Here is a 56,194-nt window from a genome sequence, read left to right on the forward strand (position 1 = left end):
CGAGGCGCGTTCAGCGCCGATGGGGGGCTGGGGGCGCAGCCCCCGGGTGGGTGCGCCAGGGGCGACGGAGTCGCCGTATCGGGAAGGGGCGGGGTTGGGGAAAGAGCCCCCGGCAGGGGGAGGTGACTTGGGGTGGGGGCGGGGGTTCTGGGTGGGGTGGAGGGGGTGGGTGACCTAAGGCCCGTGTCCGGTGCCGCGTTCACCTGGGGCTTTAGGCGTGCAAAGACAGAGCTTTGCCGGAGCTTTAGGTCCTTGGTCCTCTTTTAGTTTGCCTGCGGCAACCAACTGCTTTTATGGTTGCCCTAAGCAACAAAGACAGAGGAGGTGCCGTGGCCGCGCAGCGTCAGTACGAGGAGCTGGCCCGCCAGCTCAGCGCCGTAGGTGCCGTCAAGCGCGACCTCGCCCGGATCCTGCCCCACGACTGCCCGGCCGGTTCCGCCGCCGTGCTCACGCTGCTCAGCCGGTACGGCGAGATGCGGATGAGCCGGCTCGCCGAACTGCTCGCCGTTGATATGTCGGTGACCAGTCGGCACGTGTCCCATGTCGCCGAACGCGGCTGGATCGAACGGTCCCCGGACCCCGCCGACAAGCGCTCCCGCATCCTGCGCCTCACCCAAGCCGGCGAGCGGCAGATGGAGGTGCTCTCCGAGCGCTCCACGCAGTTGCTCGCCGACCGGCTGAGCGACTGGTCCGACGACGAGGTCGGCATGCTCATCTCTCTGATGGCCCGGCTCCGGGACAGCTTCGGGGACTGCCGGTCGGCACAGACCACCCGTACCACCACCCGTACACCCGCGTAAGCAGTAGAAAAGGAAGCCCATGGCCACGACCACACCATCCGGTGTGCGGGGCAGCCACGCCAAGCACGGAGCGCATGACGACAGCGCACCCATGACGCATCGTCAGATCATGGAGGCGCTCTCCGGGCTGCTGCTCGGCATGTTCGTCGCGATCCTGTCGTCCACGATCGTCTCCAATGCCCTGCCTGAGATCATCGGCGATCTGGGAGGTGGGCAGTCCGCCTACACCTGGGTCGTCACCGCCGCCCTGCTCTCCATGACGGCGGCCACTCCGCTGTGGGGCAAGCTCTCCGACCTCTTCAGCAAGAAGGCCCTCGTACAGATAGCCCTGGTCATTTATGTGCTGGGCTCTGTTGTTGCCGGGCTTTCGCAGAACGCCGGGATGCTCATCGCCTGCCGTGTCGTCCAGGGCATCGGCGTGGGCGGGCTTTCTGCGCTTGCGCAGATCGTCATGGCCGCGATGATCTCGCCGCGTGAGCGCGGGCGTTACTCCGGTTACCTGGGCGCCACGTTCGCCGTCGCGACTGTTGGCGGGCCGCTGCTCGGTGGTGTCATCACCGACGCCTCCTGGCTGGGGTGGCGCTGGTGCTTCTACGTCGGTGTGCCGTTCGCGGTCATCGCGCTCATCGTGCTGCAGAAGACCCTGAAGCTGCCCGTCGTGAAGCGGGAAGTGAAGGTCGACTGGGGCGGTGCCTTCTTCATCTCCGCCGCCGTCTCGCTGCTGCTGATCTGGGTCACCTTCGCCGGGGACAAGTACGACTGGCTGTCCTGGCAGACGTACACGATGGTGGGCGGCTCGATCGCACTCGGGCTGCTGTTCATCCTCGTCGAGTCCAAGGCCAGTGAGCCGATCATCCCGCTGCGGCTCTTCCGCAACCGGACCATCGCCCTCTCGTCGCTCGCCTCCCTCTTCGTGGGCGTCGCGATGTTCACCGGCACCGTCTTCTTCAGCCAGTACTTCCAGCTGGCGCGCGGCAAGTCGCCGACGATGTCCGGGGTCATGACGATTCCGATGATCGGTGGTCTGTTCATCTCCTCCACCGTCTCCGGCCAGATCATCACCAAGACCGGCAAGTGGAAGGGCTGGCTCGTCAGCGGTGGCCTGCTGCTGACCGCCGGGCTCGGGCTCCTCGGGACCATCCGGTACGACACCGCCTACTGGCACATCGCGATCTACATGGCCCTGATGGGTCTCGGCATCGGCATGATGATGCAGAACCTCGTGCTCTGCACGCAGAACCAGGTCGCGCCCGAGGACCTCGGGTCCGCCAGTTCCGTGGTCACCTTCTTCCGGTCCCTCGGTGGTGCCATCGGCGTCTCGGCGCTCGGTGCCGTCATGGCCACCCGGATCACCGACTACGTGAAGGACGGGCTCGCCGATCTCGGGCCGAAGGGCGCGGCCCTCGGGCACGGTGGCACCGGTGGGGGTGCGATACCCGACCTGGACAAGCTGCCGGAGCCGTTCCGGATCGTGATGGAGAGCGCGTACGGGCACGGCATCGCCGATGTCTTCCTGATCGCGGCGCCGCTGGCCTTCATCGCCTTCCTCATCACCCTCTTCATCAAGGAAGTTCCGCTGCGGACCTCCGGGGCGCTCGCCCAGGCCGCCGAGGGTTCGACGCCGGCGGACGGCGGTGCGCAGGCTCCTGAGAGTGCTTCGGGTGCTGCCGTCGCCGCTGCTGCTCCTGTCGGTGATCAGCCGGTGCTCGCCACTGTCGCGGCCGCCGGAGACGGCGGAGCCGAGGCCACTCAGCGGCTTGCCGCCGTCGCCTCCGCCGGGGGTGGGGACCTCCCCGTCCAGGCGGCCGGTGGCGGGATTCCGGTACGGGGCTTCGTGCGCGGCGCCGAGAGCGCGCCCGTGCCGCGGGCCGCGGTCACCCTGATCTCCCTCGGGGGACGGCAGTTGGGGCGTGCGGTCGCGCAGGGCGACGGGGCCTATGCCGTGGACGCGCCCGGTGCGGGGTCCTACGTGCTGATCGCCTCCGCCGACGGGTTCCAGCCGCAGGCGTCCACCGTCGTGGTCGGCGAGGACGCCCTCGCGTACGACATCCTGCTGAGCGGCACCAGCGGGCTCACCGGTGTCGTGCGGTCCGCCGACAGCAAGCTGCCCGTGCGCGGCGCCATGGTCATCGTGACCGATGTGCGCGGGGACGTGCTCGCCACCGGACTCAGCGGTGAGCAGGGCGAGTTCACCTTCGCCGAGCTGGTGCCGGGGACCGTGACCATTGCCGTGAACGCGCCTGGCCACCGGCCGACCGCGCTGCCCGTCGAGGTCGGCGGCGCCGGTGTCACCCGGGTCGAGATCGACCTCAGCGCCGGCGCGCAGGTGCAGGGCACCGTGCGGGCGGCGGGCGGTCCGCTGAACGACGCGCGGGTCACGCTGGTGGACGCGGCGGGCAATGTCGTCGCCAGCGCCACGACCGGGGCGGACGGGGCGTATGCCTTCACCGACCTGGACAGCGGGGAGTACACCGTCATCGCGACGGGATACCCGCCGGTGGCGACCGGCCTGAGCGTCGCCGGGAGCGGCGTCGACGGCCACGACATCGAGCTCGCCCACCCCGGCGAGTGACCGGCCCCGGGCGGGGGCGCCCTGAGCGGAGCGCCCCCGCCCGGTGATGGAGAAAGAGACCCCCGGGTCGGTGGTGGCACAGACGGCAGGGGACGGCCGGTCACCACCGCCGGGGGTCGTTGTTTTCAGGCCGTTTTATGCGGCTATTTCGAGCTTGTTGGAGTAGGGGATATGGGACTCACTGCGCGGATCCGGACTCGCGACGGGTGGGCTGTGCCGCACGCCGTCGTCACCGTCACGGACATGACGGGCGCGCAGGTGCTGCGCGCCGCGACGGACGAGGAAGGTGTCGTACGGGATGCGGCGGAGCTGACTCCCGGGCCGTACACGGTGATCGTCACCGCCGTCGGGTACGCGCCCGTGGCCTCGACCGCGCTCGTCACGGCGAGCGGCCGCGCGGAAGTCGGCACGGTCGTCCTCGCCCGGCAGGGCGGCACCGAGCTGCCGCCGCCCGGGACGTGGACCATCGACCCGGCGCACTCCACGGTGGGCGCCGTCGCGCAGCACCTGGGGATCACCAGCGTGCACGGGCGGTTCACGGAGTTCGGGGGGCGCATCGAGATCGCCGGGGCCGACGCGGACATCGAGAAGTCGCGGGTCGAGGCGGTCATCCGGGCGGGGTCCATCGACACCGGCAACGGCATGCGGGACGGGCACCTGAAGTCGGCCGACTTCCTGGACGTCGAGCGGTACCCGGAGATCACGTACCGGTCGAGCGGGCTGACCCCGGCCGGGCCCGACCGGTGGACGGTCCACGGGGAGCTGGGCATGCACGGTGTGGTGCGGCCCGTCGACCTGGACCTCAGCTACCTGGGGACGGGCGCGGACCCGTGGGGCGGTACGCGGGCGGCCTTCCGGGCCACCGCCGAGCTGCGCCGCGAGGACTTCGCCATGAACTACAACCAGGTGGTGCAGGCGGGGATCTCGGCGATCGGCACCACTCTGAGGGTCGAGCTGGACATCCAGGCCGTGCAGGGGGATGCGCTGCCGCAGGTGTAGCGAGTGCCTCGGGGAGGGCGAGCGCCTCGGGGAAGGCGAGCGCCTCGGGGAAGGCGAGCGCCTCGGGGAAGGCGAGCGCCTCGGGGAGGGACCAGTGGAGGGGCCCTGTGAAGGGGGTACTGGCAGGCGTATGTACGAAGGGGTCCGCCTGCCTCGGTCGCGGGCGGGCCCGGCGGCCGTAGGGTGCCGGACATGGCACCCAGCATCGCGACCAACACCCCTGTGTCCCTCGATGAGTTGCTCGACTTCGTCCGCCCCCGGCACCGCGCGATCCTGCTGACCGCGCGGGCGGACGGCACCCCGCAGGGCTCCCCGCTGACCTGCGGGGTCGACGACGCGGGCCGGATCGTCGTCTCCACCTACCCGGAGCGGGCCAAGACCCGCAACGCCAAGCGGAATCCGCGCGTCAGCGTGCTTGTCCTGTCGGACGAGTGGAACGGTCCGTGGGTCCAGGTCGACGGCACCGCCGAAGTCATCGACGCACCCGACTCGGTGGAGCCGCTCGTCGAGTACTTCCGCAACATCTCCGGGGAGCACCCCGACTGGGACGAATATCGGGCCGCCATGCTCAAGCAGGGCAAGTCCATCATCCGGGTCACCCCGGAGCGGTGGGGACCCGTCGCCACCGGAGGGTTTCCGGCCCGGCCGGCCTCGGAGGACTGAGCGCGGGCCGGTCCCGGAGCGCCGACGGAGACGGGAGTTCGACGGCTCTACGAACGCGTGCGTGCCAGCATCGCCTCGATGCCCGCCACCATCAGGTCGAGCGCGATGCGGAAGTCGCGCTCGCGCATCTCCTCGACCGTGTCGCCGCCCCGCGCGTCCATCAGCTCCGTCGAGCTCTCCACCATCTCGGCGAACCGGGGCTCCGCCTTGACCGTGCCCATGGCCTGCTGGAAGTACTCGTCCTGGGTCATCCCCGCCGAGGCGCAGCGCTGCACGAAGTGGCCCTCGATCGTGCCGAAGCCGTAGACGAACTGGAAGACGGCCGAGAGCGCGCCCATCTGTTCGTGCGGGGGTAGACCCGTGTTCTTCACGGCGCGCTGCACCGTCAGGGAGAACCTCATCGAGTTCGGGCCGATGTTGAGGAAGGTTCCGACGAGCGGTGACACCCAGGCGTGCCGGACCAGCAACTTCCGGTACTCGGCGGCCAGTTCGCGGAGCTGGTCGCGCCAGTCCGCCTTCGTGTCCGCCTTCGTGTCCGCCTTCGTCTCCGAGTCCGGGTACGGGTCCGGGTCCTGGCCCGCGTCCGCGTTCGCGTCCGCCTCGGGCAGGTTGAGCTCGCCGAAGACCGCGTCGAGGGCCAGCTCCAGGAGGTCGTCCTTGGTGTCCACGTACCAATAGACGGACATCGCCGTCACGTTCAGCTCCGCGGCGAGGCGGCGCATGGAGAACTTGGCGAGGCCCTCCGCGTCCAGGAGCCGGACCGTGGTCTCGGTGATGCGGTCACGGTCCAGGCCCGAGGGCTGGTCGGACCTGCGGCCGCCGCCCCCGCCGCGCGCGGCGGCCTTCCCCTCCAGCCAGACGCTCGTCCGCGCCGGGCGCTTCGCGCGGTCGGCTGCCTTCACCATGGCGCACCTTCCAGAGAGATTCGACAGAGATAGGGACACAGGGACAGGGACAGGGACAGGGGCAGAGACGGAGGCAGGGGCAGAGCCGGGGACGGGGCAGAGACGGGGTCACTTCCTACGGAGGGTGAGTGGGCCGGTGGGCGGAGCGGAATCCAGCCGTCCGCCCACCTCGATGCTATGCGGGCCCTACGGCTGTGCCGATGTCACCGGTGAGTCTGCCCTCTCCGCCCTCTTCAGCAACGCGGCCGCCACCACGCCTCCGAGGAACACCGCGACGGCCCCCACCAGCTGGCTGGTCTCGAGCCCCGAGGCGAACGCGTCTGCGATCTTCGCCCGCTCGGTCTCCGACTCGGCGGCCGCCAGCGCCGCGGGCAGGGAGGCCGCGGAGACCGAGACGAGGGCCGCGAAACGGGAGTTGAGAACCGCACCCAGGACTGCTACCCCGAGTCCGTGGCCGAACTCGGCCAGCGTGCCGTTGACCCCCGCGCCCACGCCCGCCTTCTCCGGCGGGATCGCGCTCATGATGGCGTTGGCCATCGCGGGCATGGCGAGGGAGATGCCCGAGCCCATCACGATCAGGCCCGCCAGCATCCCGCCGTAGCCGCCGTCCGTCCCGCCGCCGAGCAGGGCGACCAGCGCCAGGCCGCCCGCGAGCAGGCTCATGCCGCACAGGATCGTGACCGGTGTGCCCAGCTTCTTGTGCAGGCGCGCGCCGATCCCGAGCAGGTTGAGGGCGACCACCGACACCGCGAGCGGCGCCGTGCGCAGGCCCGCCTCCAAGGGCTCGTACCCCATCACGAACTGCAGGTGCTGGGTGAGCAGGAAGAGCGAGCCGCCCATGCCGAAGGCGACCAGGATCGCGCCCGCGACGGCTCCGATGAAGGGGCGGTTGCGGAAGAAGTGCATGTCCAGCATCGGGTACGGGATGCGCAGCTCCCACAGGACGAAGGCCGCGAGGACCGCGGCGCCGACCGCCGCCGAGCCGAGCACCTGGCCCGATGTCCAGCCCTCCCGGGGACCGGAGATGATCGCGAACACGACCGCGGCCATGCCGATCGTGGAGAGCAGTGCGCCGAGCAGGTCGGGGCGGTCGCCTGTGGGGTTCTTGGATTCCGGGACCATCTTGATCACGGCGGCGAGCGCGAGGAGCGCCACCGGGATGTTGACCAGGAAGATCGCGCCCCACCAGAAGTGGTTCAGCATGACCCCGCCGAGCAGCGGGCCCGCGGCGAAGCCGAGGGAGCTGACGGTCGACCACATCGCGATGGCCTTGACCCGCTCCGCGTCGCTGAAGATCTGCATCACGACGGCGAGCGTCGTGGTGAGGAGCAGCGCGCCGCCGATGCCCATGCCGGCCCGCGCCGCGATGAGCTGGCCCGAGCTCTGCGCGAGGCCCGCGACGAGCGAGCCGATCCCGAACAGGGCGAGGCCCGCGATCAGCATCTTCTTGCGCCCGTAGCGGTCGGCCGAGCTGCCCGCGGTGAGCAGGAGTCCGGACTGGACCAGCGAGTAGGCGTTGATCATCCACTGGATGTCCGCCGTGGACGCGTCCAACTCCTCGGTGAGGGACGGGATCGCCACGTTCAGGACGGTGTTGTCGAGCAGCACGGTGAGCTGGGCGAGGCAGATGACGCCGAGGATCAGCCAGCGCTGCGGGTGGCCGCCGCCGTCGGGGGCGGCGGGCTCGTGGGTCTCGGCAGTCGTTGCCGTCATTCAGGCTCCTTCTACGGTGTACGTCAGGTGGGCGACGTACACCGTAGAGGAGACTCTTGTACGGTGTAAAGGGATTTCCTCCCGGTGCTCTCGGTGGCCGACCTCTGAAGCCCCGCAGGGGGGCTAACTCCTCGGCTGCGTCAGGTCGTAGAAGGTGGCGCTGCCGACGGTGACCTTCTTGTAGTGGGACGTCACCCAGGAGGTGATCTTCGAGGCCGTGCCGCTGTTGCCGCCGGGGCCGCCCGACTGGCCGCCGATGAAGTAGTGGATCTTTCCCTCCCTCACGTACTCCTTGAACTGGGCGAGCGTCGGCGAGGGGTCACTGCCGTTGAAGCCGCCGATCGCCATCACCGGCTTCCCGGTGGCGAGTTGGTAGCTGGCGCTGTTCTGGGAGCCGATGGTCGCGGCGGCCCAGGTGTAGTCGTCGGCGTTCGCCACCAGGAGCTTCTTGGCCTTGGCGCCGACCTGGGCGCCATTGAGGAGGCCGCCCATGCCGCCGCCTCGGACGCCGCGTTCACCCATGGGGCCGCCCCCCGTGGGGCCTCCCCCGGGCGGGGCACCGCCCTGCCGGCCGGGCGGCTGCATCTGCGTCCCACCCTTCATCCCGCCACCGGGCCCGCCGTTCCCGCCCCCGGGGAACCCCTTGCCCCCGCCCGGGAACCCCTTGCCGTCCCCGAAGATCCTCTTGCCGCCCCCGGGAAAGCCCATCCCCACCCCCGAAGGCCCCGCCGTCACGATCGACCCCGTGTGCGCGGAGTCCAGCGTCGACAGCGTGTACGCCGTCGGGCCCGCCAGCGACGCCGCCGCGCCCACCACCACGGCTCCCACGGCCAGTCGGCGGCTCATCCGGCCCACGAAGGCGAGGGCGAGCGCGCCCGCCAGACCGCCCACCAGGACCGCCCAGCGCAGCCACGGCAGGTAGTCCGGGGTCCGGTCGAGCAGCGTGTGGCCCCACCACGCGGTGACCGCGACGGTCACGCCGAGCGTGGCGCCCGCCCACCACTTGGCGCGCTCCTCCCACAGGACCGTGGCGCCCATGCCGATGAGGGCGGCCAGGTAGGGGGCGAGGGCCACCGTGTAGTACTGGTGGAAGATGCCCGCCATGAAGCTGAAGACCCCGGCGGTCATCAGCAGCGCGGAGCCCCAGGCGAGGAACGCGGCGCGGGCCGTGTCCGTCCTCTTGGCCTTCCAGGTGAGGACGAGTCCGGCCACGAGCAGGATCAGGGCGGCGGGCAGCAGCCAGGAAATCTGGCTGCCGACCTCGGAGTTGAACATCCGGCCGAGGCCGGTCTCGCCCCACTGACCGCCACCGCCACCACCACCGCCACCACCACCGCCGCCACCACCGGGACCACGGCCGCCGCCCCCGCCGACGCTTCCCGCCTCGTCGCCGTTGATGCGGCCGAGGCCGTTGTAGCCGAAGGTCAGCTCAAGGAAGGAGTTGTTCTGCGAGCCGCCGATGTACGGACGCGAGGACGCGGGCCACAGCTCCACGATCGCGACCCACCAGCCGCCGGACGCGATCATCGCCCCGGTGGAGAGGGCGAGTTGACCGAAACGCTTGCGCGGCCGGACGGGTGCGCACGCCGCGTACAGGACGGCGAGCGGCGGCAGGATCAGGAACGCCTGGAGCGTCTTGGTCAGGAAGGCGAGGCCGACCGCGACGCCCGCCCACACCAGCCACTTGGTGCGGCCGTGTTCCAGGGCGCGCAGCACGCAGTAGACCGTGACGGTCATGAGCAGGGCGAGCAGCGCGTCCGGGTTGTTGAAGCGGAACATCAGCGCGGCCACCGGCGTCAGCGCGAGCACCGCGCCCGCGAGGAGTCCCGCGGTGGCGCTGAAGCGGCGCCGCACGGCCGCGTACAGGACGCCGACCGTGGCCACGCCCATCAGCACCTGCGGGACGAGGACCGCCCATGAGTTGAGGCCGAAGAGCCGTACGGACAGGGCCATCGGCCACAGGGAGGCCGGGGGCTTGTCGACGGTGATGGCGTTGCCCGCGTCGAGCGAGCCGAAGAAGAGCGCCTTCCAGCTCTGGCTGCCCGCCTGGACGGCCGCGGAGTAGAAGGAGTTGGCGTAGCCGGACGCGCTGAGGTTCCAGAGGTAGAGCACGGCGGTGACGAGGAGCAGGCCGAGGAAGGCCGGGCGCACCCAGCGCGCGTCCTCCGTGCGGCCGCGCCACAGCCGGTGGGCGACGTCGCCCGCGCGCCGGTGACCGCGGTCGGCGAAGGGGGGCGCGGGTGGCGCCGTGGGCGGTGGGGCGGGATGGGCCGTGGTCATCGGGGGGTCCTCGGGTCGTGGGGGTGGTTCGTGTGGTTCATGTGGTTCGTGCGGTCCGTGCGGTCCGTGTCGCGTGGGGGCTGCTGGTCGTGCGGGGACTGCCAGTCGTGCGGGGACTGCCAGTCGTGCGAGGGCTGCCGGTCGCACGCCGTCTGCTGGCCGTCCCCGGCCCGCTGGCTGTCCCCGGCCCGCTGGTCGCACGCGGCCCGCTGGTCGTCCGCCGTCCGCTGGTCCGGGAAGACCCAGGCCCGCAGCAGCAGGAATCTGAGCACCGTCGCGGCGAGGTTCGCCGCGATCAGGACCGCGAGCTCCGTGGAGTGCGCCGGGTCGGCGGCGGCCGTGTCGAGTGCGGCCAGGGAGCCGCTGGTCAGGGCCAGGCCGATGGCGAAGACCACGAGGCCCTGCGCCTGGTGGCGGACGGCCCGGTCGCGGCCGCGCACCCCGAAGGTGAGGCGCCGGTTGGCCGCCGTGTTGGCGACGGCGGAGACCAGGAGGGCCAGCGCGTTCGCGAGCTGCGAGCCCGTGAACGTACGGAAGGCGGAATAGAGGAGGAGGTAGGCGAGGGTCGACAGCGCGCCCACGGCGCAGAAGCCGACCAGCTGCCGCGCCAAACCCCTTGGTACACCGGCGAGTTGGCGGTCGCGCGGGTCGTCGCCGAAGGGGCGGGCGAGCCGGTCGAGGGGCAGCGCGCCGACGGCGAGGGCGCGGCCCACCCGCCAGACGCCCCTGAGGTCGTCCGTGGCGGTCCTGACGAGGTGGACGGTGGAGTCGGGGTCGTCGACCCAGTCGACCGGCACCTCGTGGATGCGCAGGCCCGCGCGCTCGGCGACCACCAGCATCTCGGTGTCGAAGAACCACCCGGTGTCCTCGACGAGCGGAAGCAGCGCCTGCGCGACGTCCCGCCGGATCGCCTTGAACCCGCACTGGGCGTCGGAGAAGCGGGCCTGGAGCGAGCCGCGCAGGATGAGGTTGTACGCCCGCGAGATGAACTCCCGCTTGGGGCCGCGCACCACGCGCGAGCTGCGCGCGAGCCGGGAGCCGATCGCCAGGTCGGAGTGGCCGGAGATCAGCGGGGCGACCAGGGGGAGCAGGGCGTTGAGGCCGGTGGAGAGATCGACGTCCATGTACGCGAGGACGGGCGCGTCGGACGCCGCCCAGACGGTGCGCAGGGCCCGCCCGCGTCCCTTCTGCTCCAGGCGGACGTAGCGGACCTGCGGGCTGTCGGCCTCAAGTTCCTTCGCGACCCGGGGAGTCGAGTCGGTGGACGCGTTGTCGGCGACCGTGATGCGGAACGAGTAGGGGAAGGTGCTCTCGAGGTGCCGGCGCAGCCGGGTCACGCACGGCCCGAGGTCGCGCTCCTCGTTGTGGACGGGGACGACCACGTCGAGGAGCGGCGGCCGTGCCGGTCCCGGTGCGGCGGGCGAGGCCGCGGGCAGGTGCTCCCGGGCGGGCAGGGCCGCCGGAAGGGAGCCGGCCGGGAGGGAGTCGGTTCGCATGCCACGAACCTCGCCAACTGCTCTGTCAGAGCTGTGTGGTGAGGCTGTGGTGCGGCTGTGAGTACGGCGCCGGGGGCGGGTTCAGGGACGGGTTCAGGGGCGGCTGCGAGGACGGCGCCGGGGACGGGTTCAGGGGCAGTCGTACGGTCAACAGGGGCAGCCGCACCGTGAACACGGTCCGGCCCGGCGCGCTCTCCACCGTCACCGTGCCGCCGTGCGCGTCGGTCACCGCGCGCACGATGGCGAGGCCGAGCCCCGTGGAGCCATGGGCGCGGGAGCGCGAGGTGTCGCCGCGCGCGAACCGCTCGAAGACGTGCGGCCGCAGCTCCGCCGGGATCCCGGGCCCGTCGTCCTCGACGTCGAGCCGCGCCCACGGCCCTTCGATGTGCACGCGGGCGGTCACGGTGGTGCCGGGCGGGGTGTGGGTGCGGGCGTTGGCGAGGAGGTTCACCAGGACCTGGTGGAGCCGGGCGGCGTCGGCGCGCACCGGCACCGGGTCGGCGGGCACGTCGAGCCGCCAGGTGTGGCCGGGCCCGGCCGCGCGGGCGTCGCTGACGGCGTCCACGACGAGCGGGGAGAGGTCGGTGTCCGCGTACGACAGGGGGCGCCCGGCGTCGATCCGGGCGAGCAGCAGCAGGTCCTCGACCAGGCCGGTCATGCGGTGCGCCTCGGACTCGATGCGGCCGAGGGCGTGCCGGGTGTCGGGCCCGGCCTCCTCGTGGCCGCGCTCGTGGCCGCGCCGGGTGAGCTCGGCGTAGCCCCGTATGGAGGCGAGCGGCGTGCGCAGCTCATGGCTGGCGTCGGCGACGAACTGCCGCACCCGGGTCTCGCTCGACTGCCGTGCGTGCAGCGCCCCGTGGACGTGGTCGAGCATCCGGTTGAGGGCGGCGCCGACCTGGCCGACCTCGGTGTGCGGGTCGGCCTCGGACTCGGGGACGCGCTCGTGGAGGGTCACCTCGCCGCTGTGCAGGGGGAGTTCGGAGACGCGGGTCGCGGTGGCGGCGACGCGGCGCAGCGGGCGCAGGGCGACGCCGACCATGGCGGCGCCCGCGAGCGAGGCGGCGACGAGTCCGGCCGCGGTGACGCTGACCTCCACCCAGATCAGGGTGGAGAGGGTGCCTCGGACCTCGGTCTCGGGGAGGCCGACCACGATGGTCCCGCCGGGCTTGGCGCCGACGCGGTAGTCGCCGAGTCCGGGCAGGTGCACGGAGTGCTCGGTGCCGTCGCGGGGGACGGAGGCGAGGGCGGTGGCCTGGGCCTCGGTCAGATCGGAGGTGCGGGTGGTGCTGTCGCGGTCGCTCCTGGCGGCTTCGCGGACGGTGCCGTCCGCGGTGTCGAGCACGGCGCCCACGGTGTTCTTGTTGCCGGGCCCGGCGAGGAACCGGAGCGGCTCGTTGCTGCCGGGGCCGGGCAGCAGGTGGCCGCCGTCGGCCATCCCGACGACCTCGTGCACCTGCTTGTCCAACTGCGCGTACAGATAGGTGTGCAGGGCGATCGTGGTGACGGTGCCGATGACCGCGCAGATCACCGCGATCAGGCCGACCGCGGCGATGACGAGCCGGGTGCGCAGGGTGCGCGGCCCCCGCCGCCGCTTCACACCGCCGCGACGGCCGCGGGCGCGGGCTTCAGCAGATACCCGGCGCCGCGCCGCGTGTGGATCATCGGCTCCCGGCCCGCGTCGATCTTCCTGCGCAGATACGAGATGTAGAGCTCGACGACGTTGGCCTGGCCGCCGAAGTCGTAGCTCCACACCCGGTCGAGGATCTGCGCCTTGCTGAGCACCCGGCGCGGGTTGCGCATCAGATAGCGGAGCAGCTCGAACTCGGTGGCCGTCAGGTGGATGGAGTCGCCGCCGCGGGTCACCTCGTGGCTGTCCTCGTCGAGAGTCAGGTCGCCCACGGCGAGCACGGACTCGGACGTGCGGTCGGCGGCGCCGGCGCGCCGGATGAGGCCGCGCAGCCGGGCCACGACCTCCTCCAGGCTGAAGGGCTTGGTGACGTAGTCGTCGCCGCCCGCGGTGAGCCCCGCGATCCGGTCCTCCACGGCGTCCTTCGCGGTGAGGAAGAGCACGGGCACGTCGGGCAGCTCGCGCCGCACCCGGCCGAGGACGGAGAGGCCGTCCATGTCGGGCAGCATCATGTCGAGCACCACGGCGTCGGGCCGGAAGGACCGGGCGGCCCGCACGGCGCCCGCGCCGTCCCCGGCGCTGCGGATCTGCCAGCCCTCGTAGCGCAGGGCCATGGACAGCAGCTCGGTCAGCGACTCCTCGTCGTCCACGACGAGCACGCGGACGGGGCTCCCGTCCGGCCTGAGCAGTTCGGTGCGCCCCTGGCGCGAGGTGGTGGTCATGGCGGACAGCCTGTGCGGCGCCCGTGAGAGGGAGCTTTCCCCAGTCTGTGAATTTCCTGAGAACCGGGCCCGGCTCCCTTGGGGAAGGCGAAGCGGAAGCGGCGGCGCACCCCTCCGGGAATAGGCAGTGCATCCCCCCGGTTCATCCCGATCATGACGACCCCGAATCACGCGCGTACGGCAGTGGGCCGCATCGGCCTGTGGAGCAGCGCCTTCAAGGCGGGCGACCCGGCACGAAAGGACCACGTCACCGAAGCGGCGGCCGAGTTGGACGAGCTCGGCTACGGCGCGCTCTGGGTGGGCGGCAGCCCGGCACTCGACGACGTGGCGCCGCTCCTCGACGCCACCGGCCGGATCACGGTCGCGACCGGCATCCTCTCCATCTGGCAGCACTCCGCGGAGTCGGTGGCGGCCCGCCTCGCGGACTTCGAGGCGGCGCACCCGGGCCGCTTCGTGCTCGGCCTCGGGGTCAGCCACGACGCGCTCGCGCCGCAGTACGCCAAGCCGTACTCGGCGATGAAGGAGTATCTGTCGGCCCTGGACGCCGCCCCCGCCCCGGTCCCCGCGGAGCGCCGCGTGCTCGCCGCCCTCGGCCCGAAGATGCTGGAGCTCTCCCGGACCCGCGCCGCCGGTGCCCACCCCTACCTGGTGACGCCCGAGCACACCGCGAAGGCCCGCGCGGCGCTCGGCGAAGAGGCCCTGCTGGCGCCGGAGTTGAAGGTCGTCGTGGACGAGGACGTGACGGCGGCCCGCGCGCTGGCCCGCACCTACCTCTCGTACTACCTGCCGCTGCCCAACTACACCAACAACTTCCTGCGCCTCGGCTTCGTCGAGGACGACTTCAAGGACGGCGGCAGCGACCGGCTCATCGACGCGGTCTTCGCCCTCGGCTCCCCGGCGGCGATCCGTGCCCGCGCGGACGAGTTCCTGGCCGCGGGCGCGGACCACCTCGCGGTCCAGGTGGTGACAGCGGACCCGCGCACGGACCTGCCGCTGCCCCAGTGGCGGGCCCTGGCAGAGGCACTGCCCCTCTAGCGGGTGCCCTCACCGAGCCCGAAGAGCCGGGCCGCGTTCCCGTAGCAGACCCTCCGCAGCCAGTCGTCACCCAGCTCCAGGCGCTCCAGGGCCTGGAGCTGGTGGACGTACGGATAGGGGATGTTGGGGAAGTCGGTGCCGAGGAGCACCCGCTCGCCCAGGGCGGCGAGCCGCGGCAGCTCGGCGCGCGGGAACGGCGTGAAGCGCTCGACGAAGTCGGTGAACGCCATCGTCGTGTCGAGCCGCACCTCCTCATACCGCTCGGCGAGGTCGAGGAAGTCGGCGTACTCCGACATCCCCATGTGCGCGACGACGATCCGCAGCCGGGGATGGCGCGCGAGCACCCGCCCGACCGGCTCGGGCCCGGTGTGCTTGCCGGGCACGGGCCCCGACCCGCAGTGCATGACGACGGGGATCCCGGCCTCCGCGAGCAGCCCCCACACGGGGTCGAGCAGCGGGTCCCCCGGGTCGTACGCCCCCACCTGCACATGCGCCTTGAACACCCGCGCCCCGGCGTCGACGGCCGCGCGCACATAGCCCTCGACTCCCTCCTCGGGGAAGAGGGTCGCGGTGTGCAGACAGTCGGGCGTGCGGCGGGCGAAGTCGACGGCCCAGCCGTTCAGCCACGCGGCCATGCCGGGCTTGTGCGGATAGAGCATCGCGGTGAAGGCGGTGACCCCGAACTCCCGCAGCAGTCGCAGCCTTTGCGTCTCCTCGTGCCGGTACGTGATCGGCCACTCCAGCCGGGTCAGGGGCCCGGCGGAGTCGAAGTACTCCCACACCTTCGCGAGGACGCGCTCGGGCATGAAGTGCGTGTGCACGTCGATGATCCCCGGCAGCCCGAGCCGCTCCCAGAAGGCCCGTACGCGCTCGGCCTCCCCTTCCGGGGCCGCCCCCTCCACGGCCTCACTCGCGCTCAAAGCGATAGCTCCGCTCGACCTTGGAGACGTGCGTGACATAGGTCTCGTACCACTCCTCCCGCCCCCGCTTCTGCACCACGCGGTGCTCGGCGTTGGCGCGCCACACCTTGATCGACTCTTCGTCGCGGAAGTAGCTGACGGTGATGCTGAGCCCGCCGGGCGTCTGCGCGTGGTCGCTGCCGAGGAAGCCGGGCACGTCCCTGACCAGCTCGTCCATGCGGGCGGCTGCCTCGGCGTAGCCCTCCGTCCGCTCGGTGCGCAGGGAGGTGAACACGACGGCGTAGTAAGGCGGTTCGAAGGGTCCGACAGGAGCTATGGGGTGATCACTCATGAGCTCAGCCTCGGGTCCCGCGCGGGGCGCTGTCCACCCTGGGGCGCCCTTCATTGCCGTACGGGCGCGGAGACTTGACCATCCGGTCGGTGATCGGCCACGAGGGGCCCTCTCAGAAGAGCCCCCCTTGCACCCCGGGCACCTCCCGCACCCCGGCCGTCGTCCGCACGGCCCCCGCCGCCCCGCCGAGCCGCCACCCGACGAGCAACCGCGTGTCGAGCACGAGCGCTCTCCCGCCCACGCCCTCCTCCACCAGGTGCAGATCGGGCCCGGCAGCCGCGACCAGCCTCCCGGCCACGGCCACGCCGTCCACCAGCCCGCTCACGACGCCCCCGGCCACCGGCAGCCCGTCGATCCCGAACTCCCTTACATGATCGACGACTTCGCAGGGCAGCCGCTCCAGCGAGTCGGGCCACCCGCCGAGCGCGACGGCCCGCGCGTGCATCCGCACCAGCTCCCCCGCGAACCCACCCGCCCCCGACAGCACGGCCGCCCTGACGGCCCGCTTCTGCGCGTACGGGATCCGGTCCGGGACGCCGAGCGCGGCCCGCAGCAGCTCCTCGGTCCGCCGGGCGGCCATCAGCGGCCCGCGCCCGAGCCAGCTGAAGGCGACGGCGCCCTGCTCCAGGAGGCGCGCCGCACCCCGCTCCTCCCGGGTGATCCCGACCTTGACGAGCCCCGCCCCGAACCACGCCAGGTACACCCGGTAGGTCCGCGGGTCGTCGGCGAGGGTGTCGGCGGCGACGGAGTGCGCCCGGTCGAGCCGGGCGCACTCCGGACAGCGGGCCTGCGTGGCCGCACCGGGGACGACGGCGCCGTGGGGACACGGATTCCCCCGGGCCCCCACACACCCCCGCTCCCCGACGGCCCGGAACGCGATCCCCGTCCCGTACACGAGCGAGCTCGCCCGCCCCTCAGCACGGGCGGCCCCCCGCTCCCACCGCAGCACGGGCCGCCCGTCCGGCCACCCGAGCCCCGCACACCACCACTCCACCGCGCACGCTCCTCCGGCCCTGCCACCCGGCCCTCAACAGGCGAGATGCCGCCCGGGCCGTACGTGCAGCACCCTAGTGAAGTCCCGGTAGAGCCCCACCCGATGAGCCACCTGCTCGGGCTTCCCGCCGTCGCACTCGGGCCCGTTCAGCGCCCGGACGGTCTCCCCGAACCCGGCCCCGCTCACCATCGCCTCGTGCCCGGTCATGGACCCGAGCCCGGCCTGGGTGTTCCAGTACCAAAGAGCCGTCATCCAGGCCACCGCGGGATCGGTCTCCACCAGCCACGGGTTGTTCAGCAGATCGATCCCGAGCGCGTCCCCCGCCGCCTTGTAGTTGAAGTTCCAGCTGAGCATGATCGCCCCGCGCCCGTAGTACGCGGACTTCCCCGCCGGACACCCATAGGGCTTGGTCTCGTCACAGAAGATCGGATACGTGGACTCGTCCTGGGCCACCACGTAGTAGAGCCCCCCGGTCTCATGGCTGACGTTCGCCAGGAACGCGGCGGCCTCCTGCCTGCGCACGGTCCCGCTCCCGGTCCGCGCGAACTCCGGGTAGACACGCGTGGCCTCGACCAGACCCTCGTACGTGAAGAAGGAGTTCCGCTTCGGGAACATCCGCTCGAACTGCCGCTCACTGACCACGAAGCGGTGCCCCGAACCGGAATCCGGACCCGAACCCGAACCCGAACCCGCAGCCCCCCTCGCGACGGCGGGCCCGGAAGCGGTGAACACCATCCCGCACACCACGGCCAGCACCGCCAGAACTCCCCTGCGCGCCTTGCCCCTGGCCCCCCTGAGCCTCATGGGCCTCATGGGCCTCATGGGCCTCCTGATCCCGAACATGCCCGGACCACCTCTCGCTCGACGATAGGTCCAGACCATTGTGCGGACCATGCCAAGAAGAGAGAAGGTCCCGGACGGTCCGGGACAACGCGAAGGGCCCCCGGATGATCCGGGGGCCCTTCGACGCTGTGCACTCGGCAGGATTCGAACCTGCAACCTTCTGATCCGTAGTCAGATGCTCTATCCGTTAAGCTACGAGTGCTTGATTTTCTTTTGTTTCCGCCTCCGCTCCCCGGCCTTTCGGCCCGCTCGCGGCGACAGGAAGAACATTACATGACTGCCGCCGCCATGTGAAATCCGTTTGCCGCACCCCTTGCGACCTGCGAAAACGACCTTCGGCGACGCTCATGCACCCGATACGCACCGAAGCCCCGGTCCAGAAGGACCGGGGCTTCGGATCTTGCTGCGGAGGCGGAGGGATTTGAACCCTCGATCAGGGGGTTACCCCGAAACCGCATTAGCAGTGCGGCGCCATAGACCGGACTAGGCGACGCCTCCAGCTTGCACTCCGGCGCGAGCGCGGGGGTGCGTGCAGATGATGACACAGCCGGGCGGCGTGTCACCAATCGCGGCCTCCACGGTACTAGTCGGGCGGGCCGCAGAGCAAAGCGCATTTCGTACCCGCAACGTCACGCGCCGGGGCGCGTTAGAGGCGGTAGAGCCGTACCCGCCCAGGGACACCCAGGGAGCCCCACCATGCTGCGCCGCCTCGTCCTCACCGCCACCGCCTCCGTCGCCGCCCTGTCCGCGGCGCCCGTCGCCGCGCACGCCGACACCGCCGCCGACACGGGGGCGCGGGCGGGCGACCGGCTCACGGTCACCGTCATGGACGCGGGTGAAGGACAGGACGGGACCTTCGACCTGGAGTGCCGGCCCACGGGCGGCAGCCACCCCGACGCGGACGGGGCCTGCGCGACGCTGGACCAGGTGCCGTGGGGCAAGGACCCGTTCGCGCCCGTGGCTCCCGACGCCATGTGCACCATGCAGTACGGCGGTCCCGCCACCGCACACATCACCGGAACCTGGCACGGGCGGCACGTGGACGCCTCGTTCAAGCGCACCGACGGCTGCGAGATCTCGCGGTGGGACTCGCTCGTGCCCGTACTTCCCACGACGGCCGGGGCCTGAGGCCGGAGAAGTTTTCGCCGTCGCGACCGCTTCGTGACCAGCATGTACCGAAGGCTCACACGTTCTGCGTGCGACCTCCCTCTCATCCGGCGTCGCGCGCGCAACCACTCCCCGTAGACTCCCTCCCGTGACATGCCGCGGGCCACGGTCCAAAATGGCTCGCGCGGTCGGCAAGGTGCGGTAATCAGGGAGGAAGCGTCGTCGTGAGCAGCAGGCCATCCCGAGGCGCTGCTCGCCTCGCAGCCATACTCGACGCGCTCCCGGACGCGTTGGTGCTCGTCAACGCCAACGGGACGGTCGTCAACGCCAACGCCATCGCGTTGGAGACGTTCGAGGCGCCCGGCACCGCGCTCGTGGGGCGCGGACTGCTCGATCTGCTGCCGGAGTTCGACTCCCGGCTCATCCCCGGATCGATGCGCCGCCCGGACCTGACGACCACCGACGAGCGCGGACGCACCAAGCCGAAGCGGATGACCGCACGGCGCACGGACGGCAGCGAGTTCCCCGTCGAGGTCACCAGCTCGAACCTGGAAGACGGCCGCGACGCCTACGACAGCCACGGCTACACCGGCGACGAGCTGCTCATGATCGTCGTACGGGACCTCTCCGGGGCCCTGGACACCGAGGCCGAACTGGCGCGCTCGCAGCGGCAGACCGAGATGATCCTGCGCGCCGCCGCGGAGGGCGTGGTCGGCACCGACACCGACGGGCGCGTGGTCCTGGTCAACCCGGCCGCCGCGCAGATTCTCGGGTTCCGCGCCAGTGACCTCGGCGGCCAGGAGCTGCACCCCCTCGTCCTGCACTCGCGCGCCGACGGCGAGCCCTTCCCGTACGCGGAGTCGCCGCTCGCGGACACCCTGCGCTCCGGGCGCAAGCACCGGGTGCGCGGGCAGGTCCTGTGGTCCAAGAGCGGTGAGCAGGTGTCGGTGGACCTCACCACCGCGCCCGTGCGCGACGGTGACCAGCTCGTCGGCGCCGTCATGACCTTCACCGACCGGCGCCCCTACGACGCGCTCGCCAAGAAGCACGAGGAGACGGTCGAGCGCCACGAGGAGGAGCTGCGGGCCGCCGCCGAGCAGCGGGCGGAGGAGCTCGCCGCCGAGCAGGAGCGGTACGCGGCGCTCGCCGAGCGCGAGAAGGACCGCTACGAGGCGCTGGCCGACGCCGAGGCCGAGCGGTACGGGGTGCTGGCCGCGCGGCACGAGCAGCTGCTCGCCGTGCTCGGCTCCTCGCTGCGCGGGCCGCTCGACGAGCTGCGCCGCGAGCTCGCCGCGCTCGCCGCCGACGACGCCGGACAGCTCTGGCCCGAGGCCAACCAGGTCCTCCACCACCTGTCGGCCGGGTACGCGCGCATGACCACCCTCGTCGACAACGTGCTGGCCTACCAGCGCCTCGACTCGGGCGACGAGGAGCTCGCGCGGACGAAGGTCCTGCTGGACGCCGTCGTGGCCACGGGTGTTGAGGGCGCCGTCGAGCTGATCGGGCCCGGCCGCGCGCAGTTCGCCGTGCACGCGCCGCCGATCGAGGTCGAGGTCGACCCGGGGCGGCTCGCCACGGCGCTCGCCCACCTCGTCGCGGACGTCGCCGGGATCGACGCGACGGGCAGCACGCGCGCGGGCGCGACTTCGGCCTCTGCTTCTGCCTCTGGCTCTGGCTCTGCTTCCGCCTCTGTCGACTCGACGGTGGTCGTGGCCGCCGCCCAGCGCGGCGAGGTCGTCCGCATCGAGGTGCGGGGCCCGTACGCCGGGGGAGACCCGGTGCACGAGCCGATCGTCCGGGGCATCGTGCGGGCGCACGGCGGGGTCCTGCAGACCCATGAGGTGCCCGGGATGAGCGGCAGCGCGTATGTGCTGGAAGTGCCGTTGGGCGCGGGAACGGGAACGGGAACGGGAGCGGGAGCGGGGGCCGGTGCGGTTGCCGGGGACTCGGGCGCTCTCGGGGCTTCCGTCGTGGTGCCCGAGCAGGCGACCGGGGGCGGGCGTCGGCGGGCGCGGCGGTCTTCGGTGGACGCGTTCTTGGAGAGCGGGGTCGCTGGGGCCGCGGGGGCGGAAGACACGTCCGGGGGTGCTGGTGGTGCCACTGGTGGGACCGGGCGGCGTCGGCGGCGGGCCGCTGCTGCTGAGGGGGCGGAGGTGGCTGGGGCCGGGGGGACCGGTTCGAGCGGTTCGGGCGGTTCGGGCGGTTCAGCCGGTTCGGCTGCTGAGGTTCCTGTTCCGGCTCAGGGGGCTGGGGCCGGGGCCGGGGCTGTATCTGGTGGCGCCGGTGGTACGGGGCGTCGGCGCGGGCGGCCGAGTCCCGCCGAGGGTGCCGTGGTGACCGCCGCCGAGCACGCGGCCGGGTCGGCGGCGCTGGGTGAGACGGTGCCGCCGCAGGGCGTGCCGGTTCCGGCGGAGGGCACGGGGCGGAGGGCACGGCGGGCCGTGGAACAGCGCCCCGCCGACCAGCCCGCCCAGCAGGCACTGCCCGCGCTGCCATCGGCCCCGACTCCCGTACCGGGGGCCGAAGTTGGTGCGGCGGAGGGTGGCGCGCGTCCGACCGGGCGGCGTCGGCGTGCGCTCGCGGCCGCGCAGGAGCGGGCCGCGGCGGAGGAGGCGGCCCGCGAGCGGACGGTCTTCGCGCTGCCGCCCGCGGCGGAGCAGGAGCAGGAGCAGGCGGAGGCGGAGGGGACGGATCAGGCGGGCCAGTCAAGCCAGTTGGGGCCGTCGGGCCAGCTGGCGGAGGTCTCGGCCGGGGCGGCGCAGGGCCAGGAGTTCGCCCACGCTCAGCAGCAGGCGCCCGGCCGGAGGCAGGCGCAGGCGCAGGTGCCCGGCCAGGGGCAGGCCCGCGGTCAGGGGCAGGGCCAGCAGCAGGTGCCTGGCCAGGAGTTCGCTCGCGGCCAGGACCAGGCCCCCGGTCACGGGCAGCAGCAGGCGCCCCGCGGTCCGCAGGCCGCAGGTCACGGTGACCCGCGTGGTGCGCAGGACACCGGGCAGCACAGCGCCGCCCTGCACGATCCCTCCGAGGACCACACCCCGCCACAGCCGCACCCCACCCAGGCGCCGACCGGCCGTCGCAGGGCGCGTCCGGCGCCGGAGGCAGGGGTCGTTGAGGCCGGGGCCGACCCGAGGGCCGGAGCCGACCCGAGCCTCGCCCCGAACCCGAACCCGAACCCGAACCAGAACCAGAACCAGAACCAGGCTCCGGGCGTGGACGTGAACGCTGACGCGGAGCCGGACCCGGCCCCCGTCGGGCACGCCCCCGGCGTCCCCCCGCAGCCCGGCGCGCACTCCGACGGCACCCCCGCACAGGGCGTCCCCGCGCCCGCCCCCGCGCCCGCCCCCGCTCCCGGTCCGGCTCCCGGTCCGCAGCCCCGGGTGGCCCAGCCGCTGCCCGCCGAGGCCGCGCCCGGTGACCCCAACTCGACGCAGGGGCGCGCGTTCAGCGTGCGCACACTCGGGCAGGGCGTGCCGTTCGGACAGCAGACGAGCGAGCAGCCGGGGCGCCCGCAGGGTGCCCCGCAGCCGCCCCGGTCACCACAGCCCCCGGCGGCCACGCCCACCCCCGGGCCCGCCTCCGTCTCCGTCCCGCTGCCCGCCGCGCAGGAGCCCCCGGCCGCCGCCACGGACACCCCGCCCCAGGGCCACACCCTCGGCGGCTCCGGTCGCCGGCGCAGGCTGGGCACGCCCCCGGACCCGGACGGCGCCGCCCGCCCGCACCCCCAGGGGGCCGCGGCCAAGGGGCAGAGCCAGAGCCAGGGTCAGGGGCAGAGCCAGGGGCAGGGGCAGAGCCAGACTCAGGCGCCGGAACACGTACCGGCGCAGGGGCAGCCGCTGCCCGCCGCCGCCCCGCAGTCGCGGCTCGGCGCCGCGACCGAGGGCACCGGGCGTTCGTACGCGATCGGGGCTCCGGACGAGGACGCGGCCGAGGGGCCCGAGCCGCTCGACGGTCCCGGTGGCGCCGTCGAGGTGGACAACCGGCCGGGGCCGCAGCCGATGGACGACGAGCTGCCGCCCGAGCCGCTGGACAACCCGCGCCGGCTGCTCGTCTGGCCCGCGCCCGACGCCACCACGCAGCAGGCGCTCAGCGACCGCGGCTACCGGCCGGTGATCGTGCACTCGCGCGAGGAGGTGGACGCGCAGATCGCCGCGTTCCCCGCCGCGCTGTTCGTGGACCCGCTCACCGGGCCGATCACGCGCACGGCGCTGCAGTCGCTGCGCACCGCCGCGGTCGCCGCCGAGGTGCCGGTCCTTGTCACGGCCGGGCTCGGGCAGGCGACGCGCGAGGCCGCGTACGGCGCCGACCCCGCCGTACTCCTGAAGGCCCTCGCGCCGCGCGACAGTGAGCAGCACCCGCCGCGCGTGCTGCTCATCGAGGAGCACGAGGAGATCGCGCTGGCCCTGACGGCGACGCTGGAGCGGCGCGGCATGCAGGTCGCGCGGGCCGAGAGCGACGCGGACGCGGTGACGCTCGCGGCACAGATGCGGCCGAACCTGGTGGTGATGGACCTGCTTCAGGTGCGGCGCAGGCGGGCCGGGATCATCGACTGGCTGCGCGCGAACGGGCAGTTGAACCGCACGCCGCTCGTCGTCTACACGGCCGCCGTCGACCAGACGGAGCTGCCGAAGCTGGCCGCGGGCGAGACCGTGCTGTTCCTCGCCGAGCGCTCCACCAGCGGTGAGGTGCAGAGCCGGATCGTGGATCTGCTGGCGAAGATCGGGACCAACTGACGTACGAAGTACGTGAGTTGGCGCGGTACGACGTGCGTCAGTTGGCGGTGATGCGGCGGGCCGCCGTCTTGATGGACTCGCGCAGGCGGTTCCGGTCGGCGTCCGTGTCCCCGACGAGGATGCGGCGCATCTGCGGCACCGCCGTGGACCAGCCCGCGAGGGCGACCACCATGAACAGCAGGTGGGGGGCCGGGATCTCGTCGCTGATGACGCCGCGCTTCTGGGCGTCGGCGAGGACGGCGACCTTCCGGTCGTAGTGGGCGACGCGCTCGGCCTCGTCGGGCAGCTCCTCGTCGTTGTACTCGATGCCCTCCCAGAAGAGGAGGCGCAGCAGCTCGGGGTGGGCGGCGTGGTAGTCCATCAGCCGGTCCATCCAGCCGTCCATGTCGTCCGCGTCGACCGGGTTGGCGACGGCCATCTCCAGCATCCGGTGCTCCAGGACCTGTGTGAACAGCTCCGCCTTGTTGCCGAAGTAGGCGTAGATCAGCTGCTTGTTGGCCTTCGCCTCGCTCGCGATGCGGTCGATGCGGGCGCCCGCGATCCCGAACCGGGCGAACTCGGCGACCGCCGCCTCGAAGATCCGGGCCTTGGTCGCCTCGGGGTCTCTGACTGCCATGGCTCCAGGGTAGCGGACCTTACAACCAACTAGTTGGTTGACAGAGGGGTCCCGGGGGCCTCATGCTTCTTGCAACCAACCAGTTGGTTATGAAGGAGTCCTGCCACACATGCCTTCCGTCACCGCCTCCCGGACCGCTCGGGCCACTCGGGCCACTCGGGCCACTCGGACCGCTCGGGCCAGCACGGCCTCGTCGGTCGTGCGAGCCCGGCGACCCGTTCCGCCCGGCCTCTTCCTCACCCTCATCGCCGTCTGTACGGCCGTGACGGCGGCCAACATCTACATAGCCGCTCCGCTGCTGCCGCTCATGGCCCGCGACTTCGGCTCGACCGCGTCAGGGGTCGCGTGGATCGCGTCGGTGGCGCAGTTCGGATACGCGGCGGGGCTGCTGTTCTTCGCCCCGCTCGGCGACAGCGTCAACCGCCGCCGCCTGGTGGCGGTCCTCTCGCTCGTCACGACGCTCGCGCTCGGCCTGGGCGCGGCCGCGACCGGGGCGACGGCGCTCGCCGCCGCTGTCCTCGTGGCCTCGGCCGCCACGGTGGTGCCGCAGCTGCTCGTGCCGCTGGTCGCCGCGCGCGCCCCCGCGGACCGGCGGGCGCGCCATGTGGCGGCGATCATCGCCGGGTTGTTCACGGGCATCGTGGCCGCCCGGGTCCTGGGCGGGCTCGCGGGCCAGGCGTTCGGCTGGCGCGCGGTCTTCCTCGGGGCCGCCGCTCTCACGGCGGTGCTCGGCCTCACCACCGCGGCCGTGCTGCCCGCGGAGCGCCCGGTCCGCACGGGCCCGCTGTTCAGCGGACTCGTCCGGATACCGACGGTGCTGCGGGGCTCCCCCGAGCTGTGGCGCAGCTGTGTCCGGCAGGCCGGGATGTACGGGGCGTGGAGCGCGCTGTGGACCTCGCTCGCGCTGCTCCTGACCGGTGACCACTACGGCCTGTCGACCGCGACGGCCGGGCTCTTCGGCCTCTTCGGGCTCTCGGCCAGCGTGGTCGCGCCGCTCGCGGGCGGGCTCGTCGACCGGTTCGGGGCGGCCCGGGTGGTGCGGGCGGCGTTCGGGCTCGCGGCCGTGTCGGTGCCGCTGTTCTGGCTGGGCGGCAGCGCCCTGTGGGCGGTGTGCGCGGCGGCCGTGCTCATCCACGCGGCCCTGGTCGCCTCGCACGTCGCGAACCAGACGGTCGCGCTGACCACGACCTCCACCCCCGCGGTCGCCAACACCGCTTATGTGGTGGCCGGGTTCGCGGGCGGCGCGAGCGCCTCGGCCCTGGCCGCGACGGCGTTCACGCACCAGGGCTGGGGCGGCGTGTGCGCCGTCGCGGGGGTGTGGCTGCTCCTCGGCTGGGTGGTGACGATACGCAGGGCGCGCTGACCCCCTGGGGGTGCGAGGGGGTTCAGCGCGTCGTGACGTCCGGTTCAGTACGTCGTGATGTTGTCCCGGTTCAGAGCGTCGTGATGTTGTCCCGGTTCAGAGCGTCGTGACGTCCAGCTCGCCCTCCGCGTACTGCTGGCGCAGCACCTTCTTGTCGAACTTGCCGACGCTGGTCTTGGGGACGGTGGGGACGATCGCCCAGCGCTCCGGGAGCTGCCACTTGGCGATGTGCCCGGCGTCGGCGAGGAAGTCGCGCAGGGCCGGGTAGTCGACGGTCGCGTTCTCCTTCAACACGACGGTGGCGAGCGGCCGTTCGCCCCACTTGTCGTCGGGGACCGCGACCACGGCGGCCTCCACGACGTCCGGGTGGGCCATGAGGGCGTTCTCCAGCTCGACCGACGAGATCCACTCGCCGCCGGACTTGATGACGTCCTTGGCCCGGTCGGTGAGGGTGAGGAAGCCGTCGGCACTGATCACGCCGACGTCGCCGGTCTTCAGCCAGCCGTCCTCGCTGAACTTGTCGGCGGGCCTGAGGGGTTCGCCGTCCACGCCGCCGAAGTAGCTGGCCGTGATCCACGGGCCGCGCACCTCCAGCTCGCCCGCCGACTCCCCGTCCCACGGCAGGTGTTCGCCACCGGGGCCCACCAGGCGGGCCTCCACCCCGGCGGGGAAGCGGCCCTGGGTCAGGCGGTAGCCGAGCTCCTCGTCGGTGCCGCGTGCGTGGGCCGGCGGGTGGGCGACCGTGCCGAGCGGGGAGGTCTCCGTCATGCCCCAGGCGTGGCAGACGCGCACACCGAGCTCGTCGAACGACGTCATGAGGGACGGCGGACAGGCCGCACCGCCCATGGTGACCTGGGTGAGGGAGGCGATGTCCCGGGGCTTCGCGGTGAGTTCGGCCAGCAGGCCCTGCCAGATGGTGGGGACGGCGGCCGCGTGCGTGGGCCGCACCGTCTCGATCATCTCGGCGAGCGGGGCGGGCTGCAGGAAGCGGTCCGGCATCAGCATGTTGATCCCGGCCATCAGCGTGGCGTGCGGCAGCCCCCAGGCGTTGACGTGGAACTGGGGGACGACGACGAGGGTGGTGTCCACGTCCGTCAGCCCCATCGACTGGGTCATGTTGACCTGCATCGAGTGCAGATAGATGGAGCGGTGCGAGTAGACGACGCCCTTGGGGTCGCCGGTGGTGCCGGAGGTGTAGCACATGGCGGCCGCGGTGCGTTCGTCGAGCTCGGGCCAGTCGTAGGTGTCCGGCTTGCCGGCGAGCAGCTCCTCGTACTCGTGCACCTGGGGCCGGACGCCGTCGAGGGCGGCGCGGTCGCCGGGGCCGCTCACCACCACGTGCTCCACGGTGGGGAGCTGGTCGAGCAGGGGCGCGAGCAGCGGGAGGAGGGAGCCGTTGACGAGGATGACCCGGTCGGCCGCGTGGTTCACGATCCAGGACACCTGGTCTGCGGGGAGCCGCAGGTTCAGGGTGTGCAGGACGGCGCCCATGCAGGGGACCGCGTAGTACGCCTCGACGTGCTCGGCGTTGTTCCACATGAAGGTCGCGACCCGGTCGCCGTCGCGCACGCCGAGGTCGTCGCGCAGGGCGTGGGCCAGGCGGGCGGAGCGTTCGCCGATCTCCCGGTAGCTGCGCCGGTGCGGGGCTCCGTCTCCGGTCCAGGTGATGACCTGTGAGGTGCCGTGCACCGTCATCCCGTGCTTCAGGATGCGGGTCACGGTCAGTGGTACGTCCTGCATCGTGCTCTGCACGGCGTCCTCCCGGTGGGCGCTACGGAGCAGTAGGGGCTGGGGGGATTCTCGCCGCATACCACTTGGTATGTCACTACCGCCGGGAATAATCGATCAGTCTGAGCCACCGGAACGCACAGCTCAGGCGCGACTCGGGCAGAGGTCGGGCACGGGTCGGGCAGAGGTCGGGCGCGGGTCGGACAGGGGCCGGCAGGGGCAGGCAGGGGCCGACAGGGTCAGGCGCGGACCGGCGTGAGTTCCGGGTCCTCGCGGAGCTTGCCGAGCGCCCGCGACACCGCGCTCTTGACCGTGCCGATCGACACGTCGAGCACCTCGGCCGTCTGCGCCTCGCTCAGGTCCTCGTAGTACCGCAGGACGACCATCGCGCGCTGCCGGGCCGGGAGCTTCATGATCGCCCGCCACATCGCGTCCCGGAGCACCTGCTCCTCGGCGGGGTCGGTGGCCGGGACGACCTCCGGCTCCGGCAGCTCGTCGCAGGCGAACTCGTCGACCTTGCGCTTGCGCCACTGCGAGGTCCGGGTGTTCAGGAGGGCGCGGCGGACGTAGCCGTCGAGGGCGCGGTGGTCCTCGATGCGGTCCCAGGCCACGTACGTCTTGGTGAGGGCGGTCTGCAGCAGGTCCTCGGCGTCGTTCGGATTCGCCGTCAACGAACGGGCCGTGCGCAGCAGTACCGCCTGGCGGGCCCGCATGTAGGAAGCGAACGACGGATACGCCGGGGAACCCTGCGGGCCCGTGGCCACCGCCGGGGCCGGGGCCTTGTGGGCCTTGCCCATCGCGGGCGTCGATGCGCTGGTGCACACGGTCACCATGGATGCGGTCATGGCTCCACGCTAGAAGCGCCCCCTACTTCAGCGGATCGGCCGCAGGTCCCGAAGCGACGTCCGCCTCAGGTTGTACGAGTGGAGGTAGCCCCACCTCCTGTAGGTGGAGGAGCGGGGGTGAACCCCTGAGGGTTCACCCCCCAGGCGCCGCCCCCCGCAAGCACCGTGAGCCCCGTGAGCGCGCTATCGGATCCTGGCCACCGGCGCGTGCACCAGGTTGCGGTCGATCACCAGGGTGCGGCCGCCGTGCCGCTCCTTCACGTTGCCCGCGTACTGGTGGATCCGCCGCCTCGGGTGCCAGGCGTGGCGCCGCAGCGAGGGCTCACGGTACAGGTGGGGCTTGGTGTGCCAGCGCGCGAACCACATCACCGAGGGCAGGTCCCGGACCCCCGCGCGCCGGGCCGCCTCCATGTGCTTCACGCCCGAGTCGGCGCTGCTGTAGAACCCGGGGACGTAGCCGCGGTGGCGCACCTCTCGGTCCCAGGCGCGCACGAAGGACAGGGTGGTGCGCCCGCACGCGGCCTTCTTGTACGTGTACGCCTCCATGTCGAGGTAGAGCGGGCTGTGCCGCCGGATGCCGAGCGAGCGGGCCCGGCGCACCGCGTCGCGCGCCTCGCGGGTGCCCTGGCGCACCGGGTGGCGACCGATGCGCACGCCCTTCTTGTGCTTGGCCGTGACGCAGGGGGCCTGCGAGCCGACGTACACCGGCAGGACCCGCCAGCCCATGCGCTTGACGGTGCGCATCCAGGAGCGGCTCAGGTTCGGCTGGCGCTTGCAGGCGCGGCCCCGGCCGCCGTAATAGACGCCCACGGCGCGGTAGTTGGAGGCCCGCCAGCGGCGCATGGTGTCCAGGGACGGGGTGAGGCAGGAGTCGAAGGCCCAGCCCTGGAAGACGGGGGTCTTCGCGGCCCGTACGGGTGTCACGGGGGCGGCCGAGGCGAAGCCCGGCTCGGGGAGCACGAGGAGCACCCCCAGCAACAGTGCAATGATCATCTTTCGGTAGCCCATACGGCGAGTGAACGTGCCCGGGGCCCGTGGGGCCCGCACCCCGGCCCCGGACACGCGCCGCGTTCAGCCGTCCGACCCCAAGATCAGCCCCGATGTGGGGACCCCGGTCCCGGCCGTGACGAGGGTGTGGGCGGCGGAGTCGACCTGGTTCACGGAGGTGCCGCGCAGCTGCCGCACCGCCTCCGCGATGCCGTTCATGCCGTGCAGATACGCCTCGCCGAGCTGCCCGCCATGGGTGTTGAGGGGCAGCCGCTCCTCCCGTACGAACTCCGCCGCCTCGCCCGGCCCGCAGAAGCCGAACTCCTCCAGCTGCATCAGCACGAACGGCGTGAAGTGGTCGTAGAGGATCCCGACGTCGATGTCCGACGGGGAAAGACCGGAGGTGCGCCACAACTGCCGCGCCACGACGCTCATTTCGGGCAGCCCGGTCAGGTCGTCGCGGTAGAAGCTGGTCATCTGCTCCTGGCCGCGTCCGGCGCCCTGCGCGGCCGCCCTGATCACGGCCGGGCGGTGCGGCAGGTCGCGGGCGCGCTCGGCGCTGGTGACGACGATCGCCTGCCCGCCGTCGGTCTCCTGGCAGCAGTCAAGGAGGCGCAGCGGCTCGACGATCCAGCGCGAGGCGGCGTGGTCGGCGAGGGTGATCGGCTTCTCGTGGAAGTACGCCTTCGGGTTGGTCGCCGCGTACCTGCGGTCCGTGACGGCGACATGGCCGAGGGCCTCGGGGGTGAGCCCGTAGGTGTGGAGGTAGCGCTGGGCCGCCATCGCCACCCAGGAGGCGGGGGTGAGCAGGCCGAAGGGGAGGTTCCAGCCGAGCGCCGTGCCCTCGGCGGAGGGCTCGCGGTGCTGCACCCCGGAGCCGAAGCGGCGCCCCGAGCGCTCGTTGAACGCCCGGTAGCAGACGACGACTTCGGCGATGCCGCTCGCCACCGCGAGGGCCGCCTGCTGCACGGTCGCGCAGGCCGCGCCGCCCCCGTAGTGGATGCGCGAGAAGAAGGAGAGCTCCCCGATCCCGGCGGCCTGGGCGACCGTGATCTCGGGGTTGGTGTCCATGGTGAAGGTGACCATGCCGTCGACGTCGGCGGGGGTGAGCCCGGCGTCGTCGAGCGCCTCCTGGACGGCCTCGACGGCCAGCTTCAGCTCGCTGCGCCCGGAGTCCTTGGAGAACTCGGTCGCCCCGATCCCCACGATGGCGGCCTTCCCGCCGAGGGTGTCCCGCGTCCGCACGCTCATGCGGCACCCCCTTCGGGCACCGCGACCACGACGGTGCCCGTGACGTGCTTGCCGAGCCGGTTGGCGCCGACCACTTTGACGGTGAGCACCTTGACGGCGGCCGTCTCGTCCTCGACCCGCTCGACCGTCCCGGTCAACACCATGGTGTCGCCCGGGTAGTTGGGGGCGCCGAGCCTGATGGCCACCTTGCGCAGGACCGCACGGGGGCCGAAGTGGTCGGTGATGTAGCGGCCGACCAGTCCGTTGGTGGTGAGGATGTTCATGAAGATGTCCGGTGAGCCCTTCGCCCGCGCGAGTTCGGCGTCGTGGTGCACGTCCTGGTAGTCGCGGGACGCGATGGCCCCGGCGACGATCAGGGTGCGGGTGATGGGGATCTCCAGCGCGGGAAGTTCCGCGTCGACGTCGATCACGAGCTCTCCTCCGCTGCCGATGCCACTATCGCCTCACCCAGTTCCTCGAGCACTTCGCTCCCGCACCCCAGATAGGCGTCCAGCTGCCTGCCCCACAAGAAGTGCCGGTGCACGGGGTGTTCGACGTCGGCGCCCATGCCGCCGTGCAGATGCTGCCCGGCGTGCACGACGCGCTTGCCCGCCTCCGAGGCCCACCAGGCGGCGGTCAGCGCGTGCGTCCCGTAGGCGAGTCCGCTGTCCCGGCGCCAGGCCGCCTCGTACGCCGTGACGCGGATCGCTTCCGTGTCCATGTACGCGTCCGCCGCCTTGAGCTGCACGCCCTGCTTGGCGGCGAGGGGCTTGCCGAACTGCTCGCGTTCGTTGGTGTACGCGACGGCCCGCGCCAGCGACCCCGCGCACACCCCGGCCTGCACCCCGGCGAAGGCGGTACGGGCGGTGGCCAGCACCTCCTCGTACGCCCCCGCGCCCCCGACCCGCTCTCCGGGGATCCCCTGGAGGGTCAGCCGCCCGGCGGCCCAGGGCGCGGTGAGCTCCACCGGCTCCACCGCTTCCTGCGCGGCGTCGGCGGTCCACACCAGCCACAGGGCGCGGCCCGCCGCGACGAGGACGTGGGTGGCGTCCCGCAGCCACGGCACCCAGGGCACGACCCCGCTCAACCGCCCGCCCTCCTCGGCCACTTGGCCGTCGAAGACGGCGCCCGTCACGACCACCGAACCGTCCCGGAGGCCGGGCAGGAGCCGCTCCCGCTGCTCCGCACTGCCGTGCGCCGCCAGGGCGAGCACCCCGTACACACAGCTCGCCGCGAACGGCACCTGGGCCGTCGTCCGCCCCTGCTCCTCCAGCAGGAGTACGAGTCCCAGGAGCCCGATCTCCTCGACCGCGCCGACCAGCCCGGCCGCGCAGAGCGCCTTCCACAGCTCGGGGTCGCTGCCTGGGCCCGCGGCCGCGAGCCGCTCGGGCGTGGCGAGGTCCCCGAAGACCTCCGCGGCGAGCTGCCGCGCGGCCTCCTGCTCCTCCGTGGGCGTGAAGTCCATGTCAGCCCTCCTCCCCCTCGACGGGGCGGAACACGGGCAGCTCCAACTCCTCGTCGACTCGCAGGAATTCGAGCCGCACCGGCATCCCGACCCGCACCTCGCCGGGCTCCACCCCGACCACGTTGCTGACCATCCGCACACCCTCCGCGAGCTCGACGAGGCCGACCGCGTAGGGCGGGTCGAAGGCCGGGAAGGGCGGGTGGTGCATCACCACGTACGAGTAGACGGTGCCCGCGCCGCTCGCCTCGACCGTGTCCCACTCCTGGCCGCCGCAGGCGTTGCAGCCGGGCAGCCAGGGGAAGCGGAGCGTGCCGCAGCCGCCGCAGCGCTGGATGAGCAGCTTGTGTGCGGCGACGCCGTCCCAGAAGCCGGCGTTGTCGCGGTTGATGACGGGGCGGGGGCGCCGGTTCGTCGCCGCGTCGCCTCCGGGCTTCTGTGAACTCCGCCGTGTGGGGAGGTACTTGAGGATCCGGAAGCGGTGCGTCCCGGCGAGTTCGCCGCCCGCCCGCACGTCCATCCGCGTCGTGACGAAGTACCCGGTCCCCAGCTTGGTCGTCTTGCGCTCGGAGACGGACTCGATCAGCGCGTCGAAGGTGATCTCGTCCCCCGGCCGCAGCGGCCGCAGATACTCCTGCTCGCAGTCGGTGGCGACGACCGAGGTGTAGCCCGCGCCGTCGAGCAGCGCGAACAGCTCGTCGTACGCGTCCGAGCGCCCCTGGTGGCCGGAGAGCCCGCCCATCGTCCACGCCTGCAGCATGGTGGCCGGGGCGACGGCGTCGGGCCCCGCGTACGCGGGGTTGGTGTCGCCCATCGCCTCGCACCAGTGCCGGATCATCGGCTCGTTGACCAGGTCCCGGCCGAGCCCCGCCTCGGCGGCGGACTTCCCCTCGTACGCCCTCAGCTGCTCGAACAGCCTGTCGTCCGCCTCCGCTGTCACCGCTGTCACCGCCGTCCCCTCCGCATCCCGAGCCGCATCGTCGCGACGATCTCCCGCTGGACCTCGCTGACCCCGCCCCCGAAGGTGTTGATCTGCGCGGCCCGGTTCATCCGCTCCAGCTCCCCGTCGGCGAAGGCCCCTGGGAAGCCACCCCGCACGAGGCCCGCCTCCCCGACGACCTCCTGGCACATCCGGTAGACCTCCACGGCCGACTCGGTGCCCGTGAACTTCACGCCGCTCGCGTCGCCCGGCGCGAGCCGCCCGGCCCCGACGTCGCCGACCAGACGCCAGTTGAGCAGCCGGGTCGCCGCGAGCCGTGCGTGCACCTCGGCGAGACGGGCGCGCACCCAGGGGGCGTCGGCGCGGCGGCGGCCGGTGACGGGGTCGGGGGTGGTGGCCGCGGTGAGTGCGGCCCGGTAGAAGTCCTCGGCCTGCATGCCGATCGCGGCGAGGGCGACGCGCTCGTGGTTGAGCTGGTTGGTGATCAGGCCCCAGCCGCCGTTCTCCTCGCCGACGAGGTTCCCTGCGGGGACCCGGATGCCGTCGTAGTAGGTGGCCGTCGTGGTCAGTCCGCCCACGGTCTCGATGGGGGTCCAGGAGAAGCCGGGCGCGTCGGTCGGCACGAGGACGATCGAGATGCCCCGGTGCTTGGGCGCCTCGGGGTCGGTGCGGCAGGCGAGCCAGATCCAGTCGGCGTTCTGGGCGTTGGAGGTGAAGATCTTCTGCCCGTCGATCAGCCAACTGCCGCCGTCGCGCACGGCCTTGGTGCGCAGGGAGGCGAGGTCGGTGCCCGCGGACGGCTCGCTGTAGCCGATGGCGAAGACGAGCTCGCCGCTGAGGATGCGCGGCAGGAAGAAGTCCTTCTGCTCCTCGGTGCCGTACTTCATGAGGGTCGGCCCGACGGTGTTCAGGGTGACCATCGAGACGGGCGCGCCGGCGCGGTACGCCTCGTCGAAGAAGACGAACTGCTCGTCGGGGCCGCGCCCTTGGCCGCCGTACTCCTTCGGCCAGCCGAGGCCCAGCATGCCGTCGGCGCCGATGCGGCGCAGCAGCCGCCGCTGTTCGTCGGTGTCGGCGGCGCCTTCGGGTCCGGGCGGCCCGTCCGGCATGAGGTCGCGGAAGTACGCGCGCAGTTCGGCGCGGAGTTCTTGCTGACGTGCGGTCGGGGCGAGGTGCACGGCGGCGGCCTCTCCTTGTCGTACCGAGTCGTACGGAGCCGTACGGAAGATGGTTTCTGACTGTCCGTCAGAAACCGGGCACTGTCAAGGGATCACCCGGACACGCCTGCGCGGCGGCGCCTCGGGCACCGCCGCGCAGTACGTCACACACCCCCGTTGAGCCATGGCGCAACGGCGTGACGGCGTGGGCCCCGGGGGGAGCAGTCCCGGGGCCCACCGCTCACCACAGCTCGGTGAAGTTGACCGCGATGTTCTCGTTCGACTGGTCGATCGCCGTGAAGCCGGAGCCGTTCACCTGGGCGTTGTTGTTCTGGTTGGACGCGCCGGAGCCGGTGGCGACCTGCTGGTTGGTGGCGTTGTTGCCGTTGTTGTCGCCGGCGACGCCACTGCCGTTCACCGTGGCCACGCTCGCGTTCGATCCGTCGTCCGCGAAGGAGCCGTTGTCCGCTGTCGCGACACCTGAGAAGAGAGCGGCGGCGAGGGGCAGGGCCGCGACGGCGGCGAGAGCGCGGGCGGTACGGATGCTTGCCATGTCTATTTCCTCCTGAACAAGAGGCGCGATCCGGCGGGTTGGTGCTGAGTGAGTGCCGGACGCACCCGAAGTACGGCTTGTTCCAAGGCAGTTGGCCGACCGCCTCGGTCTGTTCCCGGCCCGGGGGCCGGTGCACGACGTCGCGAGTCCAGAGTTGCCCACCGAATCCCCGGCGAACCACCCCGGATGGGCCGATTCCCCCGCAAGCGTGAGGACAAGTCGATAAACACGCTTCGCGCCCCCAACCGCGCAGCTCAGCGGCCATCGGCCCGGCCGGGCCCCGGCACTCCAAGGGGCGAAGCGTTCCGTCGGCGGTACGGGGAGGGGGCGGCGCCCCGGCGTGCGGAGCCGCACGGCCCCCCGTACGGCCCTGCCCCCTTCCCTTCATCGAACACTTGTACGAACATGAAGGCATGGGCACCACCGACCGCGACGACCGCCACGACCACTCGGACGACCACCCGCACGACCGCGCGGACCACCACTCGGACGACCCTGGGGACGACTCCCCCGCAACGCCGGGCGATCCCGCGACGCCGGGCGGCCCCTCGACACCGGGCGCCCCCTCGACACCGGGCGCCCCCGCGACGCCGGGCAGGGGCTCGGCGCCGGGCGGCGGCTCCCTCGGCGGCGGCCCCGGCACCCGGCACGCCGCCGCGCTCGCCCTCGCTCACGCGCTCTCCGCCGCCGAGCGCGGCCTGGCCGTCATCCCGCTCTCGGCCACCAAGCTCCCGGCGATCCGCTCCCCGCACCACGACGAGGCGGAGCACCATCAACAGCCGCCCTGCCACGGCGAGTGCGGCCGCCCCGGCCACGGGGTGTACGACGCGACGAGCGACCCCGGCCGCATCCGCGCGCTCTTCGCTGCCGCCCCGCACGCGACCGGCTACGGCATCGCGTGCGGGCTGCCCCCGCACCACCTCATCGGCATCGACCTGGACACCAAGTCCGGCACCGACGCCCCGGCCGCCCTGCGCGAACTGGCCCTGCGCCATCTGTTCACGATCCCCGAGACCGTCGTCGTGGTGACCCCGAGCGGCGGCCGGCACATCTGGCTCGCGGGCCCGCCCGACACCGTCGTGCCCAACTCGGCGGGACGGCTCGCCCCCGGCATCGACATCCGGGGCGCGGGCGGCTACCTGGTCGGCCCCGGCTCCCGCACCACGCACGGCACCTACAGCACGGTCCCCGGCACGGCCCACCTTCCCCCGGCCCCGTGCCCGCCCGCGCTCCTGCGCCTGCTCACACCCCCGCCCCGCGCGGCCCGGCACGCGGCCCCCGCCGCCGGGCCCCAACAGGGCCAGGGCCTGGTCCAGTTCGTGCTCGCGGCGCACGAGGGCCAGCGCAACACACGGCTCTTCTGGGCGGCCTGCCGCGCGTACGAGAACGGGATCGGCCCCGAGCTCGCACCCCGGCTCACGGACGCCGCCGTCCGTGTGGGCCTCACGGAGCGGGAGGCCCGCTCGACGATCGCGTCAGCGGCACGGCTGACGGGCCACGCCTGACCTCACTCGGGGAGGGGCCGGTCGTCCACGACGTGCTTCATGACGAGGGTGGAGGTGAGCCGCTGCACCCCCGGCAGGGTGGCGAGGCGCTCGTCGTAGAGCTGCTGGAAGGCGGCGAGGTCGGCGGTGGCGACGCGCAGCAGATAGTCGGGGTCGCCGAAAAGCCGCTGCGCCTGGATCACATGGGGGACGTCGGCCACGGCCTCCTCGAACGCGGTGACCGTGTCCCTGTCCTCCCACTGCATCGTGACGAAGACCAGGGCTTCGAAGTGGAGGCCGACCACCGCCGGTTCGACGACGGCGCGGTAGGCGCGGATGGCGCCCGCGCGTTCCAGCTCGCGCAGCCGGCGGTGGCAGGGCGAGACGCTCAGCTGCACGCGGGCGGCGAGTTCGGTGACGGTGAGACGGCCGTCCAGCTGGAGCTCGGTAAGAATTTTGCGGTCAAGTGCGTCCACGGGACATATCTTCCCCGACATCCCGGGATACGGGGCAAAAGACGGAAACACTTTTGGCCGCATCGCGCCTAATCTCCCTTTCGGCCCCCGGCACGCCCGTGGGGCCGGGCACGGAACGGAAACGGGAGAGGGGCGGGAAACCGGCCGATGAACACGACGATGCTGGCGGCGTTCCTGGCGGTGGACCTGTTGCTGGTCTTCACTCCGGGCGCGGACTGGGCCTATGCGATCGCGGCGGGCCTGCGGGACCGCTCGGTCGTCCCCGCGGTCGCCGGGCTGATAGCCGGGTACGTGGGCTACACGCTGCTCGCCGTCGCCGGACTCGTGGTCCTGGTGGCGAGCTCGACGACGGTCCTCACGGCGCTGACGGTCGCCGGAGCCGGGTATCTGGTGTGGCTGGGCTGGGGCGTCCTGAGGAACCCCCCGACGCTGACCGCGACGGCGGACGACCCGGACGCGTCGGCCTCCTCCCGTCGGCAGGTCATGCTGAAGGGAGCCGGCATCAGCGGCCTGAACCCGAAGGCCCTGCTCCTGTACTTCTCGCTCTTCCCCCAGTTCATCGACCCCGCGAGCAGCTGGCCGGTGGCCGCGCAGACCGGCCTGCTCGGCACGGTCCACATGACCGCCTGCGCCGTCGTCTACCTCACGGTCGGCGTGCTGGCCCGCACCGTCCTCAGGACCCGCCCCACGGCGGCCCGGGCGGTCACCCGCGCCTCCGGCGCCATGATGATCGCGATCGGAGCCGCCCTGCTGCTCGAACAGCTGGCCTGATGACGGGAGTTGAGCAGAGGGGCGGAAGCACGAAGAGAGCCCCTGACCGGATCTCGCCGGTCAGAGGCTCTCAACCACCGCGGTGGGTGTGGGATTTGAACCCACGGTGACATCGCTGCCACGACGGTTTTCAAGACCGTTCCCTTAGGCCGCTCGGGCAACCCACCCCGCGCCGTCCGCCCCGTCGAGGGCGTGGCGCGGGGTCAAGAGTAGCGGGTCAGCTTTCGCCCTTGCGCTTGCCCAGGGTCAGGTCGACCGTGTGCTCCTGGCCGTCCCGCTTGTAGGTGATCTTGACGGTGTCGCCGGGCTGGTGGGTCCAGATCTGGCCGATCAGGGTCGGGCCGCTGTCGATCACCTGGTCGTCCAGCTTGGTGATGACGTCGCCGGGCTTGAGGCCCGCCTTGTCCGCCGGGCCGTTCGGCGTGACCGCGTCCGAGCTGTTCGTGCCCTGCTTGGGGATGGTGGCGCCGCCGCCCGTGGACTCCTCCAGGGAGACCGTGGCGCCGATCACCGGGTACACCGCCTGGCCGTTCTTGATCAGCTGCTTGGCGACGTTGGTCGCCTGGTTGATCGGGATGGCGAAGCCGAGGCCGATGGAGCCGCCCTGGCCGGAGCCGCCGAGGCCGCCGCTGTCGGCGGGCTTGATCGCGGAGTTGATGCCGATGACCGCGCCGCGGGCGTCCAGGAGCGGGCCGCCGGAGTTGCCGGGGTTGATCGACGCGTCGGTCTGCAGCGCGCTCATGTACGAGCTCTTCGGGCTCGCCCCGTCGCTGGAGGTCACCGGGCGGTTCTTGGCGCTGACGATGCCGGTCGTGACCGTGTTCGACAGGCCGAAGGGGGCGCCGATGGCGATCGCCGAGTCGCCGACGGCGACCTTGTCGGAGTTGCCGAGCGTCAGCGGCCGCAGGTCCGACGGGGGGTTCTTGAGCTTGATGACCGCCACGTCGTAGCCCTCGGCGCGGCCGATGACCTCGGCGTCGTACTTCTTGCCGTTCGAGAACGTCGCCGCGAGCTTGCCGCCGTCGGCCGCCGACGCCACCACGTGGTTGTTGGTGAGGATGTGGCCCTGCTTGTCGTAGACGAAGCCGGTGCCCGTGCCGCCCTCTCCGTTGCCGCCCTGCGCCTCGATGGTGACGACGCTGGGCAGCGCCTTGCCCGCGATGTCCGCGACCGTTCCGGGCTCGCGCTTGAGGTCGGCGGGGGAGTCGGAGGCGGAGACCGTCGTGGAGTCGGTCGACGCGCTGTCGTTCCGCTCGGCGGCCCAGTAGCCGATGCCGCCGCCGACACCGCCCGCGACGAGCGCCGCCGCGAGCACGGCCGCGACCAGCCCACCGCGCCGGCCGCCCGGCCTGGGCTGCTGCGGGTGGTCCGCCGTATAGGAGGAGCCCCAGCCGGAACCGGAACCTCCGCCCTGGGAGTACGAGGGAACGGCCGGCGGCGGAGGCGGCGGCCAGCCCCCGGCGGGCGGGGGCGAGGAGTACACGCCCTGGTCGCCGTGGCCGGTCTGGCCGCCGTGACCGCCATGGCCGCCGTGCGGGGCCGGACCTCCGGGCTGCGGGGCCCCGGCCGTCGCTCCCGCGTACTCCGGAGCGCGGTGCGTGACCGGCTCGGCGGGGTGCGCGGCCGGTGCGGCCGGTGCGGCAGGCGGCGCGGCAGGCTCGGCGGGCGGCGCCGTGGGGGCCGCGGGGGCGGCGTCCTCCGGCGCGGCGGCCTTGGGGTCGGCCGGGGACGCGGGGGTTTCCGCCGAAGCAGGAGGTGCGGACGGGGCCGGGGGAACCGAAGTGCCCTCGTTCTCGGTGCTCACAGCTCTCTCTCCTCGATCCGGTCGATCCGCGCTGTTGTCGCTTGCGTCGATCTCGTCGTTCTCATCGTTCTCGTCGTGCACGGCCCACCTGTACCGGTAAGTCTGCAGTCAGCTTTTCCCATGGGCCGTCAGGGCACCATAAGCCGTTGCTGTGCGTTCGGCGCCACCGTCCGGTGCCCATCTTTGATGCGGGACGAATCACGCGCATCCGGGACAGTCCAGGCGGCGGCCCGAAACCCTCGCCCGTGCGCGTACCCGCTCCTCGAGGACGCATCCGGAATCACCCGGTGGCACCATGACGCGGTGACCCTCGCACGACAGCACCAGATCCAGGTCGTCGCCCACCGCGGCGCCTCCGAGGACGCCCCCGAGCACACGCTCGCCGCGTACCGCAAGGCCGTCGAGGACGGCGCCGACGCCCTCGAATGCGACGTCCGGCTCACCGCCGACGGCCATCTCGTCTGCGTCCACGACCGACGCGTCAACCGTACGTCGAACGGCCGCGGCGCCGTCTCGGCCCTGGAGCTCTCGGACCTCGCCGCCCTCGACTTCGGCTCCTGGAAGAACCCGGGCGACGAGGCCGAGGAGGGCCCGGACTGGGAGGACACCTCCGTCCTGACCCTGGAGCGGCTCCTCGAACTCGTCGCCGACGCGCCCCGCCGCGTCGAGCTCGCCATCGAGACCAAGCACCCCACGCGCTGGGCGGGCCAGGTCGAGGAGCGGCTCCTGCACCTGCTCAAGCGCTTCGGTCTCGATGCCCCCGACAGCCAGGAGACCTCTCCCGTACGGATCATGAGCTTCTCGGCGCGCTCCCTGCTCCGCGTCCAGGCGGCCTCGCCCACGCTCCCGACCGTCTATCTGATGCAGTTCGTCTCGCCCCGCCACCGCGACGGCCGCCTCCCCGAGGGCGTGCGCATCGCGGGCCCCGGCGTCCGCATCGTGCGCAACCACCCCGCGTACATCGCGAAGCTGAAGCGGGCCGGTCACCAGGTCCACGTATGGACCGTGAACGAGCCGGAGGACGTCGAGCTCTGCGTCGAACTCGGCGTGGACGCCATCATCACCAATCGCCCGAAGCAGGTCCTGTCCCAACTGGGCCGCGGCTAACTTCCGTTACAGGGAGTGCACCGGCGCGTTCGGTCCGTATTCGATCGTTACGAGTGCGTCACCAGACACGGGTTGGCCGGTTTCCGGTCCAGTCCATTGGGGCATTCACACCGTGGCGTGGGGCAAAGGAGGTCTCGGGGGTGGCGTTGGTGGTGGCACGGGAGGTGCCCGCGTCGTCGAGCATGGCCGTTCCCCATGGCCCTGCGGGCGTGGGCGAGGCAAGACACAGGATGCGCGACCAGTTGCGCGTCAGCGGGGTGTCGGAATCGGTCATCGACGACGCCGTACTGATCCTTTCGGAACTGCTCAGCAATGCGTGCCGGCACGGCCGCCCGCTGGGCGAGGGCCTGTCCGGGGACGGTGACGTCCGGGCGGCCTGGCGCGTCGACCGCACGGGCCGGCTCACGGTCGAGGTCACGGACGGCGGCGGACCCACCCGCCCGGCACCGGCGAAGCCGTCGGTCACCGCGCACGGCGGCCGCGGGCTCAACATCATCTCCGCGCTCGCCGACGCGTGGGGGGTGCGGGACGACATCCACGGCGAGGTCACCGTCTGGGTCGTCGTGCAACCGGGGCACCGCTCCGAGGATTTCGCTACGCGCGTCGCAGCCCCGGCCGCGTCCGCGATACCCGACCTGGGATTCGCCGACGCCTTCGACGACGCGGACTGAGACGCGACCGGAACGCGGACCGGATCCCGGACGACGCACGGTGAATCCCGGCGGCCCTCCGGCCGACTAGGCTCGCGCCCGTACGCACGAGAGTCGCAACCGGGAGACACCCAAGATGGCCAAGAAGCGCCCCCAGACCAAGGGCAAGCCTCAGCTCAGCGCGGGAGAGATCCCTGTAGTCGGTGCGCGTGAGCCCTGCCCCTGTGGCTCGGGCCGCCGCTACAAGGCATGTCACGGCCGCGCCGCCTCGCACGCCGTGACCGAGCTGGTGCAGCGGCCCTTCGAGGGTCTGGCCGGTGAGGGCGACTGGATCGCGCTGCGCGAGCTCGTGCCCGCCGCGACGGTCGAACTGACCCTGAAGGACGGCCTGCCCGAGGGCGTGCCCTCGGTCCAGCTCGCCACGGTCCTGCCGATGGCCTGGCCCGCGCTCCGCCGCGAGGACGGCTCGGTCCTGCTCGGCCTGCAGAACGACACCTCGTCCGGCGACATCAGCCGCGACCTCGCCGACACCCTGCAGCGCGCCCTGGAGGCCGAGCCGGGCAACCCGGTCGCGGGCCGCCGCGCCCCCGCCGAGGGCCCGCGCCTGCAGGACCTGCTCGACCCGGCGGCCGCCTTCGAGCCGGTCGTGCACGAGGGCTTCGAGTTCTGGGTGCCGGACTCGGACAACGCATCGGCGGAGGTCTCGGCCTCCCTGGAGCGGGCCAACGCCGCCGCCATCCCGACGGTCAAGCTCGCCGGCGTCGACGCCGCGTACTGGTGCGAGACCCCGGAGAAGAACCACCTGCGCTGGGTCATGCCGCACCCGGAGGAGAAGCTCCTCGACGCGCTCGCCCGGCTGCACGCGGCCGGGACCTCCGGCCTCGGCGAGGGCACCCGCCTCGTCGGGTCGTTCCGCGCGCACGGCCTGACCGTGCCGGTGTGGGACCTGCCGACCGGGGTGACGGCCGCCGATGTCGAGAAGCCCGCCGCCGAGTTCGCCGAGCGGCTCGCCGCGGCCCTCGCCTCGGACGCCCCGCTCACCCCGGAGGAGCGCCGCGCCCGCGGTGGTCTCACCAACCGCCAGGTGACGCTCAGCTGATCCACAGAAAGAGGGGAATGCGTGACTCCTGTCACAACTCCCCGTAACCACAGGTAAATCCCTGTCCGGATAACTGAGATCGAATTTGCCAAGAGCCGATCTCTTGTTACCGTTCAGATAGCCCGGTTGCTGGTGCATCCCCCGTCGCCAGCAACCGGGCGCTTTTTGTGCCTGAAACCGTTCGGCTCTCAACTGCCCTGCGGACGGGGGGAGTTGCTCCCGGAGCGCAGCAGCAGCGCACCGTGCTCCCCCGCCTCCTCGCCCGCGGCCGCGAACTCCGCCACCGCCGCGTACCGTTCCGCTTCGCCCGCCGTGCGCTCCCGCGGTGTCTCGCACGCCCCCGGCTCGTCGTCCGCGCCCACCGCACAGTGCATCTCCACGGTGCCGCCGGGGCTCATCAGAGTCAGAACGGCGCTGAGCTCCTCGCCCGTCGCATTCCGGTAGTAGGTCCGCGCCCAGGTGTCGTGACCCTGGCTCAGCACACAGGTCTGCGCCTCGATGCCGTCGGGCGAGGTGAGTTCGGGACCGCACCGGGCCGCGGTGGTGAGGCCGAGCCCGGACAGCAGGGACGGTCCCCGGGGCTTCTCCGGGGGCTCGCTCGGGGACGTGTCCGGGTCGTCCGGGTCGGCCCCGGAAGGTTCAGGGGTGGGCTTCACGGAGGGTTCGACGGCGGGCCGGGGGGTGGGCTCGGGGGAGTGGACGGTCGGTTTTGCGTCGACCGTGCCGACCCCGTCGACCGCGTCGACCGCGTCGCCGAGGGACCCCGCGGAGGCGGCCGCGAGCGGAAGGAGAACCGTGGCGGCCACGACGCCGAGGAGCGCGATCAGGCGGGGGGTCATGGGCCCCGAGGTTAACTGCGGCCGGGGCGCGGGCCGTTCGCCGCGCGCCCATTTCCCCTACAACTCGGGCGCGCTCACACCCGTACGAGTGAGGGCGTCGACCACCGCGTCCACGACCGCCTCGACATCCGGCACCCACGGGGCGGCCGAGCCTGGCAGCGGGGCCCGCTCCCAGCGCACCTGACCCTGGCCCGTGGCCGAGGGCGGCAGGGCGAGGTAGCCGCCCTCGCCGTGGAAGCGGAGCGAGCCCGGCACGAAGTCCTTGGCGTACAGCAGCTCGCCCAACTGGGCCATCGAGTACGGCGCGACGAGAAGGAAGAAGCGGTCCCGGGTGGCCACGACCGGGCCGAGCCGGGTATCCGTCTCGTCCAGCGCGGCGAGGGCGCGGGCCCCGGCGACGGCGGGCAGGCTGACCGCGCACGGGGCGAGGCCGCCGGTGGCCAGCACGACGGGGGCCTGCGGCCGGTTGGTCCACCACCAGCGGACCATGCGCGCGTCGGTGGTGGCGGCGAGGAGGCCCGGGTCGAGCGGGTGCGCACCGGGCACCGCGCAGTCGGGGTCGGGACAGGCGCAGCGGCCGGTACCGCGGCTGTCGAGACCGACGCCGGGGACCACCGGCCAGCGCCAGTCGGCCGCGAAGGTCAGGGCCGCGCCGATCGCTGAGGGACTCCGGCCGGGCCTTCTGCTGCCGAGCCTGGACAGGAGCCTGCGTCGCCTTCCGAGGATCTCGCGCATGAGCGCTCGTTCCTTTCCGTTACACGCAGAGACACTGCGGGCCACATCACACCATGGGTGGATCACTTCGCTGTGCGGACAAGCTGGCGCGTCACACCCCAGCCTGCGGCATGGGGAACCCCTATGGGCCGAGCGTTAACGTGGCGTGGGGTGGCGGCACCTGGCGATTGCCGTCCCGCGTATTTCTCGCCGCCAGCCACGTGCGGACGGGGCACGGTCGTCGGTGGTTATGACGCCCGGTTCCCGCGCCAGGTTCCGGGCAGATCCCAACTGCCCCTGGCCATCACCGAGTACGTACCCATCGCAACCGCTGTGCGCTCTGTCGAACAATGCCAGTCGACCGCAATATGCCCTTAGCTCTGGTTGTTTTCGGCCAAGTTCTCAAGATCACGGGGATTGAGCCGATGACTAAAGGAAATCCCAGGTACACCGCTGGACACCAGGAATCCCGGCAGGACAATGCTGGACATCTCCTCACCAGTGCGTGTACATGTGGAGACATTGCTGGCAGCGCAGAATGACATGGGGGTTTGCGATGCTATTGAGCATTACGCACCGGCCGAAAAGCCGTCAGCCATGACCGCCCCGCACCTCCCGAAAGTGGCCGGAATCGACTCCACTGTTCCGCCACCCGCACACACTGTCGCGCCCGCCGCGGCCACGCCGTACGCCCAGGGCGAACCTCAGAGCCCGGCCGTCGCGCCGGGCGCACTCATCCAGGACCGGCTCGCGGGCTGGGTCTCGGACCTGACCACGCTGCACGAGCTCACCGAGCGCCTGAACCGCACCACCACCCTCGACGACGCGCTGCGCGAGCTCCTGCGCGCCGGCGCGGCCCTCGTGGGCGCCCGGCGCGGGCTCGTCGTCCTCGAGCCCGCCGACGGACTCGGCCCGGACACCACGATCGGCCTGGGCCTGGCCCGCGCCGACCTCGGGCACATCGAGACGGTGCCGCGCAGCGCGACCTCGTACGGGCAGCTGCTCGACGTGAACGCCGAGACCACGGCAGCCGTGCTCAGCGAGGTCGTCCAGGCGGACCTGCTCGCCGACGAGTCGCTCGACCCGCGCCAGCGCGAGGTCGCGAACCGGCTCGGCTTCGCGGCGAGCTACGCGGCGGGCCTGGCCACCGAGTCGGCGGGCCGCATCGGTGCGGCCGTCTGGCTGTACGACGAGCCCGCGGAGCCCGTCGAGCGGCAGCGCCACCTGATCGGGCTCTACGTCCGCTACGCCACCGAACACCTGGCCGGGCTCCTCGAACTCGACCGGGCCCGCACCACCGTGGCCACCCTGCGCGAGGAGCTGCTGCCCTCGCGGCTCCCCCGGGTCGCCGGGGTGCAGCTCGCCGCCCGGCACCGCACCGGACCGCGCGGCGGCGGCGACTGGTACGACGCGCTGCCCCTGCCGGACGCGGCGCTCGGCCTCGCGGTGGGCTCCGTCACCGGCTCGGGGCCGAGCGCGGTCGCCGCGATGGGACGGCTGCGGGCCTCCCTGCGGGCGTACGCGGTGATGGAGGGCGAGGACCCCGTCGCCGTCCTGTCCGACCTGGAGCTGCTGCTCCGGCTGACCGAGCCCGCGCGCAGCGCCACCGCGCTCTTCGCGCACTGCGAGCCCGCCCTGCGCAAGATCGTCCTGGCCGGGGCGGGGCACAGCCCGCCGCTGGTCGTCGGGGAGCGGCGCACGGAGTTCGTGGAGACCTCCCTGTCGGCGCCGCTCGGGATGCTGGCCTGCTGGGAGGCGCCCAGCGTGGAGCTGCGCACCGAGCCGGGGGAAACGGTGCTGCTCTACACGGACGGTCTGCTGCACCGCACCGGCGACCCCATGGACCGGGCCTTCGCGCGGCTGCACGCGGCGGCCGCGAGCGTGCCGCCGGGCATCCGTGAGGACCCGGGCGCGATCGCCGACCACGTGCTGCGGGCGGTGCTTCCTGACGGGCTCGACGCGGTCGACAGCGACGAGGACGTCGTGCTGCTCGCCGCGCGTTTCGAGTGAGGCGGCGTGTACGTGATGTAACAGGTCTTCCGGCTCTGGGCCCCCTTCCGTACTTCCGTACGATGAAGGGGGTCCAGTGTCGTTTTGTAGGAGGCAACCGTGTCGGACGCCGTCACCCCGGCTGTATCTCATTTGGCTGCTACCGCAGCGGGCCCGGAAGCGGAGACCGAGGAAGAGCCCATCAAGCAGCGGAAGAACGGCCTGTACCCGGGCGTCTCCGACGAGCTCGCCGAGAACATGAAGTCCGGCTGGGCCGACACCGAGCTGCACGACCTGGAGCCGATCGCGCAGGCCGCCGAGACCGCCGCACGCCGGGCCGCGCTGTCGGCGCGCTTCCCGGGCGAGCGGCTCGTCGTCCCCGCGGGCAACCTGAAGACGCGGTCGAACGACACCGAGTACGCCTTCCGCTCCTCCGTGGAGTACGCGTACCTGACCGGCAACCAGACGGAGGACGGCGTCCTCGTCCTGGAGCCGAAGAAGGCGGGCGGCCACGACGCGACGCTGTACCTGCTGCCCCGCTCCGACCGGGAGAACGGCGAGTTCTGGCTGAGCGGCGACGGCGAGCTGTGGGTGGGCCGCCGCCACTCGCTGACCGAGGCCGGGAAGCTGTACGGCATTCCGGCGTCCGACGTGCGCGAGCTGGCCGACAAGCTGCGCGAGGCCACCGGCCCGGTGCGCGTCGTGCGCGGCTACGACGCCGGGATCGAGGCGGCCCTGACCGACAAGGTCACCGCCGAGCGCGACGAGGAGCTGCGGGTCTTCCTGTCCGAGGCGCGCCTGGTGAAGGACGCCTTCGAGGTCGGCGAGCTGCAGAAGGCCGTGGACTCCACGGTGCGCGGCTTCGAGGACGTCGTGAAGGTCCTCGACAAGGCCGAGGCGACCAGCGAGCGCTACATCGAGGGCACGTTCTTCCTGCGCGCCCGCGTCGAGGGCAACGACATCGGCTACGGGTCGATCTGCGCCGCCGGTCCGCACGCGACCACCCTGCACTGGGTGCGCAACGACGGTGCGGTGCGCTCGGGCGAGCTGCTGCTGCTCGACGCCGGTGTGGAGACGCACACGTACTACACCGCCGACGTCACGCGCACGCTGCCGATCAACGGCCGCTTCGACGAGCTGCAGAAGAAGATCTACGACGCCGTGTACGAGGCCCAGGAGGCCGGCATCGCGGCCGTGAGGCCGGGCGCCAAGTACCGCGACTTCCACGACGCCGCGCAGCGCGTGCTCGCCGAGAAGCTCGTGGAGTGGGGCCTGGTCGAGGGCCCGGTGGAGCGGGTCCTGGAGCTGGGGCTCCAGCGGCGCTGGACGCTGCACGGCACCGGGCACATGCTCGGCATGGACGTGCACGACTGCGCGGCCGCGCGCACCGAGACGTACGTGGACGGGACCCTCGAGCCCGGCATGTGCCTGACCGTCGAGCCGGGGCTGTACTTCCAGGCCGACGACCTGAGCGTGCCCGAGGAGTACCGGGGCATCGGCGTGCGGATCGAGGACGACATCCTCGTGACCGAGGACGGCAACAGGAACCTGTCGGCCGGGCTGCCGCGCCGGTCCGACGAGGTCGAGGCGTGGATGGCGGAGCTGAAGGGCTGAGGCTCGCCGTACGACCCGTACAAGAGGGCCGGGCATCCTTCGGGGGTGTCCGGCCCTCTTGTCGTGCGGGCTCGGCCCTTTGTCGTGCGGGCTCAGCCCTGGCGCTCGTCCGTGCCGGCGACCTTGCCGGTGCTGAGGGCGATGCGGTTCCAGGTGTTGATCGCGAAGATCAGGCCGAGGACGTGGGAGAGCTCCTCCTCGTCGAACTGCTCGGCGGCCCGCGCGTAGACGTCGTCCGGGACACCGCCCTGGGCGACCAGGGTGACCGCGTCCGTGAGGGCGAGGGCGGCGAGTTCCTTGGCGGAGAAGAAGTTACGGGCCTCGCGCCAGACCGCGACCATGTGCAGCCGGTCCTCGCTCTCGCCCGCCTTGCGTGCGTCGTTGGTGTGCATGTGCAGGCAGTACGCACAGCCGTTGAGGTGCGAGGCGCGGATCTGGATCAGCTCCACCAGGGCCGGGTCGAGGCCGTCGCGGGCGGCGGCGTCGAAGCCGATGACCGCCTTGAAGATCTTCGGGGCGGCCTGGGCGAAGTTCAGGCGGGCGGCGGCGGTGGGGTTCTCGTTCGTCGTCATGACCATGAATCTAGGGCGCCGATCGACCCCGTATAGGGTGCACTTTTATGCCGGAAAGCAAGGTCAATTCGCGGGACAGCGACCTGCATCTGGAGCTCGCCGCCGCAGGCAGCCGCCGGTCCGCGCTCATCACCGCGCTGCGCGACGCCGTACGCGCGGGGCGGCTCGCGCCGGGCACGCGGCTGCCGCCCTACCGCACCCTCGCCGCCGACCTCGGCCTCGCCCGCAACACCGTCGCCGACGCCTACGCCGAGCTGGTCGCCGAGGGCTGGCTCACCGCGCGGCAGGGCTCGGGGACGCGGGTCGCGCACCGGGCGGCGCCGCCGAAGCCCGTACGGGTTCCCCAGTCCGCTCCCACGGACACGTCGTCCGTGCCCGCGCACAACCTGCGCCAGGGCCGGCCGGACGCCGCCTCGTTCCCCCGTACCGCCTGGCTCGCCGCCGCCCGGCGCGCCCTCGGTGCGGCGCCCAACGAGGCGTTCGGGCCCGGCGATCCCCGGGGCCGGATCGAGCTGCGGCGGGCGCTCGCGGACTATCTGGCGCGGGCGCGCGGCGTGCGTGCCGAGCCCGGGCGGATCGTGATCTGCTCCGGCTTCGCGCACGCGCTGCGGCTGCTGTTCGGGCAGGGCACCGGAGGTGTCGTACGCGGGCCTTCCCCAAGCTCTCGGCCTCGATCGAGCAGGGGATACCCCATTGCCGTGGAGTCGTACGGGCTCGGCTTCCATCGCTCGCTGCTCGCCACCGCGGGGGTGCGGACCGTGCCGCTGGGGATCGACAAACACGGGGCCCGGGTGGGGGAGTTGGCCGGAGCGGCGCCGAGGGTGCGGGCCGCGCTGCTCACGCCCGCGCACCAGTTCCCCACCGGGGGGCCGCTCCACCCCGAGCGGCGGGCGGCCGTCGTGGACTGGGCGGTGGCGCGGGGCGGGCTCGTCCTGGAGGACGACTACGACGGGGAGTTCCGCTACGACCGGGAGCCGGTCGGGGCGGTGCAGGGGCTTGGGCCCGAACACGTCGTCTACATCGGGTCGGTGAGCAAGAGTCTCTCCCCCGCGGTGCGGCTCGGCTGGATGGTGCTGCCCGAGCACCTCGTCGGGCCCGTGCTCGACGCGAAGGGGGAGCGGGAGGCATGGGCGAGCGTCCTGGACCAGCTGACGCTCGCGGAGTTCCTCGCGTCGGGGCGCTACGACCGGCACGTACGGCGGATGCGGCAGCACTACCGGCGGCGCCGGGACCGGCTCGTGGCCGCGCTCGCCGAGCACGCCCCGCACATCACGGTGACCGGCATCGCCGCCGGGCTGCACGCGGTGCTCCACCTCCCCGCCGGCACCGAGCAGTCCGCCGCGAAGGCCGCCGCCTGGCACGGCGTCGCCCTCGACCCGCTCGCCGAGTTCCGCCACCCCGAGGCGACGACGCCGCACCGGGACGGGCTCGTCGTCGGGTACGCGACCCCGGCCGAGCACGCGTACGGGGCGGCGCTCGACGCGCTGTGCCGGGCCCTGCCACCTGTGTGACCTGCCGAAATAGCCGCCCCTTATGGGTGGATGGGGACACATCATGAGCACGCACTCCGACGTGAGCACGCACTCCGACGTGAGCACGCACTCCGACGTGAGCACGCACTCCGACGTGAGCACGCACTTCGACGTGAACGCGCACGCCGACGTGACCACGCGCACCGACGTCGAGACCACCTTCGCCCTCGGCGGCGACCTGCCGGTCAGCCGCATCGGATACGGCGCCATGCGCCTGGCCGCGGCGCCCGAGCCCGGCTACGACGACCTCGGCCCGGGGCCGACTCGTACGCGCTCGGCGAGAACGAGGAGCTGGTGGCCGAGGCCCTGCACCCGTACGCGGACAACGTCGTGGTCGCCACCAAGGTGGGCGTCCTGCGGCCGTCCCCCACCAATGGGGTCTCCCCTGCTCGAACGTAGTTGAGAGCTTGGGGAAGGGTGCCGCTCGCCGACCAGATCGGTGCCCTGAAGCAGCTCCGGGACGAGGGCAAGGTCCGCCACATCGGCCTGTCCGAGGTGACTGTCGAACAGCTGCGCACGCCCAGGCGGGCGGCGAAGTCGCTGCCGTCGCCGAGGAGTTGGGCGTCACGACTGCCCAGGTCGCCCTCGCCTGGCTGCTGCGCCGCTCCGCGACGGCCCTGCCCATCCCGGGCACCACCTCGGTGGCGCACCTGGAGGAGAACGTGGGGGCGCTGGGGGTGCGGCTCTCGGACGCGCAGTACGAGCGGCTTTCGAAGGTGGCGCAGGCCGGGGCGCAGCCCTTTTCGTGGTGGCTTGCGTGGCGGCTTGAGTGGTGGCCTGCGCGGTGGCGCCGGGGTGTGACCACGGCGCCCCACCAGGCGTACGGCGAGGGGGACTTCGGCGACCGGACGAGGCGGGCGGCGAAGAGCGAGCCGACCGGACGAGGTCAGAAGTCCCCCGGCAGCACCCCCAGGTCGCGCAGCTCGCGCAGCACCCCGCGCGCCTCCTCCCAGCCCGCCATGAGGGTGTCCCCCCGAGGCCCGCCGCCCGCGGACGCCGCGACCTCCGCCACCACGGACTCCGTGAGCACATGCCCCGTGTTCCAGCCGACGACGTCCGTGACATGGCGGGCCGCCGAGTCCCGCCACACCAGGAGCGGGGGGCCCGCGCCCGCCGCCCGCAGCACCCGCCACCAGTCGTCGCCGAGCCGCTCCTCGCGCAGCCGGTGCAGCACCCGGGCGGTGCTGAGCCCCGCAGCGTCCCGCAGCCGCTCCGCCGTGGCCTCGGCTGCCTCGGCTGCCTCCGTTGCCTCCGTTACCCCTGTGGGCCCATCAGTCCCACCACCCCCACCGTCCTCGCCGCCCCCGGACCGCCGCGCCGCGAGCGCCGCGTTGACCTCGTCATCGAGTGGTCCGAGGGCGCAGGACATCGCCGCGAGGAGCCCCGCCAGGTCCTCGCCGGACGCCATCGCCCCTTCCAGACCCGCCAGTTGGGCGTCCAGGACCCGCTCGGCGCGGGCCGCCGTGACGACGCCGGTGGACTCCACCGATATCCCCTCGGCGAGACAGGCCCCGGCGGCCTCCACCCCGGCGGGGGTCGCGGGCACTCCGATCAGCAGGTTGGGCCGGTCCACCGTCCCGTACAGGGCGCGGGCGGCGGAGACGAGGGCACGGGCGCCCCGGCCCGCGGGCATCGGCAGGCCGACCGACACCCAGCCGTCCCCGTGCCCGCCCCCTTCGTGCACCGCGCGCAGCACGTCGCACGTGATGCGCACGGCACCGGCGGGCGTGCCCGCGGGCAGCGCGGCGCCCCGGAAGCCCTGGCGGACCGTCGCCGCGAGGGCGGCGGCGTCCGGGAGGGCGGGCCCGGGGCCGGACAGCCAGGGCGAGACGCCCTCGGCGGCCAGCTGCCCGAGGACCTCTGCGGCCCGAGCATCAGTCATGCGGGCGATGGTAGGCACCCGGGCGACACCTTCCGACCTGCACCGGCCAAAGTCCGCCAAGTCCGTTGCGAGATCGGCTGGTTGCGTGCGGCGCGAGCTCCTCCGGCGCGCGGGGAGGCACCCTGCCAGCCCGTCGGCCCCGTCGACCCCGTCGACCCCGTCGGCCCCGTCGACCCGCCAGCCCCGTCGGCCCGCCAGCCCGTCAATCCATGAGCCCATGAGCGCATGAGCCCATCAACCCGCCAGCCCGTCAGCCCGTCAGCCCGTCAGCCCGTCAGCCCACCAGCCCACCGACCCGTCAGCGGAAGTCCTCCTCCCGGTACTCCACCCCCTCCGACCCGCGGGCCGTCGCCTCCCGCAGCTCGATCCGCCGGATCTTCCCCGACACCGTCTTCGGCAGCGCCCCGAACTCGATGCGCCGCACCCGCTTGTACGGAGCGAGCACCGACCGGGAGTGCTCGAAGAGCAACTTGGCGGTGTCCGGGCCCGGTTCGAAGCCCGCGGCCAGCACGACGTACGCCTTCGGGACCGCGAGCCGTACCGGGTCCGGGGCGGGCACCACCGCCGCCTCCGCCACCGCCTCGTGCTCCAGCAGCGCGCTCTCCAGCTCGAACGGCGAGATCTTGTAGTCCGACGCCTTGAACACGTCGTCCGCGCGGCCCACATAGGTGAGGTAGCCGTCCGCGTCCCGCGCGCCGATGTCGCCGGTGCGGTAGTAGCCGCCCGCCATCGCCTGCGCCGTCCGCTCCGGGTCCCCGTGGTAGCCCGCCATCAGGCCCACCGGGTCCGCCGCCAGGTCCAGGGAGATCTCGCCCTCGTCCGCTCCCGGCGCCCCGGTCACCGGGTCGAGGAGCTCCACCCGGAAGCCCGGCGTGGGCCGCCCCATCGAGCCCGACTTCAGGGGCTGGCCGGGGGAGTTGGCGACCTGCACGGCCGTCTCGGTCTGCCCGAAGCCGTCGCGGATCGTCACCCCCCACGCCTCCCGCACCCGCGCGATGACCTCCGGGTTGAGCGGCTCGCCGGCCGCCACCACCTCGCGCGGCGGCACGGCGAGCTGCGTCAGGTCGGCCTGGATCAGCATCCGCCACACGGTCGGCGGCGCACAGAACGAGGTGACCCCCGCCCGGTCCATCTCCGCCATGAGCCGCCCCGCGTCGAAGCGCGTGTAGTTGTGGATGAAGACGGTCGCCTCCGCGTTCCACGGCGCGAACAGGTTCGACCAGGCGTGCTTGGCCCAGCCCGGCGAGGAGATGTTCAGGTGCACGTCGCCGGGCTTGAGGCCGATCCAGTACATGGTCGCCAAGTGGCCCACCGGATACGACACATGGGTGTGCTCGACCAGCTTCGGCAGCGACGTCGTGCCCGAGGTGAAGTACAGCATCAGCGCGTCGTCGGCCCGGGTCTCGCCCTCCGGCGTGAAGGCGACGGGAGCGGCACCGGACTCCTCGTACGCGATCCAGCCGTCCGGACCTCCCCCGTCCGGACCTCCCCCGTCCAGACCTCCCCCGTCCAGACCTCCGCCCTCAGGCCCCCGGCCGCCCACCACGATCCGCGTGTAGTCCCCCGGCACCTCCGCGAACTTCTCCGTGTCCTCGGCCCGCACCACCACGTGCCGGGCCCGCCCCCGCGCGATCCGGTCCCGCAGGTCCACCGGGCCGAGCAGCGGCGTCGCCGGGATGACGACGGCGCGCACCTTCATCGCGGCGAGCGCCACCTCCCACAGCTCCACCTGGTTGCCGAGCATCACCACGACCCGGTCCCCGGCCGAGACCCCCTGCGCGCGCAGCCAGTTGGCGACCTGGTCGGAGCGGCGCGCCAGCTCCTCGAACGACACCCGCAGCTCGTCGCCGTTCTCCTCCACGATGTGCAGCGCGGTGCGGTCGTTCCCGGCGGCGATGACGTCGAACCAGTCGAGGGCCCAGTTGAACCGCTCGGGCCGCGGCCACGCGAAGCCCTCGTACGCGGTCTCGTAGTCCTCGCGATGACGCAGCAGGAAGTCCCGCGCGGTGCGGAAGTCCCGGGTGGCGTCGGATGCCGTCATGTGCCCTCACCTCTGGGAAGCGGTCGTAGCTGTGCCCCCATCCCAGCAGGACGGGGGCCACCGCTCCAGGGCCGTGCGGGACTGTTCGGTGTCCTACGCCGTCACCAGCGGGGTGTCGTCCCGCCACTTGATGATCTTGTCGAAGCTGATCACCGCTCCACCGCGGCCCGGCTTGTTGCCGAGGTGGACGTGGTCGGCGAGCTCCTTGATCAGGTGCAGACCGCGGCCGTGCTCGGCGGTCTCGGCGGCCGGGGCGGGCAGCGCGGCCGTGCCCGGCGCGGGGCGGCGGGCCGGGAACCCCGGCCCCGAGTCGGCCACTTCGATGCGGCACGTGTCGCCGTCCAGATACGCGGTCACGCGGTACGCCCCCGCCGGCTCGCTCCCCGGCACCGGGGCGCCGCCGTGCTCCACGGCGTTGGCGCACGCCTCGCTGAGGGCGACGGACAGGTCGTACGAGACGTCCGGGTCGACGCCCGCGGTCTCCATGGTGCCGATCAGCAGACGACGGGCGAGCGGCACGCTCTCGACGTCCCGGCGCAGATGCAGGGACCACCAGATGCTCATGCTCGCGCCTCCCGGCTAGCGCGGCCCCCCGGCCGCGGCTCGACATACCGATACGTATTGCCCCGAGCGGCCGTACATAAGCGCCCAGTTGAAGTGATGCCGCCCATACGGCGGATGCACAGGGGACTGGAATCGGTGTAGGAGACCCGGCACGCGGGCCCCGCACGCTGGGGGCGTGCGCTGCGTGCCCGTGGGAGCCGTGCGCCACAGCCGTACGCCCCACGAGAAGGCAACGCGCCGGTCACGGATCCGGACGGGCTTCTCGACCTGCCGTATGGGACGGGTAAGGCCAGTGCAATGATGACCCGGCCATGTCTGCTACCCCCCACCAGCGCGCGGCCGGCGGAGTCGATCTCCGGCTGCTCAGGGCCACGGTGTTCGCCGCGGTCTGCGTCGTGCTGTCCGCGGGGGGACATGTGCTCGCTTCCTGCGCCGCCGTCCCGCTGTGGACGCTCGGCGCCGGGTTCCTCGCCGTTCTCGTCCTCGTGGTGCCGCTGACCGGACGGGCGCGTTCGCTGCCCGGCATCGCCGCCGCGCTCGCCGCGGGACAGCTCGGTCTGCACGCCCTGTTCGGGCTCGGCCAGCACGGTGCCGCGATGGGCTCCGGGGGCTCCGGCTCCTCAGGCGGCTCCTCGCTCGTCGAGCGTGCCGCGCGCTTCGTGTGCGGGGCGGGCACCGCGACGATCAGCCCGGTCCAGGCCCAGCGGATCCTCGCGGGCGCGGGCCTCGGCCCCGACGGCTCCGGCCCCGACGGCTCCGGCTCCGCGGCCGGAGCGGGCTCGGGGGCCATGGGCGGTCACGTCATGGGCCACGCGGGGCAGCACGCGATGGGGTCCGGTTCGGGGGCGTCCTCGGCGGACGCGGCCATGGACGCGATGGGCACCATGCCCGGAATGTCGCTGCTGCCGTCCCTGCCGATGCTCCTGGCGCACGTCCTCGCGGCCGTCGCCGCCGGGTGGCTGCTGCGCCGGGGCGACCTCGCGCTGCTCCGCATCGTCCGGCTCTCGGCACAGGGCGCCCAGGAGGTCGCCCAGGCGGCACTCGTACGGTCGTTGCGCGCCGCCTTCGCCCTGGTGCGCTCGCTGCGGGCGGGCCTGCCCGGCACGCCGGCACCCGGCGCGGTCCGCGCCGCCGCCCACGCGGGGCCCGACCTCGCCAGGCCCCGCACCACGGCGCTGAAGAACACGCTGATCAGGCGCGGCCCGCCCGCGGCGGACGCCTTCGCTCTCGCCGCCTGACGCGACGCACTCCCCACCGGGACTCCCGGGGCTCCCCGGACTCCAAGAACGGAACCCCAGGAACGGGACTCCAGGAAGAGGTGCGCTCGCGCCGCGCACCCACGCGCGCCCGCGCCCTCGCGGGACGCCGCACCTTCCCCTGTTCACCACTGCCCAAAGTGGAGTGTTTCTGCCATGAAGATGTCCCGTATCGCCGCCACGTCCGCCGTCGCCGCCGTCGCCGTGCTCGGCCTCTCCGCCCCCGCCTTCGCGCACGTCAGCGTCTCGCCGGAGGGCGAGGCCGCCAAGGGCGGGTACGCGACCGTCAACTTCAAGGTGCCCAACGAGGACGACAAGGCGTCGACCACCAAGCTCGAGGTCTCCTTCCCCGCCGACCACCCGCTCGCCTCGGTCATGACGCAGCCCGTCGCCGGCTGGGACGTGAAGGTCACCAAGAGCAAGCTCGACAAGCCCCTGGAGATGCACGGCGAGAAGATCGACGAGGCCGTCTCCAAGGTCACCTGGACCGCCGACGGCAAGGGCATCGAGCCGGGCACCTTCCAGAAGTTCCCGCTCTCCATCGGCGCCCTGCCCGAGAACGCCGACCAGCTCGTCTTCAAGGCCGTCCAGACGTACTCCAACAAGAACGTCGTCCGCTGGATCGAGCCGCAGCAGAAGGGCCAGGAGGAGCCGGAGCACCCGGCGCCCACCCTCGCGCTGACCGCCGCCTCCGATGACCACCACGGCGGCGCCGCGGCCTCCGGCGACGACGCCAAGTCCGGCCACGACGACAAGACCGAGAAGGCCGCGTCCGACGCGGACTCCTCCGACTCCACCGCCCGCGTCCTCGGCGTCGTCGGCATCGCCGTCGGCGTGATCGGCGTGGCGTTCGGCGTGCTCGCGGGCCGTCGGCGTACCAACGGCTGAGCCACCTCGGGCCCGCACCGGGGGCCGGGCAGGTCCGCAGGACAGGCCCCGAACCAGGCCCCCGGTGCGCCCCGGCCCCCTCACATCTGGGACATTTTCGTATGCGCAAGAAGAGCAAGCACAAGCTCCTCGCCGCCGCCCTGCTGGCCGCGGCCACCCTGACGCTGTCCGCCTGTGGCGGCGGTGACAAGGGCAACTCGCCGATCGCGGACGTCTCCACGGAGGCGGGCTCGGACAAGGCCGCGACCGTGCTCGACAAGCCGTTCAAGAAGCCGGACATGATCCTCACGGACACGC

The 56,194-nt window shown here is 72.6% G+C and carries 48 protein-coding genes, 3 tRNA genes and 1 pseudogene (1 of these 52 cut by a window edge); 21 read left to right on the top strand and 31 right to left on the bottom strand.

Annotation, left to right across the window (positions count from 1 at the left end; genetic code table 11):
* Positions 1 to 329 precede the first annotated feature (329 nt).
* From ACQB60_RS37750 to ACQB60_RS37765, 4 genes are all read left to right on the top strand, one after another.
* Positions 330 to 800 carry a MarR family winged helix-turn-helix transcriptional regulator gene (locus ACQB60_RS37750; RefSeq protein WP_496930612.1) on the top strand — a complete coding sequence of 157 codons (471 nt, stop codon included), beginning with the start codon at positions 330 to 332 and terminating at the stop codon, positions 798 to 800.
* A gap of 91 nt (positions 801 to 891) precedes the next feature.
* Positions 892 to 3,372: an MFS transporter gene (locus ACQB60_RS37755; RefSeq protein ID WP_496930613.1), complete on the top strand. Its 2,481-nt coding sequence runs from the start codon at positions 892 to 894 to the stop codon at positions 3,370 to 3,372.
* A gap of 171 nt (positions 3,373 to 3,543) precedes the next feature.
* Complete coding sequence (locus ACQB60_RS37760) at positions 3,544 to 4,371, top strand: YceI family protein (RefSeq protein ID WP_496930614.1); 828 nt, start codon at positions 3,544 to 3,546, stop codon at positions 4,369 to 4,371.
* A 192-nt stretch (positions 4,372 to 4,563) separates the two neighbouring features.
* On the top strand, positions 4,564 to 5,034 hold the full coding sequence (locus ACQB60_RS37765) for a PPOX class F420-dependent oxidoreductase (RefSeq protein WP_496930615.1): 471 nt from the start codon (positions 4,564 to 4,566) through the stop codon (positions 5,032 to 5,034).
* A gap of 47 nt (positions 5,035 to 5,081) precedes the next feature.
* On the opposite strand, the gene ACQB60_RS37770 is transcribed toward ACQB60_RS37765, so the two are convergent.
* From ACQB60_RS37770 to ACQB60_RS37795, 6 genes are all read right to left on the bottom strand, one after another.
* On the bottom strand, positions 5,082 to 5,939 hold the full coding sequence (locus ACQB60_RS37770) for a TetR/AcrR family transcriptional regulator (protein WP_496930616.1): 858 nt from the start codon (positions 5,937 to 5,939) through the stop codon (positions 5,082 to 5,084).
* Between the two features lie 186 nt (positions 5,940 to 6,125).
* On the bottom strand, positions 6,126 to 7,652 hold the full coding sequence (locus tag ACQB60_RS37775) for an MFS transporter (protein WP_496930617.1): 1,527 nt from the start codon (positions 7,650 to 7,652) through the stop codon (positions 6,126 to 6,128).
* A 123-nt stretch (positions 7,653 to 7,775) separates the two neighbouring features.
* Complete coding sequence (locus ACQB60_RS37780) at positions 7,776 to 9,932, bottom strand: ArnT family glycosyltransferase (protein ID WP_496930618.1); 2,157 nt, start codon at positions 9,930 to 9,932, stop codon at positions 7,776 to 7,778.
* Positions 9,929 to 11,428 (bottom strand): bifunctional glycosyltransferase family 2/GtrA family protein, encoded by a 1,500-nt coding sequence (locus tag ACQB60_RS37785; RefSeq protein ID WP_496930619.1) that lies wholly within the window; start codon positions 11,426 to 11,428, stop codon positions 9,929 to 9,931. Before ACQB60_RS37785 ends, ACQB60_RS37780 begins: the two co-directional genes overlap by 4 nt.
* Before the next feature lie 25 nt (positions 11,429 to 11,453).
* A complete protein-coding gene (locus ACQB60_RS37790) occupies positions 11,454 to 13,025 on the bottom strand; it encodes a sensor histidine kinase (protein ID WP_496930620.1) in 1,572 nt (523 codons plus the stop codon).
* Complete coding sequence (locus tag ACQB60_RS37795; RefSeq protein ID WP_496930621.1) at positions 13,022 to 13,777, bottom strand: response regulator transcription factor; 756 nt, start codon at positions 13,775 to 13,777, stop codon at positions 13,022 to 13,024. The genes ACQB60_RS37790 and ACQB60_RS37795 overlap by 4 nt, the downstream gene beginning before the upstream one ends.
* A 153-nt stretch (positions 13,778 to 13,930) precedes the next feature.
* Between ACQB60_RS37795 and ACQB60_RS37800 the strand changes: the two genes are divergently transcribed.
* Entirely contained in the window at positions 13,931 to 14,812 is an 882-nt protein-coding gene (locus tag ACQB60_RS37800; RefSeq protein WP_496930622.1) for an LLM class F420-dependent oxidoreductase, read from the top strand.
* On the opposite strand, the gene ACQB60_RS37805 is transcribed toward ACQB60_RS37800, so the two are convergent.
* From ACQB60_RS37805 to ACQB60_RS37830, 6 genes are all read right to left on the bottom strand, one after another.
* On the bottom strand, positions 14,809 to 15,732 hold the full coding sequence (locus ACQB60_RS37805) for an amidohydrolase family protein (protein ID WP_496930623.1): 924 nt from the start codon (positions 15,730 to 15,732) through the stop codon (positions 14,809 to 14,811). The genes ACQB60_RS37800 and ACQB60_RS37805 overlap by 4 nt on opposite strands.
* Entirely contained in the window at positions 15,719 to 16,063 is a 345-nt protein-coding gene (locus ACQB60_RS37810; protein ID WP_496930624.1) for an antibiotic biosynthesis monooxygenase family protein, read from the bottom strand. The genes ACQB60_RS37805 and ACQB60_RS37810 overlap by 14 nt, the downstream gene beginning before the upstream one ends.
* Before the next feature lie 112 nt (positions 16,064 to 16,175).
* The gene (locus ACQB60_RS37815; RefSeq protein ID WP_496930625.1) at positions 16,176 to 17,057 is read right to left on the bottom strand and encodes a DUF2797 domain-containing protein; all 882 of its coding nucleotides are present in this window, start codon (positions 17,055 to 17,057) and stop codon (positions 16,176 to 16,178) included.
* A 33-nt stretch (positions 17,058 to 17,090) separates the two neighbouring features.
* Positions 17,091 to 17,861 carry a chitinase gene (locus tag ACQB60_RS37820; RefSeq protein WP_496930626.1) on the bottom strand — a complete coding sequence of 257 codons (771 nt, stop codon included), beginning with the start codon at positions 17,859 to 17,861 and terminating at the stop codon, positions 17,091 to 17,093.
* A 168-nt stretch (positions 17,862 to 18,029) separates the two neighbouring features.
* Positions 18,030 to 18,102: transfer RNA gene (locus ACQB60_RS37825), tRNA-Arg, on the bottom strand.
* A 204-nt stretch (positions 18,103 to 18,306) separates the two neighbouring features.
* Positions 18,307 to 18,398: transfer RNA gene (locus ACQB60_RS37830), tRNA-Ser, on the bottom strand.
* Between the two features lie 198 nt (positions 18,399 to 18,596).
* Here ACQB60_RS37830 and ACQB60_RS37835 point away from each other — a divergent pair.
* Both ACQB60_RS37835 and ACQB60_RS37840 read left to right on the top strand, forming a co-directional pair.
* A complete protein-coding gene (locus ACQB60_RS37835) occupies positions 18,597 to 19,028 on the top strand; it encodes an SSI family serine proteinase inhibitor (RefSeq protein WP_496930627.1) in 432 nt (143 codons plus the stop codon).
* 203 nt (positions 19,029 to 19,231) lie between these two features.
* Entirely contained in the window at positions 19,232 to 23,734 is a 4,503-nt protein-coding gene (locus ACQB60_RS37840; RefSeq protein WP_496930628.1) for a hybrid sensor histidine kinase/response regulator, read from the top strand.
* A gap of 37 nt (positions 23,735 to 23,771) precedes the next feature.
* Here the strand turns inward: ACQB60_RS37840 and ACQB60_RS37845 are convergent, their stop codons facing one another.
* Positions 23,772 to 24,350, bottom strand: coding sequence for a TetR/AcrR family transcriptional regulator (locus ACQB60_RS37845; RefSeq protein ID WP_496930629.1), 579 nt, complete (start codon positions 24,348 to 24,350; stop codon positions 23,772 to 23,774).
* A gap of 109 nt (positions 24,351 to 24,459) precedes the next feature.
* Between ACQB60_RS37845 and ACQB60_RS37850 the strand changes: the two genes are divergently transcribed.
* Entirely contained in the window at positions 24,460 to 25,713 is a 1,254-nt protein-coding gene (locus tag ACQB60_RS37850) for an MFS transporter (RefSeq protein ID WP_496930630.1), read from the top strand.
* 96 nt (positions 25,714 to 25,809) lie between these two features.
* Here the strand turns inward: ACQB60_RS37850 and ACQB60_RS37855 are convergent, their stop codons facing one another.
* The 9 genes from ACQB60_RS37855 to ACQB60_RS37895 form a co-directional block, all read right to left on the bottom strand.
* Positions 25,810 to 27,465 carry a long-chain fatty acid--CoA ligase gene (locus ACQB60_RS37855; protein ID WP_496930631.1) on the bottom strand — a complete coding sequence of 552 codons (1,656 nt, stop codon included), beginning with the start codon at positions 27,463 to 27,465 and terminating at the stop codon, positions 25,810 to 25,812.
* 215 nt (positions 27,466 to 27,680) lie between these two features.
* Entirely contained in the window at positions 27,681 to 28,238 is a 558-nt protein-coding gene (locus ACQB60_RS37860) for a SigE family RNA polymerase sigma factor (protein ID WP_384829413.1), read from the bottom strand.
* Positions 28,239 to 28,469: 231 nt separating this feature from the next.
* Positions 28,470 to 29,279, bottom strand: coding sequence for a DUF1906 domain-containing protein (locus tag ACQB60_RS37865; RefSeq protein ID WP_496930632.1), 810 nt, complete (start codon positions 29,277 to 29,279; stop codon positions 28,470 to 28,472).
* 78 nt (positions 29,280 to 29,357) lie between these two features.
* Positions 29,358 to 30,524 (bottom strand): lipid-transfer protein, encoded by a 1,167-nt coding sequence (locus tag ACQB60_RS37870; protein WP_496930633.1) that lies wholly within the window; start codon positions 30,522 to 30,524, stop codon positions 29,358 to 29,360.
* Entirely contained in the window at positions 30,521 to 30,931 is a 411-nt protein-coding gene (locus ACQB60_RS37875) for a MaoC family dehydratase (RefSeq protein WP_496930732.1), read from the bottom strand. The genes ACQB60_RS37870 and ACQB60_RS37875 overlap by 4 nt, the downstream gene beginning before the upstream one ends.
* Positions 30,931 to 31,968, bottom strand: coding sequence for an acyl-CoA dehydrogenase family protein (locus ACQB60_RS37880; RefSeq protein ID WP_496930634.1), 1,038 nt, complete (start codon positions 31,966 to 31,968; stop codon positions 30,931 to 30,933). Before ACQB60_RS37880 ends, ACQB60_RS37875 begins: the two co-directional genes overlap by 1 nt.
* Position 31,969: 1 nt before the next feature.
* A complete protein-coding gene (locus tag ACQB60_RS37885; RefSeq protein WP_496930635.1) occupies positions 31,970 to 32,914 on the bottom strand; it encodes a bifunctional MaoC family dehydratase N-terminal/OB-fold nucleic acid binding domain-containing protein in 945 nt (314 codons plus the stop codon).
* Positions 32,911 to 34,083: an acyl-CoA dehydrogenase family protein gene (locus ACQB60_RS37890; RefSeq protein WP_496930636.1), complete on the bottom strand. Its 1,173-nt coding sequence runs from the start codon at positions 34,081 to 34,083 to the stop codon at positions 32,911 to 32,913. The genes ACQB60_RS37885 and ACQB60_RS37890 overlap by 4 nt, the downstream gene beginning before the upstream one ends.
* Before the next feature lie 220 nt (positions 34,084 to 34,303).
* Positions 34,304 to 34,615, bottom strand: a complete 312-nt coding sequence (locus tag ACQB60_RS37895) for a hypothetical protein (protein ID WP_384829025.1) — start codon at positions 34,613 to 34,615, stop codon at positions 34,304 to 34,306.
* A gap of 413 nt (positions 34,616 to 35,028) precedes the next feature.
* Here ACQB60_RS37895 and ACQB60_RS37900 point away from each other — a divergent pair, with 413 nt between their 5' ends.
* Positions 35,029 to 36,120 (top strand): bifunctional DNA primase/polymerase, encoded by a 1,092-nt coding sequence (locus tag ACQB60_RS37900; protein ID WP_496930637.1) that lies wholly within the window; start codon positions 35,029 to 35,031, stop codon positions 36,118 to 36,120.
* Positions 36,121 to 36,122: 2 nt separating this feature from the next.
* On the opposite strand, the gene ACQB60_RS37905 is transcribed toward ACQB60_RS37900, so the two are convergent.
* Positions 36,123 to 36,575: an Lrp/AsnC family transcriptional regulator gene (locus tag ACQB60_RS37905; protein WP_496930638.1), complete on the bottom strand. Its 453-nt coding sequence runs from the start codon at positions 36,573 to 36,575 to the stop codon at positions 36,123 to 36,125.
* Between the two features lie 147 nt (positions 36,576 to 36,722).
* On the opposite strand from ACQB60_RS37905, the gene ACQB60_RS37910 reads away from it, so the two are divergent.
* Positions 36,723 to 37,346 (top strand): LysE family translocator, encoded by a 624-nt coding sequence (locus tag ACQB60_RS37910; protein WP_496930639.1) that lies wholly within the window; start codon positions 36,723 to 36,725, stop codon positions 37,344 to 37,346.
* A gap of 80 nt (positions 37,347 to 37,426) precedes the next feature.
* On the opposite strand, the gene ACQB60_RS37915 is transcribed toward ACQB60_RS37910, so the two are convergent.
* Together ACQB60_RS37915 and ACQB60_RS37920 are read right to left on the bottom strand one after the other, a co-directional pair.
* Positions 37,427 to 37,513: transfer RNA gene (locus ACQB60_RS37915), tRNA-Ser, on the bottom strand.
* 50 nt (positions 37,514 to 37,563) lie between these two features.
* A complete protein-coding gene (locus ACQB60_RS37920; protein ID WP_496930640.1) occupies positions 37,564 to 39,150 on the bottom strand; it encodes a S1C family serine protease in 1,587 nt (528 codons plus the stop codon).
* A gap of 303 nt (positions 39,151 to 39,453) precedes the next feature.
* Between ACQB60_RS37920 and ACQB60_RS37925 the strand changes: the two genes are divergently transcribed.
* The 3 genes from ACQB60_RS37925 (at position 39,454) to ACQB60_RS37935 (ending at position 42,006) form a co-directional block, all read left to right on the top strand.
* Positions 39,454 to 40,257, top strand: coding sequence for a glycerophosphodiester phosphodiesterase (locus ACQB60_RS37925; protein ID WP_496930641.1), 804 nt, complete (start codon positions 39,454 to 39,456; stop codon positions 40,255 to 40,257).
* 53 nt (positions 40,258 to 40,310) lie between these two features.
* Positions 40,311 to 40,928 carry an ATP-binding protein gene (locus ACQB60_RS37930; RefSeq protein WP_384829037.1) on the top strand — a complete coding sequence of 206 codons (618 nt, stop codon included), beginning with the start codon at positions 40,311 to 40,313 and terminating at the stop codon, positions 40,926 to 40,928.
* 115 nt (positions 40,929 to 41,043) lie between these two features.
* Positions 41,044 to 42,006, top strand: a complete 963-nt coding sequence (locus ACQB60_RS37935) for a DUF5926 family protein (protein WP_496930642.1) — start codon at positions 41,044 to 41,046, stop codon at positions 42,004 to 42,006.
* A 188-nt stretch (positions 42,007 to 42,194) separates the two neighbouring features.
* Here ACQB60_RS37935 and ACQB60_RS37940 read toward each other — a convergent pair whose 3' ends face one another.
* Both ACQB60_RS37940 and ACQB60_RS37945 read right to left on the bottom strand, forming a co-directional pair.
* Positions 42,195 to 42,845 carry a hypothetical protein gene (locus ACQB60_RS37940; protein ID WP_496930643.1) on the bottom strand — a complete coding sequence of 217 codons (651 nt, stop codon included), beginning with the start codon at positions 42,843 to 42,845 and terminating at the stop codon, positions 42,195 to 42,197.
* A 57-nt stretch (positions 42,846 to 42,902) separates the two neighbouring features.
* On the bottom strand, positions 42,903 to 43,580 hold the full coding sequence (locus tag ACQB60_RS37945) for a bifunctional DNA primase/polymerase (protein WP_496930644.1): 678 nt from the start codon (positions 43,578 to 43,580) through the stop codon (positions 42,903 to 42,905).
* 459 nt (positions 43,581 to 44,039) lie between these two features.
* On the opposite strand from ACQB60_RS37945, the gene ACQB60_RS37950 reads away from it, so the two are divergent.
* Entirely contained in the window at positions 44,040 to 45,569 is a 1,530-nt protein-coding gene (locus ACQB60_RS37950) for a PP2C family protein-serine/threonine phosphatase (RefSeq protein ID WP_496930645.1), read from the top strand.
* Between the two features lie 99 nt (positions 45,570 to 45,668).
* Positions 45,669 to 47,162 carry an aminopeptidase P family protein gene (locus ACQB60_RS37955; RefSeq protein ID WP_496930646.1) on the top strand — a complete coding sequence of 498 codons (1,494 nt, stop codon included), beginning with the start codon at positions 45,669 to 45,671 and terminating at the stop codon, positions 47,160 to 47,162.
* A gap of 92 nt (positions 47,163 to 47,254) precedes the next feature.
* Here the strand turns inward: ACQB60_RS37955 and ACQB60_RS37960 are convergent, their stop codons facing one another.
* Positions 47,255 to 47,734: a carboxymuconolactone decarboxylase family protein gene (locus ACQB60_RS37960; RefSeq protein WP_496930647.1), complete on the bottom strand. Its 480-nt coding sequence runs from the start codon at positions 47,732 to 47,734 to the stop codon at positions 47,255 to 47,257.
* Positions 47,735 to 47,781: 47 nt separating this feature from the next.
* Here ACQB60_RS37960 and pdxR point away from each other — a divergent pair, with 47 nt between their 5' ends.
* From pdxR to ACQB60_RS37975, 3 genes and pseudogenes are all read left to right on the top strand, one after another.
* Positions 47,782 to 49,245 (top strand): MocR-like pyridoxine biosynthesis transcription factor PdxR, encoded by a 1,464-nt coding sequence (gene pdxR / locus ACQB60_RS37965; RefSeq protein WP_496930648.1) that lies wholly within the window; start codon positions 47,782 to 47,784, stop codon positions 49,243 to 49,245.
* A 43-nt stretch (positions 49,246 to 49,288) separates the two neighbouring features.
* Positions 49,289 to 49,669 (top strand): hypothetical protein, encoded by a 381-nt coding sequence (locus tag ACQB60_RS37970; RefSeq protein WP_496930649.1) that lies wholly within the window; start codon positions 49,289 to 49,291, stop codon positions 49,667 to 49,669.
* A gap of 130 nt (positions 49,670 to 49,799) precedes the next feature.
* Positions 49,800 to 49,925 (top strand): annotated as a pseudogene (locus ACQB60_RS37975) (aldo/keto reductase); the annotation flags it as partial.
* Positions 49,926 to 50,152: 227 nt separating this feature from the next.
* Here the strand turns inward: ACQB60_RS37975 and ACQB60_RS37980 are convergent.
* The 3 genes from ACQB60_RS37980 to ACQB60_RS37990 form a co-directional block, all read right to left on the bottom strand.
* Complete coding sequence (locus ACQB60_RS37980) at positions 50,153 to 51,148, bottom strand: transaldolase family protein (protein WP_496930650.1); 996 nt, start codon at positions 51,146 to 51,148, stop codon at positions 50,153 to 50,155.
* A gap of 298 nt (positions 51,149 to 51,446) precedes the next feature.
* Positions 51,447 to 53,189 carry an AMP-binding protein gene (locus ACQB60_RS37985; RefSeq protein WP_496930651.1) on the bottom strand — a complete coding sequence of 581 codons (1,743 nt, stop codon included), beginning with the start codon at positions 53,187 to 53,189 and terminating at the stop codon, positions 51,447 to 51,449.
* A gap of 93 nt (positions 53,190 to 53,282) precedes the next feature.
* The gene (locus ACQB60_RS37990) at positions 53,283 to 53,753 is read right to left on the bottom strand and encodes an ATP-binding protein (protein ID WP_496930652.1); all 471 of its coding nucleotides are present in this window, start codon (positions 53,751 to 53,753) and stop codon (positions 53,283 to 53,285) included.
* 311 nt (positions 53,754 to 54,064) lie between these two features.
* Here ACQB60_RS37990 and ACQB60_RS37995 point away from each other — a divergent pair, with 311 nt between their 5' ends.
* From ACQB60_RS37995 to ACQB60_RS38005, 3 genes are all read left to right on the top strand, one after another.
* Positions 54,065 to 54,991, top strand: a complete 927-nt coding sequence (locus tag ACQB60_RS37995) for a hypothetical protein (protein ID WP_496930653.1) — start codon at positions 54,065 to 54,067, stop codon at positions 54,989 to 54,991.
* A 174-nt stretch (positions 54,992 to 55,165) separates the two neighbouring features.
* Positions 55,166 to 55,897 (top strand): YcnI family copper-binding membrane protein, encoded by a 732-nt coding sequence (locus tag ACQB60_RS38000; protein WP_496930654.1) that lies wholly within the window; start codon positions 55,166 to 55,168, stop codon positions 55,895 to 55,897.
* A gap of 101 nt (positions 55,898 to 55,998) precedes the next feature.
* Positions 55,999 to 56,194: the beginning of an SCO family protein gene (locus ACQB60_RS38005; RefSeq protein WP_496930655.1), read on the top strand. 497 nt of this gene lie beyond the right edge of the window; only the first 196 of its 693 coding nucleotides appear in the window; it begins with the start codon at positions 55,999 to 56,001; its stop codon lies beyond the right edge, outside the window.

Source organism: Streptomyces odontotermitis (assembly GCF_050510915.1).
Lineage (GTDB): Bacteria > Actinomycetota > Actinomycetes > Streptomycetales > Streptomycetaceae > Streptomyces.

Bases quoted from the DNA above. Each gene is read 5' to 3' on its own strand.
- ACQB60_RS37755 (WP_496930613.1), top strand. From the start codon at position 892: ATGACGCATCGTCAGATCATGGAGGCGCTCTCCGGGCTGCTGCTCGGC.
- ACQB60_RS37760 (WP_496930614.1), top strand. From the start codon at position 3,544: ATGGGACTCACTGCGCGGATCCGGACTCGCGACGGGTGGGCTGTGCCG.
- ACQB60_RS37765 (WP_496930615.1), top strand. From the start codon at position 4,564: ATGGCACCCAGCATCGCGACCAACACCCCTGTGTCCCTCGATGAGTTG.
- ACQB60_RS37770 (WP_496930616.1), bottom strand. From the start codon at position 5,939: ATGGTGAAGGCAGCCGACCGCGCGAAGCGCCCGGCGCGGACGAGCGTC.
- ACQB60_RS37775 (WP_496930617.1), bottom strand. From the start codon at position 7,652: ATGACGGCAACGACTGCCGAGACCCACGAGCCCGCCGCCCCCGACGGC.
- ACQB60_RS37780 (WP_496930618.1), bottom strand. From the start codon at position 9,932: ATGACCACGGCCCATCCCGCCCCACCGCCCACGGCGCCACCCGCGCCC.
- ACQB60_RS37785 (WP_496930619.1), bottom strand. From the start codon at position 11,428: ATGCGAACCGACTCCCTCCCGGCCGGCTCCCTTCCGGCGGCCCTGCCC.
- ACQB60_RS37795 (WP_496930621.1), bottom strand. From the start codon at position 13,777: ATGACCACCACCTCGCGCCAGGGGCGCACCGAACTGCTCAGGCCGGAC.
- ACQB60_RS37800 (WP_496930622.1), top strand. From the start codon at position 13,931: ATGACGACCCCGAATCACGCGCGTACGGCAGTGGGCCGCATCGGCCTG.
- ACQB60_RS37810 (WP_496930624.1), bottom strand. From the start codon at position 16,063: ATGAGTGATCACCCCATAGCTCCTGTCGGACCCTTCGAACCGCCTTAC.
- ACQB60_RS37820 (WP_496930626.1), bottom strand. From the start codon at position 17,861: ATGAGGCTCAGGGGGGCCAGGGGCAAGGCGCGCAGGGGAGTTCTGGCG.
- ACQB60_RS37835 (WP_496930627.1), top strand. From the start codon at position 18,597: ATGCTGCGCCGCCTCGTCCTCACCGCCACCGCCTCCGTCGCCGCCCTG.
- ACQB60_RS37845 (WP_496930629.1), bottom strand. From the start codon at position 24,350: ATGGCAGTCAGAGACCCCGAGGCGACCAAGGCCCGGATCTTCGAGGCG.
- ACQB60_RS37850 (WP_496930630.1), top strand. From the start codon at position 24,460: ATGCCTTCCGTCACCGCCTCCCGGACCGCTCGGGCCACTCGGGCCACT.
- ACQB60_RS37860 (WP_384829413.1), bottom strand. From the start codon at position 28,238: ATGGGCAAGGCCCACAAGGCCCCGGCCCCGGCGGTGGCCACGGGCCCG.
- ACQB60_RS37865 (WP_496930632.1), bottom strand. From the start codon at position 29,279: ATGATCATTGCACTGTTGCTGGGGGTGCTCCTCGTGCTCCCCGAGCCG.
- ACQB60_RS37870 (WP_496930633.1), bottom strand. From the start codon at position 30,524: ATGAGCGTGCGGACGCGGGACACCCTCGGCGGGAAGGCCGCCATCGTG.
- ACQB60_RS37880 (WP_496930634.1), bottom strand. From the start codon at position 31,968: ATGGACTTCACGCCCACGGAGGAGCAGGAGGCCGCGCGGCAGCTCGCC.
- ACQB60_RS37895 (WP_384829025.1), bottom strand. From the start codon at position 34,615: ATGGCAAGCATCCGTACCGCCCGCGCTCTCGCCGCCGTCGCGGCCCTG.
- ACQB60_RS37900 (WP_496930637.1), top strand. From the start codon at position 35,029: ATGGGCACCACCGACCGCGACGACCGCCACGACCACTCGGACGACCAC.
- ACQB60_RS37910 (WP_496930639.1), top strand. From the start codon at position 36,723: ATGAACACGACGATGCTGGCGGCGTTCCTGGCGGTGGACCTGTTGCTG.
- ACQB60_RS37935 (WP_496930642.1), top strand. From the start codon at position 41,044: ATGGCCAAGAAGCGCCCCCAGACCAAGGGCAAGCCTCAGCTCAGCGCG.
- ACQB60_RS37940 (WP_496930643.1), bottom strand. From the start codon at position 42,845: ATGACCCCCCGCCTGATCGCGCTCCTCGGCGTCGTGGCCGCCACGGTT.
- ACQB60_RS37945 (WP_496930644.1), bottom strand. From the start codon at position 43,580: ATGCGCGAGATCCTCGGAAGGCGACGCAGGCTCCTGTCCAGGCTCGGC.
- ACQB60_RS37950 (WP_496930645.1), top strand. From the start codon at position 44,040: ATGCTGGACATCTCCTCACCAGTGCGTGTACATGTGGAGACATTGCTG.
- ACQB60_RS37960 (WP_496930647.1), bottom strand. From the start codon at position 47,734: ATGACGACGAACGAGAACCCCACCGCCGCCGCCCGCCTGAACTTCGCC.
- pdxR (WP_496930648.1), top strand. From the start codon at position 47,782: ATGCCGGAAAGCAAGGTCAATTCGCGGGACAGCGACCTGCATCTGGAG.
- ACQB60_RS37970 (WP_496930649.1), top strand. From the start codon at position 49,289: ATGAGCACGCACTCCGACGTGAGCACGCACTCCGACGTGAGCACGCAC.
- ACQB60_RS37980 (WP_496930650.1), bottom strand. From the start codon at position 51,148: ATGACTGATGCTCGGGCCGCAGAGGTCCTCGGGCAGCTGGCCGCCGAG.
- ACQB60_RS37985 (WP_496930651.1), bottom strand. From the start codon at position 53,189: ATGACGGCATCCGACGCCACCCGGGACTTCCGCACCGCGCGGGACTTC.
- ACQB60_RS37990 (WP_496930652.1), bottom strand. From the start codon at position 53,753: ATGAGCATCTGGTGGTCCCTGCATCTGCGCCGGGACGTCGAGAGCGTG.
- ACQB60_RS37995 (WP_496930653.1), top strand. From the start codon at position 54,065: ATGTCTGCTACCCCCCACCAGCGCGCGGCCGGCGGAGTCGATCTCCGG.
- ACQB60_RS38000 (WP_496930654.1), top strand. From the start codon at position 55,166: ATGAAGATGTCCCGTATCGCCGCCACGTCCGCCGTCGCCGCCGTCGCC.